Here is a 57,671-nt window from a genome sequence, read left to right on the forward strand (position 1 = left end):
GCCGACGGCGGAGCGGTGGTTGCGGGCGAGTAGTTGGGCGTGGGCGTTCGGGACGTACTGGAGTTCCTCGACCGCCGCCAACACCCGCTCCCGCAACTCCGGCGCGACCCGGCGGGGACTACGGCTGACGATCCGGGAGACGGTCGCCGGGGAGACCCCGGCGAGCCGGGCGACGTCGGCGAGTGTGGTCATCGGCGGCCTCCGTCCGGACCAGCCCCGGCACGCGTACGCGTTGACGGTCGTCAACGCCGGAGACTAGCGTCAAGCGGGCCGCAGGAAAACCCTTTCCCATGAACGGTGGTCCGCATGACCGGCCAGTCCACACCCTCTCCCCTGCCCCTGCCCGGTGGCATCGGCGTCTCCCGGCTGGGCGTCTACGACACGGTCGCGCCGGACGGTGCCGTCGGCGGTACGCCACACCTGCACCTCTGCTGCGCCGAGGCGTACGTGGTGGCGGCCGGCGCCGGCCTGGTCCAGACCCTCACCCTCGACGGGTACGAGGAGACGCCGCTGCACCCCGGTGCGGTGGTCTGGTTCGCCCCGGGCACGATCCACCGCCTGGTCAACCACGGCGGACTGGAGATCGTCGTGCTGATGCAGAACAGCGGCCTACCCGAGGCCGGGGACGCGGTGCTGACCCTGCCCCCGGAGGTGCTCGCCGACCCGGCCCGGTACGCCGCCTCGGTGACCCTGCCGAACGGCGGCGCCCCCGGTGGCGACCTGGCTGCCGCGTACGCCCGCCGGGACCTCGCCGTACGCGGCTTCGAGCGGCTCCGCGACAGCGCCCTCGGCGGCGACCTCGACCCGCTTCGGGAGTTCCACGCCGCCGCCGTCCGCCTCGTCCAGCCGCACCTCGACGCCTGGCGGCAACGCTGGCGTGGGGGTGCCCTGCGGGCGGCCGAGGAGACCGGGCGCCAACTCGACGCCCTCGCCCGAGGTGACGCGTCACATCTGGGGAACGCCGTGGTGCACGACTTCGCACAACCGCGTGAACAGGGTCGCCAGGGCATGTGCGGGCTGTTGAACACCTATCCGGTGCACTGACACACCCCACCGGAACACGCGGCGGCGTCCAATGTGGACAGGGCGCGCGGGGGTGTGGTTCCCACCCCGCTCTTGCCGGGAAACGGGGTGGGAACACACGATCAGGCCGGTCGCCGCCGGCGGCCGGTCTGCGCCACCGGCACCCAGCCGAAGAAGCGCAGGTCCAGCTCCCGGGTCGGCGCCGAGGGCAATTCGGCACGTGCCCGGTCACGGAAGTGCCGCAGGTAGGTCACGAGCCGCTCCGGCTCCCGCCGGTAGAGCGCCAGCAGACGACGCCGGATCACCGGACAGGGCCACTCACCGTGGCAGTCCACGCACCGCCACTGTTCGTCGTTGCGGTGCACCGCGCTGAGGTCTTCGAGATCGTCGCGGAGCCGGGAAACCTCCGCCGTCGACGGACCGTTCATGGTGCGTCACCTCCTGGCACACATATCAACACCAGGGATGGCGCGGGCGACGGACCCGCGGTGCGTCACGGCGACCTGGGCCGGCTCAGCCGAGCAGGGCGCGCAACGCGGCGGCGTCGAACGGGAGGCCCGGCAGCTCCCAGAAGTTCCCGTCCTTGGCGGCGTACATCCCGCCGTACGCGGCGGTGCCGGGCTGGAAGCGGCGACCGCCGTCGCCGAGCGAGCCGGCATCGACGGTGTCGTAGCCGATCGTGTCGAGGAACTCGACCACGGTCGCCTTCGCCGCGACATCGTCCCCGGCGATCGCGAGCGCGCTCCGGTCGGCCGCACCGGTGGGGCGGGGCAGCGACCGCAGGTGCGCGAAGTAGATGTTGTTGAACGCCTTCACCACCCGGCTCGCCGGCAGGTGGCGTTGCAGCAGCTCACTGCTGGTGGTGGAGTCGTCGTCCAGCTCCGCGAAGTGTCCGTCGCGCTCCGGGTAGTAGTTGTTCGTGTCGATGACGACCTTTCCGGCGAGCGGCTCGACCGGCACGCTCCGGTACGCCTTCAGCGGGATCGTCACGACCACCAGGTCGCCTGAGCGGGCCGCCTCGTCCGGCGTACCCGCCCGCGCGCCGGGACCGAGTTCGTCGACGAGCTCCTGGAGCGTCTCCGGCCCGCGCGAGTTGCTCAGCACCACGTCGTGACCGGCGGCTACCGCCAGCCGGGCCACCGTGCCACCGATGTTTCCACTGCCGATCAATCCAACGGTTGTCATGCCTGGCGACAACCGCCGGCCAGCGACCCACATTCCCGACCACCGGCGGGCCACGCCCATTCCTCGGCCGGCGAGTCGCGCACACCCGCCCGCCGGTGAACGATGTCACATCGCGTGGCCGGCGAGTCCCGCGCGTTCCCGGCGGCCGGCTCGTCGCCCCGGCAGCGGGCGCATCGATATCGGTGGTATCGATGATCGTTATGGGAAAGGCCTTGCCCAAAGTAGTTGATTCCTTCTACTGTCCCGAGAAAGCGCTTGCCAGACCCGGTTCACCCCATCGTCACCACCGCCAACGGGACATCCGACCACCGAGGAGGAGTGCCCGTGTCCGACCGCACCATCGACGACGGCGTCGACCTGGCCGCCCCGATCACGCCGGCACCACCGGCCGGTTCGCCGGCCGCCGCGACCGGTCCGCGTACGCCGCCGGACCAGTTCGGTCCCCCGGCCCGGCGCGGACTCGGCAGCCGCCTCGCCCGACTTGCCGAGGCGATCTGGCGTCCGGCGCTGCTGCTCGCCGCGCTGGTCGGCGTCTGGTGGTTCGTCGCGGCCCGCGAGTACGTCCCCCACTACCTGGTGCCGACACCCGGACAGGTCTGGACCACCATGGTCGACCAGTGGTCGTTCCTGCTGCGCAACACCTACGTGACGCTCTACGAGACGGTCATCGGGTTCGTGCTGGCCGCCCTGCTCGGGCTCGGCACGGCGATCCTGATCGCCTACTCCCCCACCATGGAGAAGGCGATCTACCCGATCGTGCTCTTCGCCCAGGTCATCCCGAAGATCGCGATCGCCCCGCTGCTGGTGGTCTGGTTCGGCGTCGGCTTCACCCCGAAGATCGTGCTGGCCGTGCTGATCGCCTTCTTCCCGGTGGTGATCTCCGGCGTGGCCGGGCTGCGCTCGACCGACCCGGAGCTGATCGACCTCGCCGCGACCATGGGCGCCGGCCCGTGGAAGACCTTCCGCCGGATCCGTTTCCCGAACGCCCTGCCGCACCTGATGTCCGGGCTCAAGGTGGCCGTGACGCTCGCCGTGGTCGGCGCCGTGGTCGGTGAGTTCGTCGGCGCCGACGAGGGTCTCGGCTACGTGCTGCTGCTGGCGAACGGAAACCTCGACGCGGCGCTGCTCTTCGCCGACCTGTTCCTGATGTCACTGATCGGCATCGTGCTCTTCGTCGTCGTCGAGGTGGCGGAGGCGCTGCTCATCCCCTGGCACGCCAGCCGTCGTTCCGGCGTACCGCTGACCACGTCCTGAACCGTCCGGAGCACGTACCACCCCACCACATCCCACCGCACCGTCCCGCGACCGCACTGGAGGCGCACCACCATGAGACGTCTCGCGTCCACCGCCGCCGCCCTGCTCCTGCTCGGATCGGTCGCCGCCTGCGGCGGCTCCGAGGGGCAACCCACCACCGCCGATGGCCGCAAGCAGGTCACGCTGACCCTGAACTGGGTGCCGTACGGCGAGCACGCCCCGTTCTACTACGGCCTGAAGAAGGGCTACTACGAGGCCGAGGGGATCGAGCTGGAGATCAAGCCCGGTGGCGGTTCGGGCAAGACCATCCAGGCGGTGGCCCAGCAGCAGACGGACTTCGGCTGGGCCGACACCCCGCCGATGCTCAAGGCGATCGCCACCGGGATGAAGGTGAAGAGCGTCGGGGTGTTCCTCCAGAAGGGACCAACCTCGATCGAGTTCCTCGCCGACAAGGGCATCACCAAGCCCGCCGACCTGAAGGGCAAGACCGTCGGCGGCACCCCCGGCGACGCCATCTACGCCACCTTCCCGGCCTGGCTGAAGGCGAACGGGCTGGCCGAGAGTGACGTCAAGGTGGTCAACCTGGACGCCGCCGGCAAGGTCGCGGCGCTGGCAGAGGGGCGGGTCGACGCGATCCAGGGCTTCTTCCACGACCAGGCCCCGACGATCGAGGCGAAGACCGGCAAGAAGGTCGACTACCTGCTCTACGCCGACTGGGGCATGAACATGCTCGGCACCGGGATCGTGGTCAACGACGCCACCCTGAGCAAGGACCCGGACCTGGTCAAGGCGTTTGTCCGGGCCACCCAGAAGTCCTGGGCAGACGCGGCCAAGGACATCCCGGGTGCCACCGACGCGATGGCCGAACTGGCCGAGAACGAACCGGCCAAGGATGTCCTGGTCAAGCAACTCACGCTGGCCGTACCGCTGCTCGACGTGGCCCCCGGCGCGGCACCCGGGGTGAACCCGCCGACCAAGTGGACCGAAACCATCGACCTGATGAGTCGGTACGCCGACCTCAAGGACGCGGGCGGGCCGGAGAAGTACTGGGACAGCGGCTACACCAACCAGGGATGAGTCCTGCGATGACCAGCACCACCACCGGCACCGCGGTCGACCTGACCAACCTGACCGTGCGGTTCCAGTCCAAGAGGTCCCGGACCACCGCCGTGGAGGACGTGACCCTGCGGGCCGAGCCGGGCGAGTTCGTGACCATCGTGGGCCCGTCCGGCTGCGGCAAGTCCACCCTGCTCAAGGTCGTGGCTGGCCTGGTCCGGCCCACCGCCGGCACGGTCTCGCTGCTCGGTCAGGCGGTCACCAGACCGCAACGGGAGATCGGCTTCGTGTTCCAGCGGGCCGCCCTGCTGGAGTGGCGGGGCGCCCGCCGCAACATCCTGTTGCAGGCCGAGATGCGCGGTCTGGACCGCAAGCTCGCCGCCCGCCGGGCGGACGAGCTGATCGAACTGACCGGGCTGACCGGGTTCGAGCAGGCCCTGCCGCACGAACTCTCCGGTGGGATGCAGCAACGGGTGGCGCTGTGCCGGGCGCTGCTGCACCAACCCCGGGTGCTGCTGATGGACGAGCCGTTCGGTGCGCTCGACGCGCTGACCCGGGAGCAGCTCAACACCGAACTGAACCGGATCTGGCGGGAGACCGGCACGACGATCCTGCTGGTCACCCACTCGATCGCCGAGGCGGTCTTCCTCGGCACCCGGGTCGAGGTGATGAGCCCGCGGCCGGGTCGGATCGTCCGTACGCTGCCGGTCGACCTGCCGGCGGAACGGGGCTACGCGCAGGTGATGTCCGATCCCCGCTTCGACCGGCTGGCGACCGAGATCCGGGAGCTGTTGGGGGCGGGGGCGAACCACTGATCGCCCCGCTGGGCGGGCAGTCCGCCGAGGTCGAGGCACCCCGGCGGTGGACCGCCGCCGCCGGGGCCTGGCTGGGGCTGGGCGCCGCACCGGCCGCCCTCATCCTGGGCGCCGGGATGGCGGACCGGCACCACGGGGCGGTGCCCGTACTCGCGTTCGTCGGCGGGGCGGCGCTGATGGCGCTGCTCCTGTTCGGGCAGGGCGCGCTCGGCGTACGGCCGCCGTACGGCGAGGGCGGCACGCTGACCGAGGTGGCGCCCCGCTATCTGCCACCGGCCGGGCGGGCGGTGCTGAGTGCGGTGCTCGGTGTCGCGATGATCGGCTGGTTCGGCTTCAACGTCGGGCTGGGCGGGGCGTCGCTCGCCACGGTGACCGGTCTGCCCGGCCCGGTCGGCGCGCTGTTGCTCTCCGGGGCGGTGCTCGCCGTCTCGTACGCCTCGCCCCGGCTCGGCAACCGGATCGCGGTCGGCACCACGCTCGCCGCCCTCGCCCTGGTCGCGGTCTGCGTGGCCCGGCTGCGACCCGCCACCGCCCCGGTCACCCTGCACGCGGGTGGCTGGGGCACGGCCGCCGACGTGGCGGCGATGGCCGGGTACGTGTCGGTGTTCGCGTTGCGGGCACCGGACTTCAGCCGGGGTCTGGCCAGCCGTCGCGACCTGGGTTGGTGCGTGCTGCTGCTGGTGGCTCCGGCGGTCGCGGTCGGTATCGCCGGGGCGGGGGTGTGGCTGCGTACCGGCTCCACCGATGTGGTGGCGGTGCTCGGCGGGACCTCCGGCATCGCCGCGTACGGCAATCTCTTCGTCACCGCCGCGGTCTTCGCGCCGGCGCTGACCACGACGTACTCCGGGGCCCTGGCGCTGCGTGGCGGCTGGCCGGCGCTCTCCCCGACGGCCGGCATGCTCATTGTCGCGGTGCCCGGCGCGGTGCTCGCCGCCGCGCGCTTCGACCGGCTGCTGCTGCCCTGGCTCTCGGTGCTGGCCGCGACGCTGCCGCCGTTGATCGTGCCGATGGCGACCGAGGCGTGGCGGCGTCGACGTGGTCGTCCGGCCCGCGCGGTTCCGGTCTGGACCTGGTTGCCGGCGGGGCTGGTGGCGACCGCGATGACCGCGGCCGGACTGGCGGTCGCCGCGGTGACCGGGCTGGCGATCGCGGCCGTGGCCACCGCCGTCCAGGTCTGGCGCGGTCGCCGGCTCTGAGGGCGGTCGCGGGCTCTGGGGCGGTTCGGTGGGCTGGCCCGGCGACTCCGGAAAACATGATCGATTACCGGTACGCCAGAAAAGGCTTTCCGGTTCTTTCACCGATCTACGAATAGGTCACCACGCCATCACTGAGCTTTACACATTGACCATTTCGGATTGGTTACGTAGGCTTGATCCGTCGGCGGCAGGAAAGCGCTTTCCATTTATCCGTCCCTATGACCGGGAGCGCCTGCATGAGACGCTTACGATCCATCCCGATCGCCCTACTCGCGATCGCGGCCCTCATCCTGACCATTACCCCGGCCCCCGCATCGGCAGCGGCCCGGTTCCGGGTACTGGTCTTCTCGAAAACCACGAACTTCTACCACGACTCGATCCCGGCCGGCGTCGCCGCGATCCAGCAGCTCGGCCTCACCCACGACTTCGAGGTCGAGGCGACCACGGACGCGACCGCGTTCACCGACGCCAACCTGGCCCGATTCGACGCCCTCGTCTTCAACAACACCAACTCCATCCCCGGCTCCGGCGACCTGCTCAACGCCGCCCAGCGGACCGCGTTCCAGAACTTCATCCGACAGGGCGGGGGCTGGGTCGGCCTGCACGCGGCAACCGCGAGTGAGCGCGACTGGACCTGGTACGAGGGACTCGTCGGCACGATCTTCGACTACCACCCCGACTTCAGCTCCACCGGCGGCGTCTTCCCCGGCCGGATCAAGGTGCTGGACAAGGCCCACCCCTCCACCCAGACCCTGCCAGAACTCTGGGAACGCAGCGAGGAGTGGTACAACTGGCGGACCAACCCGACCAACAAGGTGCACACCCTCGCCCAGATCAAGGTCCGCGACGGAATCAACGGACTGGACGAAGGGGTCGACCACGCCTACTCCTGGTGCCAGAACTTTGACGGTGGTCGATCCTGGTACACCGCCGGCGGACACACCTCGTCGTCCTTCAGCGAGCCGCACTTCCTCAGCCACCTGAGGGGCGGAATCGAATGGGCGGCCGGCGCCGTACCGGGCGACTGCGGGGCGACCAAGAGCAGCAACTTCCAACGCGTACCCCTGGTCAGCGCCGACCTGGCCGACCCGTTCGAACTGGCCGTCGCGGCCGACCGGCGGGTCTTCTACATCCAGCGCACCGGCGCGGTGAAGGTGATCAACCAGAGCACGCTCGGCGTGACGACGCTGGTCGACTTCGCCTACACCGCCGCCCAGACCAGCCAGTCCGACGGGTTGATCGGCATGACCCTGGACAACAACTTCGCCACCAACAACTGGATCTACCTGCTCTGGTCGGACAAGACGCTCAACCAGTTGAACCTCTCCCGGTTCACGGTCACCGGCAACTCGATCGCGTTGAGCAGCGAGAAACGGCTGCTGGCCATCCCGACGTACCGGGGCGAGGGCCGGGCCAACTCGCACATGGGCGGCTCGCTCGCCATGGACCGACAGGGCAACCTGTACGCGGCCATCGGCGACAACACCGACCCCTTCGACTCCAGCGGCTTCACCCCCATCGACGAGCGGAGCGGGCGCCGGGCCTGGGACGCGCAGGCCACCGCCGGCAACACCAACGACCTGCGGGGCAAGATCCTGCGCATCCGGCCGCAGGCCGACGGCACCTACACCGTGCCGAGCGGCAACCTCTTCGCCCCCGGCACCGCCCGCACCCGCGCGGAGATCTACGCGATGGGCATGCGCAACCCGTTCCGGATCACCGTCGACCCGATCACGAACGCGGTGTTGGTCGCCGACTACGGCCCCGACGCGACCGCGGCGAACCCGAACCGGGGCCCGGAGGGGACGGTCGAGTTCAACCGGATCACCAGCGCCGGCAACTACGGCTGGCCGTACTGCATCGGCAACAACATCCCGTTCAACGACTACAACTTCGCCACCTCGACCTCCGGGGCGAAGTTCAACTGCGGTGCGCTGGTCAACAACTCGCCGAACAACACCGGGCTGACGAACCTGCCGGCCGCCCGCTCCGCCCTGGTCTGGTACGCCTACTCGGCCTCGGCGCAGTTCCCCGAGGTCGGCACCGGCGGTGGTGGCCCGATGGGCGGACCGTCGTACGACTTCGACCCGGCCAACCCCCGGCTGACCAAGTTCCCGCAGTACTACGAGGGCAAGTGGATCGTCTACGAACTGACCCGCGGGTGGTTCAAGACGATCTCCACGCACAGCACCGCGCAGACCTTCACCAACTCTCGGTTCGGTCCGACCGCCGTCGGCGACCTCCAGTCGATCAACGGCGTGATCGGTGACTTCTCCTGGATCCAGCCGTTCGAGGCGGAGTTCGGGCCCGACGGCTCGCTCTACGTCATCGACTTCGGCGAGGGCACCGGCAGCGGCCGGGGCGGCACCAACGAGGGTGCCGGCATCTACCGGATCGACTACGTGGCCAGCGGCCGACCGCCGGTGGCGAAGGTGGCCGTCAACCGGGACAGCGGGCCGTCACCGCTGACCGTCAACTTCTCCAGCGCCGGCTCGGCCTCCGGTGACGGGGCGCCGATTAGCTACGCCTGGGACTTCGACGGCAACGGCAGCACCGACTCGACCGCCACGAACCCGACGTACACCTACCCCAACCGGGGACGGTTCACCGCCCGGCTGACCGTGACCGGCACCGGCGGCGCCAACGCCGTCGCGACCACCGAGATCACCGTCGGCAACACCCGGCCGGTGGTCACCCTGAGCGTGCCGAACGGTGGCTTCTTCGAATTCGGTGACCGGGTGCCGTACACGGTGACGGTCAGCGACCCGGAGGAGGCGACGATCGACTGCTCCCGGGTGATCGTGCAAACCCAGCTCGGGCACGACTCGCACGCCCACCCGCTGGACAACTACACCGGTTGCTCCGGGGTCGCGGTCACCGACAGCAGCGCCGGTGACGGGCACGGGCCGGGTCAGAACCTGTTCACCCTGCTCACCGCCCAGTACACCGACGGCGGCGCGACCGGTGGCGTACCGGCGCTGGTCGGGTCGACCCTGGTCGAGTTGCAGGTGAAGAACAAGGAGGCCGAGCACTTCGACGGGGCCCACACCGGCATCCAGGTGCTGGACCGGGCCACCGCACGGGCCGGCAAGCGGCTCGGCGACATCGACCACAACGAGTGGGTCAGCTACGGTCCGGTCAACCTCCAGGGGATCAGCTCGGTCACCGTCGGCGCCAGCTCCGGCAGCACCGGCGGGACCATCGAGTTCCGGGCCGGCTCACCAACCGGGCAACTGCTCGGCACGGCCAGCATCCCGAGCACCGGCGGCTGGGACAACGTCATCTCGCCCACGGTGAACCTGACCAACCCCGGCGGCACCTTCACCCTCTACGCCGTCTTCGTCAATCCGGCCCAGGTCGGCGGCACGCCGGACCTGATGTCCGTGGACTGGTTGCGGTTCAACGGCGTCGGGGTCAAACAGGAGAGCGGTACGACGGTGAGCATCACCGCCACCCCCACCTCCGGTACGGCACCGCGCAGTGTCGCCTTCACCAGTAACGCGGTCGTCCCGGCGGGGCGGACGATCACCGACTACTCCTGGGACTTCGGCAACAACGCGGCGATCGTGCACAGCGCGTCGACCAGCCACACGTACACCCGTAGGGGCGTGTACACGGCGCGGCTGACGGTCACCGACAGCACCGGGGCCACCACCTCGGCCCAGGTCGTCATCACCGTCACCTGACCAGCATCCCGTTGACACGGTGACGCCGGATCTTCGACGGTCGCGCTGTCGAAGATCCGGCGTCCCCGCAGAGCACGCTCTGGTCGGGCTGTGGCGAGTTACTACCCCTGTAGGGGTAGTGGAAAGCCACAGCTCGGCAGGCACCTGAATGGCGCCGACTCCCGCCGGGGTGTCATCATCACGGCCATGTATGTCGCACGCCGTACGGTTGCCCGCCGCACGCTACTCGGAGCCGGCCTCGCCGCTGCCGCCACCGCCATCGCGGGCTGCGGCAAGTCCGACGACGGCGCGAACGCATCCGGCTGGAGCGACCCCGGCAACCCCGCCGTTGCACCACCAGCGACCGACGCCGCCGGCAACATCTCGCAACTCGGCGCAGCACCGAGCGGTTCGCCCAGCGCCTCCGCCTCACCCGGCGCCAGCACCAATGCCGGAGTCGCGGCCGGGACGGCGAACCAGGCCCCCTACGCCGCCGACGTGACCAAGGTCCTCCAGAAGTACCTACCGGCGACCCCGCAGACCATGCAGCACAGTGGCTTCCCGGGCGCGGTCGCACTCGTCCTGGTCAACGGCAAGACCACCGTCCACACCGCCGTCGGCGAGGCCCTGCGCTACGGCGCCGGCCCGAAACTCCTCCCGGCCGGCGACCGGGTCCCCATGCGCCCCGACTCGATTTTCGACCTCGCCTCGGTCACCAAGGTCTACACCGCGATCCTGCTCCTGCAACAGGTCGACAAGGGCAAGGTCGACCTCGACGCACCCGTCGTCGACTACCTGCCCGAGTTCACCGGCACCGGCAAACAGGCGATCACCGTCGCCATGCTGCTCACCCACACCAGCGGTCTACCCGTCGGCGCGAAGGTCACCGGCCTACCCGACAACACCGCCCGTTGGAAAGCCGTCCTCACCACACCCCTGATCTCCGGCGCCACCCCCGGCGACACCTTCCGCTACTCCAGCGTCGGCGTCATGGTAGCGGGAAAGATCGTCGAGAAGGTCACCGGGCAACGCCTCGACCAGGCACTCAAGACCAACCTCACCGGGCCGCTTGGCCTGCGTGACACCGGGTTCACCCCGAACACCTGGCTGTCGGCGAACGCGAAGACCACCCGGCTGGTCGCCACCGACGCCCGCTCCTCCCGGGGCCTGCTGCGCGGCATCGTCCACGACGACGTCGCCAACCACCTCGGCGGCATCGCCGGACACGCCGGCATCTTCGCCAGCGCCGCCGACCTCGCCGCGATCGGACAGATGCTGCTGGGCGGCGGTACCTACCAGGGCACACGCATCCTCGCCGAGGCCACGGTCAAGAAGATGCTGACCAACGCCAACAACGGCAAGCCCGCGATCGACCCCGAGCGCCCGAACCGCACCTCCGCCCACGGCCTCGGCGTCGTCCTCGACCAGCCCTGGTTCATGGGCCGGCTCTCCAGCGCGCGTACCTACGGTCACACCGGTTTCGCGGGGCCCTCGCTCGTCGTCGACCCCAACCGCAAGCTTGTCCTCGCCCTGCTCACCAACCGTGCTCACCCGAACTGGTCCTGGGCCAATCCCGACCCCACCCGCGCCGCCGTCGCCGACGCCCTCGCCAAGGCCGTCTAGCCAGGGGCCGTCGGCGCGGCAGTTCCGGAGCGGCTCGCGGCAGCCCGGAGCGGCTACGGAAGCAGGACGATCTTGCCGCGCACTCCCCCGGCCTCCACCCGGCGGTGTGCCTCGGCCGCCTCGGCCAGCGGCAACGTCGCCGCGACCCGGGTCAGCAGTTGACCCTTGGCCACGTCCGCCATCAGCTCGACGAGCATCGGCTGGTCCTGCTGGATCAGGACGACGTGCTGCCGTACGCCACGGGCCGGGTCGACCGGCGGCGTCGGGCGGGTCGCCACGAGCACGCCCCCGTCGGCGACCGCGACGGCGGCCGGCGCGCCGACCGGAACCGCGTCCAGCACGGCGTCGACCGGCCCGACCGTGGCCAGGTCGGTCGTCCGGGGCAGTACCTCGGCGACGCCGAGACCCCGCACCCACTCCTCGTCGCCCTGGCTCGCCACCGCGAGCACCCGGTGCCCGGCCTCTGCCGCGAGCTGGGCCGCGAAGCCACCCACCCCGCCGCTCACCCCGTTGACCAGGACGGTGGAGCCGGGGGCGAGGTCCATCAGCTCCAGCGCCTGCCGCGCGGTGAGCGCGTTCAGTGGGACGGTCGCGGCGGCGGCCAGGTCGAGGTCGTCGGGGATCGGGACCACCGCGTCACGGTCGACCGCGACGAGTTCGGCGTACGCGCCGACGGTGCCCCGGCTCTGGTACCAGTGGATCATCCCGGCGACCCGCTCGCCGGGGCTCAGGTCGGTGACGCCGTCACCGTAACCGATCACTTCGCCGGCGAAGTCCCAGCCCAGCACGTACGGCGGCTCGACCGGTCCCCCGATCACGAACCCGGCACGGGCGGCCAGGTCGGTGGGGTTGACGCCGGCCGCCCGGACCCGCACCAGCACCTGCCCCGGACCCGCCACCGGGTCGGGTCGCTCCACCATCCGGAGCACCTCTGGGCCGCCGATTGCCGTCACCGCCACCGCACGCACGCGATCACCCCTCCTGTGCACGTCACGCATTCCTGGCGGAACCTATACAGCCGCTCCGCCGGACGTCACATCGGGCTCACCAACCAAAGGTACGGATGGCATAACTCGGATCACACTTCGCGAACGTACCTTTACGCCGTTAGATGGCTCGCATAATTTAATGTCGACCAGGACGGGCCCGGCCAGGAGTTTCCTTCTCCGACACCCCGGTCCGACAACCGCCGATACGGCAAGGTGAGAAACGCGTGCTCAAGATCAGGGTACTCAAGGTACGGCCGGACAAGGTGGACCGACTCAAGGACTGGCTCGCCGAGGGGATGCGTCGCGCGGACGAGATCCGGGAGACCTTCCACCACGAGGGCGTTGCCCACGAGCAGGGTTTTCTTCTCTCGACCGAGGACGGGCCGGTTCTTGTCTACGCCGTGGAGTCGGCCGACTACGAGGCCGCCAAGCGGGCCTTCGCCGACTCGACCTTCCCGATCGACGCCGAACACAAGGCGGTCATGGCCGAGGTCATCGAGGGCGAGATTCCGGTGCCGCTGCTCCTGGACGTACGTCTCTGACCGGGCCGTCAGAGCGGTTCGACGCCGGGCGGGAGGGCGCCCTGTTCGGCGGCGGTACGCACGTAGTTGAGCAGGATTCCGCGCAGTGCCCGCGCCGCGTGCGTCGGTACGGCCTCGCGGCGGCGGGCCAGCGCGATGGTGCGCCGTACGCCGGGCGGGGCGAGTTGGGTGACCCGGATCCGGGGCCGGCGGGCGACCACGATGCCGGGCACCAGCGCCACGCCGAGCCCGACCTCGACGAAGCTGAGTACGGCGTCCATCTCCCCGCCGTCGACCGCGAGCGTGGGTTCGAAACCGGCGTCCCGGCACGCCTGGAGGGTGACGTCGCGCAGGTCGTAGCCCTCACGGAACATGACCAGCGGCTGGTCGCGGAGGTCAACCAGGCGCAGGGTGCCCATCGGGGTGGTCGCCGAGAGTGGGTCGAGCGAGGCGACGACCAGGCTCTCCCGCAGGATCGGTTCGACCCGTAGCGCGGGGTCCGGTCCGGGTGCCGGCTGGATGATCAGCGCCAGGTCGAGTTCGCCCCGGAGCAGGTCGCGTACCAGATCCTGGGAGCCGCCCTCCTCGACCTGGAGGTCGACGTTGGGGTGGGCGTCGCGGAACCGGCGCAGCACCTGGGGGGCGAGCGAGGTGACGAGGCTCGGGGTGGCGCCGAGCCGGACCCGTCCCCGGCGTACGCCGACCAGTTCCTGCACCTCGCCCCGGGCCGTTTCGACGTCGGCCAGGATCCGTTTCGCCAGGGGCAGCAGGACCTCCCCGGCGGCGGTCAGGGTGATGTTTCCCCGGATCCGGTCGAAGAGCGGGGCTCCAAGGTCAACTTCCAGGGCGTGAATTTGCTTACTCAACGAGGGCTGGGTAATGCCGACAATATCGGCCGCTTGGGTGAAATGCCGGTTTTCCGCGACCGCTACGAAGTACCGCAACTGGTGGAGCTGCACTTGCATAGCCTACAGCTATCGAGACTGCGCCCTTGATGCATTGGACGACTAATCACTGCTCTCCCTAGCGTCGGTCAGGTGGCAGTAGAGACGCGGTCGCCGGTCCGCTCGACGGTCGGCAAGAAGGCAGTGATGGCGGTGACGGGCATCCTCCTGGTGCTCTTCCTCATCGCACACATGCTCGGCAACCTCAAAATCTTCTTCGGCGCGGCCTCGTTCGACCACTACGCGCACTGGCTGCGAACCATCGGTACACCGCTGCTGCCCGAGGTCTGGTACCTCTGGCTCCAGCGTGGCGCCCTGACCCTCGCCCTGGTGCTGCACATCTGGGCGGCGACCGCGCTCGCCGTGGCAGCCCGCAAGGCGCGCCCGGTCCGGTACGTCCACCGCAAACCCGTACAGGCCAGTTACGCCGCCCGAACCATGCGCTGGGGCGGGGTGATCATCCTGCTCTTCGTGGTCTACCACCTGCTCGACCTGACCACCGGAACGCTGAACCCGATCGGCGACCCGCGCCGGCCGCACGCCAACGTGGTCGCCGACTTCGCCCCCGAACGCTGGTACGTGACCCTCGTCTACACCCTGGCCATCGTCGCGCTCGGCTTCCACCTGCGGCACGGCATGTTCAGCGCGTTCCGCAGCCTCGGCCAGCAGTCTCCCAGGGGCGAACGCCGGGCCCGCGCCACCGCACTCGTCTTCGCCGTCGTGCTCTGCGGCGGCTACCTGCTGGTCCCCTTCGCCGTACTAGCCGGATGGGTGTCATGACCATGGATATGTTCCGCATCGGCGAGCCGGTCGCCGACACGAAGGCACCGGACGGGCCGATCGAGACCCGCTGGGAACGACGCCGCTTCGAGGCCAAACTCGTCAACCCGGCGAACCGGCGCAAGCTCACCGTGCTGGTCGTCGGCACCGGGCTCGCGGGTGGCTCCGCCGCCGCCACGCTGGCCGAACTCGGCTACCGGGTGAAGTCCTACTGCTACCAGGACAGCCCGCGCCGGGCCCACTCGATCGCCGCCCAGGGCGGCATCAACGCGGCCAAGAACTACCGCAACGACGGCGACTCCGTACACCGGTTGTTCTACGACACCGTCAAGGGCGGCGACTTCCGCGCCCGCGAGTCGAACGTGCACCGCCTCGCCGAGGTGTCGGTCAACATCATCGATCAGGCGGTGGCCCAGGGCGTACCGTTCGCCCGCGAGTACGGCGGACTGCTCGACACCCGCTCGTTCGGCGGCGCCCAGGTGCAACGGACCTTCTACGCCCGGGGCCAGACGGGTCAGCAGCTCCTGCTCGGGGCGTACCAGGCGCTGGAACGGCAGATCGCGCTCGGCCGGGTCGAGATGCACACCCGGCACGAGATGCTGGAACTCATCGTGGTCGACGACCGGGCCCGCGGCATCGTGGTCCGGGACATGGTCACCGGCGAGATAACCACCGAGTACGCCGACGCCGTCGTGCTCGCCTCCGGCGGGTACGGCAACGTCTTCTACCTCTCCACCAACGCCAAGGGCTGCAACGTCACCGCCACCTGGCGGGCGCACCGCAAGGGCGCGTACTTCGCCAACCCCTGCTACACGCAGATCCACCCGACCTGCATCCCGGTCTCCGGCGACCACCAGTCGAAGCTGACCCTGATGAGCGAGTCGCTGCGCAACGACGGCCGGGTCTGGGTGCCGAAGCAGGCCCGTGACGACCGCAACCCGGCCGACATCCCGGAAAGCGAACGGGACTACTTCCTGGAGCGGATGTACCCGGCCTTCGGCAACCTGGTCCCTCGGGACATCGCCTCCCGGGCGGCGAAGAACGTCTGCGACTCCGGCCACGGCGTCGGACCGACCGGACTCGGGGTCTACCTCGACTTCGCCGACGCGATCAACCGGCTCGGCCGGCACACCGTGCAGGAGCGGTACGGCAACCTCTTCGAGATGTACGAGCGGATCACCGGCGAGGACCCCTACCAGGTGCCGATGCGGATCTACCCCGCCGTGCACTACACCATGGGCGGGCTCTGGGTCGACTACGACCTCCAGGCCACCATCCCCGGCCTGTTCGTCATCGGTGAGGCGAACTTCTCCGACCACGGCGCCAACCGGCTCGGCGCCTCGGCGCTGATGCAGGGGCTGGCCGACGGCTATTTCGTGCTGCCGAACACCATCGCCAACTACCTCTCCGCCGGCCCGTTCGAGGCGATCGACGACAACCACCCCGAGGTGGTCGCCGCCCGCGCCGACGTCGAGGACCGACTGGCCCGGCTGCTCGCCGTCAACGGCGACCGTACGGTCGACTCGTTCCACCGCGAACTGGGTCAGATCATGTGGGAGCACTGCGGCATGGAACGGACCGACGCCGGACTGCGCAAGGCGATCGAGCAGATCCGTGCCCTGCGCGAGCAGTACTGGCGTCGGGTCAAGGTGACCGGGGACGCGGACGGCATCAACCAGTCGCTGGAGAAAGCCGGCCGGGTCGCCGACTTCTTCGAGCTGGCCGAGCTGATGTGCGTCGACGCGCTGCACCGTACGGAGTCGTGCGGCGGGCACTTCCGGGCCGAGAGCCAGACCCCGGAGGGCGAGGCCCAGCGCGACGACGAGCACTTCAGCTACGTCGCGGCCTGGGAGTTCACCGGCGCCGACCAGCCGCCGGTGCTGCACAAGGAAGACCTGAACTTCGAGTACGTCCACCCCAGCCAGCGGAGCTACAAGTGAACCTGACCCTGCGCATCTGGCGACAGTCCGGGCCGGCTGATCCCGGCCGGATGGTCTCCTACCAGGTCTCCGACGTGTCCCCGGACATGTCGTTCCTGGAGATGCTCGACGTGCTCAACGAGCGCCTGACCCTCGACGGCGCGGAGCCGGTGGCGTTCGACCACGACTGCCGCGAGGGGATCTGCGGCGCCTGCGGGATGGTCGTCAACGGCGTACCGCACGGACCGGAGCGGGCCACCACCATCTGTCAGCTCCACATGCGGCACTTCTCCGACGGCCAGACCATCGACATCGAGCCGTGGCGGGCGCGGGCCTTCCCGGTGATGAAGGACCTGGTCGTCGACCGCAGCGCATTCGACCGGATCATCGCCGCCGGTGGTTACATCTCGGTGCCGACCGGAAGCGCGCCGGAGGCGCACAGCCAGCCGGTGCCGAAGGTGGACGCGGACGCGGCGTTCGAGTCGGCCGCCTGCATCGGCTGCGGTGCGTGCGTCGCGGCCTGCCCGAACGGCTCCTCGATGCTCTTCACCGCGGCGAAGGTGACCCACCTGAGCCTGCTGCCGCAGGGCCAGCCGGAACGCTCCGGCCGGGTCCTCGACATGGTCGCCCAACAGGACCTGGAGGGGTTCGGCGGCTGCACCAACATGGGTGAGTGCACCGCGGTCTGTCCGAAGGGGATTCCGCTGAGCACGATCGGGCGGCTGAACCGGGACTACCTCAGGGCGGCGAGCAGCCGAGGCGGCGAGCCCGGCACCGACTGAGCGGAGAGAAGGCCGGACCGGCACTCGGGGAGACCACCGGGGCCGGCCCGGCGCTCCCGGGTCGCGCCGAGTGCCGGACCGGCGCTCGGGCTCAGACGGCCAGGCCGGACCAGCGCTCGGCGAAGACCTCGGGACGTACGGGTCCGTCCCAGAGCCGGCCCTGGCCGTAGAGCACGCCGAGCGTCTCCAGTACCTGCCGCTGGGTCGGCGTCTCGACCCCCTCGGCGACCACGCTCAACCGCAGCGCGCTGCTCATCGCCACCACCGCCCGAACGATCTCCTCGTCCTCCGGGTTGCCACCGAGCCCGTCGACGAACGCCCGGTCGACCTTGACCCCGGTGACCGGGTGGCGCCGCAGGTAGCCCAGGGCGGAGTAGCCGGTGCCGAAATCGTCGACCACCACCCGTACGCCCATCCGGCGCAGACCGCCCAGGACCTCTTCGGTCACGACGGAGGCGTCGACCATCACCGACTCGGTTATCTCCAGCACCACCACCCCGGCCGGCAGGTCGTAGCGGCGCAGCGCCTCGGCCAGCGTCGCCGGCAGAGCCGCGTCGCGCAACTGCCGGGGCGAGACGTTGACCGAGAGCCAGAACCGCTCGTCCACCACACCCTCGGACCGCCAGGCGGCGAACTGCCGCAGCGACTCGTCGAGCACCCAACCGCCGATCTCGGCAATCAGCCCCGTGTCCTCGGCGATGGAAATGAAGTCGATCGGGGACACCGCCCCGCGCGCCGGGTGGTCCCACCGGATCAGCGCCTCCGCGCCGACCAACCGTCCGCCGGTCAACTCGACGATCGGCTGGTAGACCAGGTGGAGCTGTTCCCTGGCCAGGGCGTGCCGCAGGGCGAACTCGATTTCGACCCGGTCGCGTACGCGGTCGCGCATGGAGGTGTCGAACAACGCCCACTTGCCCGGCCCCTCGGCCTTCGCGTGGTACATCGCCACGTCCGCGTCCCGCAGCAACGACTCGGCGGTCACCGGCGCCGCCGCGTGCTGGGCGGCGGTGGCCGCGGTGGGCAGACCGGTCGGGCTCGCCCCGTCACCCGGCCGGCTCGGCTCGTCCCCCGACGCGCCCGCCTTGTAGCCGGCCAGGCCGACGGAGGTGTTGACCACGACGTCGACGCCGCGTACCTGCAACGGCACGGCGAACGAGGCCAGGATCCGTTCGGCGAGCGCCGTCGCCTCCTCCCGGGCGGCACCGAGCACGATCACGAACTCGTCCCCGCCGACCCGGGCCACGGTCGCCGCCGCCGGCACCAGCGCTCTGAGCCGCCGCCCCACCTCGACGATGACCCGGTCGCCGGTGTCGTGTCCCCACGAGTCGTTGACCAGCTTGAAGCCGTCCAGGTCGAGGAAGAACACCCAGATCCCGGCCCGACCTGCCGGAGTTCCGCCGAGTAGCCGGCTGACCTTCCGGGCGAGGGCGAGCCGGTTGGGCAGACCGGTCAGCGGGTCGTGGGTGGCGTGGTGCTCGTACCGGCGCTGGGCGGTGGCGTAGCCCTGCACCGCCGACACCGCCCGGATCAGCAGCAACGCCACCATCACCGCCCCCGCCACCGCTGGCACGAGCCGTTCGACCATCGTCGGCTCGTGCAGCAGCGCGATCAGCACGAACGGCGCGGCCAGGGCGGGGCAGATCAGCAGCAGTCTCGGCCAGGACCATGCCTGCACCGGCGGCGGCATGGCCCGGCCGAGGTACACCACCGACGGGTGCAGGGCGGCGGCGCCGGCCATCGCGAAGGCGAGGAAGAAGGGCAGGTCGAGCAGGGGCGCCCCGGGCAGGGTGGTGAGCAGTCCGACGATCGCGTACGTCAGGTCCCCGGCGAGCAGCGCCGTCATCGTGCCGACCAGCAGCCAGAAGCTGGGGCGGCGGGCGGCGGTGGTGAACGCGAGGTTGACCAGCAGGAGCAGCAGCACCACGTCGAAGATCGGGTACGTTCCGGCCAGCGCGGAGACCATCGCCGGCCGACCCTGGACCGAGGCGGCTGGTACGGCCAGCAGCAGCACGGCGACGACCGCCGCGCCGAGCCCGACGATCAGGCCGTCGATCAGGGCGTGCCGTTGCAGCCCGCCCCGGGCCCGGAGCAGCCCACCGACAGCGATGATCATGATGAGGTAGGCGGGCACGGTGAACAGGTCGGCGCCCAGCACCGACAGTCCGGTCCGCCCCGACGCCCAGGGGCGGAGCAGGATACCGACCAGGAAGAGGGCGCTGGCCGCGCTGAGCAGGTGCCAGGGGTGTCGGGGTGCGGCGCGGTGCCAACGCGGCCCGACCAGCAGCACCACGGCGGTGCCGGCCCCGACGAGGGTGAGCAGGAGCGTACCGAGCCAGTCGGCGAGATCGGCGACGTAGAGCGCGGCGGCGGCGACCCCGGCACCGAGGACGGCCAGCGCACCGGCCGGCGAGTCCCGGGCCAGCCGGGTCGGGTCCCAGACGACCCGCGTCGGTACGCGGGCGACGCGGGCGTACGGGATCGCGCGTCGCATCGAGATCGCCCCCCGCGTGGACCCTTCCGTCACGCCTGACCGACAAGCAGGCGCATCACGCTACCAACCGGATCATCCTAGATACGGTGGAGGATCGACTCGACTTGACCGGCCGATCGGATGATCATGCCCTGCTCGGGGTCTTGCTCGGGACGGGGTCTTGCCCGGGACGGGGTCTTGCCCGGGACGGAGTCTTGCCCGGGACGGAGTCCTGCCCGGGACGGGAGTCGATCAACTTCCGGGCCGCGACGAGCCGTCCTCAGGACGCGCGTCCCGCGCCACGGCATCCCAGGTGGTGTGGGCGATCGTGCGGACAGCCCGCCGGTTCGACAAGCGCCGATCGATCGTGTCGTGGACCAGTTCCCGCGTCCGGTCGGAGATGCGGTTGCCCCGGCGGAGCCACGCCCACAGAACGACGATCGCGATCACCCCGAGCAGGCCCACTCCACCGAGGATCACCGCATACCTCAACAGGATGAGGTTGAGGATCGTCGAGATCTGCTCGTCGTCCGGCTGATTTAGCATCATCATGCTAGATACGCTAGCACGGCCGTGCTAGAACTTGGAGGTGCCCAAACACGTTGATCCCGAACAGCGTCGACTCCTGGTCGCCGACGCGGTTCTCGACGAGATCCTCGACAACGGGATCCAGTCCGTGACCCTTGCCCGCATCGCGCGGCGCACCGGACTGGCCATCGGCAGCATCCGACACTTCTTCACCGACTTCGACGAGGTGCTGACCTTCACCTTTTCGGTGATCGTGTCCCGGATGCGGGAACGATCCGAGCGCCCGGAGGGCGGCGGCAGCACGGACCCACTCGACACGATCGGTGCGATGCTGCTGCATTCGGCGCCGGGCCGGGTGCCGCACCGGGAGAACGTCGCCTACCTGGAGTACCTCATGCGCGCCCGCACGCTGCCGCACCTGCGAGCCGAGATCTCCCAGACGCAGGCCGCGGGTGAACAGCTCGTCGGCGACCTCGTTCGCGCCGCCCTGTCCGACACCGGGGCATCCGACGAGGACATCCGACTGGAGACCACCACGCTCACCGCGATGCTCAACGGCCTCGCGCTCACCGACGCCCACGCGACGGAGCCGCTCGACGAACGCGACGTAAAGCAGATCATCGCCCGCATGCTGGAACGGCTCCGCCGGGCCTACCCCGCGCGGAGCTGAGGCCCGGCCCGCTCCTCGTTGATCGCGGTCGCGCCGATCGCCCCCGAGCGCCGACGACGAACGCGACCAGCGAGGATGTCCGAGTGACGGATGGGCGGCAAGGATCGGACCAGATCGATACCAGGCGGTCCCGGCGCCGCTGGCGCAGGCGTGCCGGCGGCGCGCTCGCCCTGGCCGCCCTGGCCGCCACGGCCTGGGCCGTCCGGGACATCCCGGTCGCGTTGGGTGCCCGTGCCAGCGGCGACCGCGCCGCCCGGCTCCGGGCCTCACCACAGTTCGCGGGCGACAGCTTCCGCAACCAGGCGAGCACCCGGACCATGATGGCCGAATCCGGCCGCAACGTCCTGCTCCAGGCCCTCTTCGGCGGACACCGGCGCCGGCCCGCCGAACCGGTCCCGCTGGTCGACCCCGGTCCGGCCGAGCCAGCCTCGGCCCCCGCCGACGAACTCGCCATCGTCTGGTACGGCCACGCCTCCGCGCTGGTGGAGATCGAGGGACGGCGGGTGCTGATCGACCCGATGTGGAGCGAACGGTGTTCCCCGTCCCGGCTGGTGGGGCCGCGTCGGCTGCACCCGCCACCGGTCCCGCTGGCGGAGTTGCCCCCGATCGACGCGATCCTCATCTCCCACGACCACTACGACCACCTGGACCTCGGCACCGTACGGGCGCTGCTGCGCAGCCAGTCGGCGCCGTTCCTGGTGCCGCTCGGCGTCGGCGCCCACCTGGCCCGTTGGGGCGTACCGGCGGAGCGGATCGTCGAACTGGACTGGACCGAGAGCGTCGACCTGGCCGGCCTGCGCTTCACCGCGACCGCCGCCCAGCACTTCTCCGGGCGGGCCCTCACCCGTAACCGCACCCTCTGGGGTTCGTGGGTGATCGCCGGTGCGAACCGCCGGGTCTTCTACTCCGGCGACTCCGGTTACTTCGCCGGGTACGCCGAGATCGGCCGGCGGCACGGCCCGTTCGACGTCACGCTCATCCAGGTCGGCGCGTACGCCCCGGCCTGGCCCGAGATCCACATGTTCCCGGAGGAGGCGGTCACCGCCCACCTGGACCTGCGTGGTGAACTGCTGATCCCGGTGCACTGGGCGACGTTCAACCTCGCCGTGCACTCGTGGACGGACCCGGTGGACCGGCTGTGGCGGGAGGCGAAGGCCCGCGACGTCCGGCTGGCCGTACCCCGGCCCGGCGAACGGGTGGTCGTCGACCTCCCGCCACCTGTCGACGGCTGGTGGCAGGAGATCGCCTGAGCTGCCGCCCGGTGTACGGGCGGGTGGGTGGGGCTCAGAGCACGAACGCGTCGGTCCAGAGCTGACCGGAGCGGCCGGAGAGGGCGTCGAGCAACGCCACCGCCTGCCCGTCGGTCAACGAGGCGACGAAGTCGACGATCGCCCGCCCCCGGGCCCTGGCCACCCGGTCGGGGACGCGTGGATGCAGTTCGGCCTCGGCGAGTTCGATCAGGTCGTGCAGCCGGCGAGGCAGCCGGGCCTCCTCCCGAGGGTCGAGAATCCAGTCGAGCAACGCCTCCACCAGCGTTTCCAACGCCCGCGCCTGCCCACGCTGGTGCAGCGCCAGGTCGGGCCGGGCGAGCACGAACTGGTGATGGACGAACTTGAGCACCTGCACCTCGTGCCACTGCGCCCGGGCGAGCACCACATGCCCGGAACGCACCGGCGGATCGGCCACCACCGTGATCGCGTCCACCAGCCGCCGGGTCCACCGGGCGGAAAACCCGGACACCCCCTGCTCGGCTTCGATCGAGCCGTCGAAGGGCGCGGCGAGCAGACCGTCGACCAGTTCCAGGCGTACGTGCTCGACCGCGTCACCGAACGCCTGGTCGTCGCTGATCCAGTCGTCCTTGCGGTGCAGTTGCCGGCGCAGCCGCTCGATCGACGCGCCAGGCCGACGCAACCCGTGCGCGAGGATCGCGTCGGTCATCGACCGGAACTGGGCCGCCTCCCGCTGCCAGCCGAGCAGTTCGGCGGCGACCGCCCCCTGACGCAGCACCCCCACCCGGTGGAAGTCCTCGACGTCGTGGATCGCGTACGCGATGTCGTCGGCGGTATCCATGATCGACGCCTCGACGGTCTGCTGCCAGTCGGCGACCCGCCCGGCGAACGGCGCCCGCGCCTGCCGCAGATCCTCGACCTCGGTGCTGTACGCGCCGAACTTGGCCGAACCGCTCGTCGGGTCCTCCGGTGGCGCGCTGGCCCCGCGCGGCGGCGGGTCGAACTGCTGGGGGTGGGGGTCCGGATAGCCGGACCGGGTCCACGGATATTTCAGGATGGCGGCCCGGACGGCCGCGGTGAGGTCCAGGCCGATGGTCGCCACGCCCCGGATCTCGGTGCTGGTGACGATCCGGTACGACTGCGCGTTGCCCTCGAAACCGTCGGCCAGGCCGAGCCGTTGCCGGGCGATCCGGTCGAGCACCTGCTCACCCAGGTGCCCGAAGGGCGGGTGGCCGAGATCGTGCGCGAGCGCGGCGGCCTCGACCACGTCCGGGTCGCACCCGCCGAGCCGGTCGAGCAGGTCGCGGTAGCGCTCGTCGCGGACCAGCCGCTCCGCGACCGCCCGCCCCACCTGGGCGACCTTGAGGCTGTGCGTCAACCGGTTGTGCACCAGCAGCCCGGAGCCGCCCGGACTGATCACCTGGGTGACGCCACCGAGCCGGGCGAAGAAGGGCGAGCTGACGATCCGGTCGCGGTCGGCCCGGAACGGGCTGTCGGCGAGGTCGCCGAGGGCGCTGGCACGCCCTCCGAAGAGCCGCCTGGCCCGTGGATCCGCCGAAGACTCCATGATCCGACGCTAGCCCAGCCGGACAGGGCCAGTGTGCGCAGGCCCGACCGACGTCCCGCTCAGGCCGGTGTGCCGGCCCGCCGCACGGCGGCGGGGTGTGGCGCCGGGACCGGTTCGAGGCCCCCGCCGCCGACCCGGGCGTAGACCTCCGGCTGCGACGACCGGAGTGCGACTCCCCAGAGCAGGCCCGCCACGGCGGCCAGAACGGGCAGGCCGGGCAGGAGTCCGCGCAGGTAGCCGGGGGCGCCGGGGGCGAGCAGGGTGCCGAAGTCAGCGAGCAGGACGACCAGGACGACGCTCAACCCCATGGTGGCGAGCGTCGGTGCGACCAGCCGTCGCCACCGCGTCTCGACCACCTCCGGTCGGTGGTTGAAGAAGTTCAGCACCGCCACCGAGGTCAGGGTCAGCAACAGGAGTACGCCGACCGCGCCCAGGGCGGTGAGCCAGGTGAACACTTCGGTGACCGGGTCCCGTCCGGCGGCGGCGAAACCGAGCAGCACCGTCAGCGCCAGTCCGGTCTGCACCAGCGAGGCGGCGACCGGTGCACCCCGGCGGACCCCGACCCGGCCCAGCCGACCGGGAAGCACCCGTTCGAAGCCCAGTCCGTAGAGCTGGCGGGTCACCGCGTTGTGCCCGCCGAGCAGCGCGGCCAGCACGGCGGTGGCGAGCAGGGCCTGGGCGGCGACCGCCAGCGTCGCCCCGCCGTGTCGGGCGAGGACGTCGGCGACCAGCCCCGGGCCGGCGACAGCGGCCACGGTGGAGGTGTTCTCCGGCCCGGTGGCGACGGTCAACGCCCAGGCGGAGAGGGCGTAGCAGGCGCCGAGGGTGACGATCGCCAGGTAGCTGGCGCGGGCGACGGTGTGGCGCGGGTCCCGCGCCTGCGAGCGGTAGGACGGGGCGGACTCGACGCCGACGAACGAGGCGGTGCCCAGGGCCAGGACCGCGCCGAGGCCGGCCGTCGAGAGGCTGCCGGGGTCGAGGCCAGTCACGCTGACCCGGCCGCCGGCCGGATTGTCGAAGGCGAGCACCACGAGTGCCGCCAGGACGAGCAATTCCAGGACGAGCAATGTGACGAGCACCCGCCCGGAAAGATCCCGCTGGAGTACGCCGAGCACCCCGACCACCGCCCAGGCGACCAGCGCCCAGATCCACCAGTCGAGTTCCCACGAGAATTCCTCGCCGACGAACTCGCCGAGAATCGCGCCGATCAGTCCGTACAAACCGATCTGGATCGCGTTGTACGCGAGCAACGCGACAAAGGCGGCGGCGACCGCCCCGGCCCGGCCGAGCCCTTTCGCGATGTACGAGGAGAAAGCACCCGGGTTCGGCACGTACCGGCTCATGCTGGTGTAACCGACGGCGAACACGGCCAGCACGATCGTCAGCACCAGGAAGCAGAACGCGGCCCCGGTGTTGCCGCTGACCGCGTACATGATCGGGACGGCACCACCGACCGCCGTCAGCGGCGCGGCTGCCGCGGTGGCGAAGAGCGCCAGCCGCCCGGCACCCAGTCGACCGGGGCGCAACGGAAGACCGGGGATGCGCGGCTCGGTTGGCATGTGCGGTCGCTCCTGACCGGTGAAAACATTGTCGATCGACAATCAGGAGAGGTTATGGCCGTTTCCGCCGGGCGACAAGTTCGTACGTTCATCCGACAGTTCCCGCTCCGGGAGTCCATTGCCCGACGCAACTGCCACGCACGGGTTGAGCGCGGTGATTCCTTGCCGTAGCGTCCTGCATCAACACGCGGAGCTACCGAAGCGTCACGACGGTACCGGGCGGGGCCGGAGACGAGCCATGAACAAGTTCCTGGGCGATACGGAACGACTCGCCGATGAACTCTTCCTCATCGGACACGACGACTACAACGGCAAACCACTGGCCGCCGCGAACCTGCTCGACTCGGCGCTGGCCGGCGCGATCCTCGCCGAGCTGGCCCTGGCCGGCCGGATCACCATCACCCGGGGCGACGTCTTCGTCGCCGACAACCGGGCCTGGCAGGACCCGGTCGCCGACCGGACCCTCGGTGAGATCGTCCGTCAGGGCGACGGGCACGACGCCCGCGCCTGGCTGGAGTTCATCCGCCCCCAGGTGCACGAACAGGTCGGTCTGCGGCTGGTCAGCGCGGGCGCGCTGCGCCGGCACAGTCGACGCACCCTGACCCTGCGGAAGACCGTCCGCTGGCCCGGCCGGGACCCGAACCGGGTCGCCGCGCCCCGGGTGCGGCTCGCCGCCGTGCTGGAACGCTCCGACCAACCGCTCGACATCCGCGACGCGACGCTCGCCGCGCTGGTCCGCTCCAGTGGCCTGATCCGGGTCTTCGGCCTGCCCGAGCACGCGGTGGCGCAGCGGATCTCGGCCGCCCGCCGGCTCCTGCCCCCCGCTCTCGCCGACCTGCTCGCCGCCGTCGACGCGACGGTCGCCACCGCCACCCTCGACATCCGCCGCTGAATCTCCACGCCCCCGCGCCACCGCCACACCGGTGCCGGGCGGCACAATGCGTACGTAACCCACCCGGAGAAGGCGGACCAGGATCGTGACGACGTCTGTTCATCAGCGGATCGCCGAGGAGCTCGGCGTACGTGAGCGGCAGGTGACGGCCGCCGTCGAACTGCTCGACGGCGGGGCCACCGTGCCCTTCATCGCCCGTTACCGCAAGGAAGTCACCGGCATGCTCGACGACGCGCAACTGCGCACGCTCGAGGAACGGTTGCGCTACCTGCGGGAGTTGGAGGAGCGCCGGGCGGCGATCCTGGAGTCCATCCGCAGCCAGGGCAAACTGGACGAGGCGCTTGAGGCGTCTCTGCTGGCGGCCGACTCGAAGGCGCGGCTGGAGGACATCTACCTGCCGTACAAGCCCAAGCGGCGGACCCGGGCGCAGATCGCCCGGGAGGCCGGGCTGGAGCCGCTGGCCGACCAGCTCCTCGCCGATCCGGGACTCGACCCGCGCACCACCGCGACCGCCTTCGTGGACGCCGAGAAGGGCGTGGCCGACCCGACCGCCGCGCTCGACGGTGCACGGGCGATCCTGGTCGAACGGTTCGCCGAGGACGCCGACCTGATCGGGTCGCTGCGTGAGCAGATGTGGTCGCGGGGGCGGCTGGCCGCGAAGGTACGCGACGGTCAGCAGGACGCCGGGGCCAAGTTCTCCGACTACTTCGACTTCACCGAGCCGTACACCCGGATCGCCTCGCACCGGGTGCTGGCGATGTTCCGGGGTGAGAAGGAGGGCGTGCTCGACCTGAGCATGGAGCCCGAGGAGGTTCCGCAGGACGACACCGCCCCGGTCGGCCCGACCCGGTACGAGTTGGAGATCGGTGCCCGGTTCGGGATCACCGACCGGGGCCGGCCGGCGGACCGGTGGTTGACCGACACGGTGCGCTGGGCGTGGCGTACCCGGGTCCTGATCCACCTCGGCGCGGACCTGCGGATGCGGCTCTGGCAGGCGGCCGAGGACGAGTCCGTACGCGTCTTCGCGACCAACCTGCGTGACCTGCTGCTCGCCGCCCCGGCCGGCAGCCGGACCACGATGGGCCTCGATCCGGGTGTGCGTACGGGCGTGAAGGTCGCCGTGGTCGACGCGACCGGCAAGGTCCTCGCCACCGACACGATCTACCCGCACGAGCCGCGCCGCCAGTGGGACCAGTCCGTCGACACCCTCGCCCGTCTGGCCAAGGCCCACTCGGTGGACCTGATCGCGATCGGCAACGGCACCGCCTCCCGGGAGACCGACAAGCTCGCCGCTGACCTGATCAAGCTGCACCCGGGGCTGAACCTGACCAAGGTGATGGTCTCCGAGGCCGGTGCCTCGGTCTACTCCGCCTCGGCGTACGCGTCGCAGGAACTGCCCGGCCTGGACGTGTCGCTGCGCGGTGCGGTCTCCATCGCCCGCCGGCTCCAGGACCCGCTGGCCGAGTTGGTGAAGATCGAGCCGCGCTCGATCGGCGTCGGCCAGTACCAGCACGACCTCTCCGACGTGAAGCTCTCCCGTTCGCTGGACGCGGTGGTCGAGGACTGCGTGAACGGTGTCGGGGTGGACGTGAACACCGCCTCGGCCCCGTTGCTCACCCGGGTCTCGGGGATCGGCGCCGGGCTCGCCGAGAACATCGTGCTGCACCGGGACACGCACGGCCCGTTCCGGAGCCGCCGGGCGCTGAAGGAGGTCCCCCGGCTCGGGCCGAAGGCGTTCGAACAGTGCGCCGGGTTCCTCCGGATCCCCGACGGCGACGACCCGCTGGACGCCTCCGCGGTCCACCCGGAGTCGTACCCGGTGGTCCGGCGCATCCTCGCCAGTACCGGCGGGGACATCGGCTCCCTGATCGGCAAGAGCGCGCTGCTGCGCGCGTTGAAGCCGACCGACTTCGTCGATGACACGTTCGGTCTGCCGACCGTCACCGACATCATCGGGGAGTTGGAGAAGCCGGGGCGTGACCCGCGCCCCGCCTTCCGTACCGCCACCTTCGCCGAGGGCGTCGAGAAGATCGGCGACCTGACACCCGGCATGTTGCTGGAGGGCGTGGTCACCAACGTCGCCGCCTTCGGTGCCTTCGTCGACATCGGGGTGCACCAGGACGGTCTGGTGCACGTCTCGGCGATGTCGAACACCTTCGTCAAGGACCCCCGGGACGTGGTGAAGTCGGGCGACGTGGTCCGGGTGAAGGTGCTGGACGTGGACGTACCGCGTAAGCGGATCTCGCTCACCCTGCGGCTGGAGGACGAGGCCAGCGCCGGTGCGCCGCGTACCGGCGGTGGCGACCGCCGGGAGCGCCCGACGGGCGAGCGCCGGGACCGAGGCGGTGCCGACCGGGGTGGTTCCCGGGGCGGCGGTGGCCAGTCCCGGCAGGGTCGCAGCGGTGGCGGCGGGGGCGGCAACTCCGCGCCGAGCGGTGCGATGGCCGACGCCCTGCGTCGCGCCGGACTCGACAAGGGCATCGGCGGCTCCGGCCGCTGACCCGTTCACACCGGGTCCTCCCCGCCGCGACCGCCACCGGTCGCGGCGGGGAGGCACGGCGCGGGCCGCTGACGTACGGTCTGCTGATGGTCGACGACGGGCAGGCCGCCTGGCGGGAGGAGCACCGCCGCGCGGTCGAGGTACGCGCCGAGGCGGACCGTCAGCGCCGGGCCCGGGAGACCGGGCAGGCACGGGAGCTGGTCGCCGCTTTCGTCCGCGAGGCCGAGCGGCGTGAGCTGCCGCCCTCCCCGCTGAGTGCGCTCGCCCCCGGTGGCGCCCGCTACCGGACCGGCCTGGTCGGCTGGTACGTCGACGTCAACCGCACCCGGGCGGTCAGCACCTCCGGTGACTTCTATCTGCTCACCGTGCCGGCGAGCTGGCGCGGACGGTTGACCGGCGTCACCGTCACACCGCAGGAGCCTCGGCTGGTGGTCGGCGAGGGTGGGCGGGACGGCGAGTCGATGCCCCTGGCCCACCTGCTCGACCGCCGGCTCGCCGCGGGTCCGCGCTGGAGTTGACCGGGCAACCACCCCTCACCAGGGGTGAGCGTTCCGTCACATCTGATCGCCGGGCGTGGCCGTCTCGGCGGCCCGTCCGGCCGCCGCCTCGGCCCGGCGCAGCGCCAGCGTCTCCCGCATCCGGCGTCGGGCCGCGCGCCATCGCAGCTCATCACGGCTCAGACGGACTGCAACGGCGCTCTGTGGCTCTCCTACCAACATGGGGATACGGTAGGGAGCCGGGTGTGAAGGATCGACGAAGAAGGCGTTGCCTTGCGGTACGCCGAACCGGACGACCGGCGCCATACAGCTTCCGTATGTGGCCTTAACGACTCCTTCACCGGCGACGGGTTGAATCCGTCCGGCCGCTACCCGTTCCACGGATGAGGAGTCATGGGCGCGAGGATCCTGGTTGCCGAGGATGACCGTAAGCAGGCGAATCTGGTTCGGATCTACCTCGAACGGGAGGGACACAGCGTCCTGCTGGTCGGCGACGGCCGGGCCGCGTTGGACCAGGTCCGCGCCCGCCGGCCCGATCTGGTGGTGCTCGACGTGATGATGCCGATCGTCGACGGTCTCGACGTGTGTCGGGTCCTGCGGGCGGAATCGGACCTGCCGATCCTGCTGCTCACCGCCCGTACCACCGAGGACGACATCCTGCTCGGGCTCGACCTCGGAGCCGACGACTACCTGACCAAGCCGTACAGCCCACGGGAGCTGGCCGCCCGGGTCCGGGCCCTGCTGCGCCGGGCGGGTGTGGTGAGCGCGGGCAACCAGGCGGTGCTCACCGTCGGCGAACTGGAGATCGACGCGGGCCGGTTCGAGGTGCGGATCGCCGGTCGGCCGATCACGCTCACCGCGAAGGAATTCGGCATCCTGGAGGTGCTGGCCAGCGAACCGGGGCGGGCGTTCACCCGCGCACAGATCATTGACCGGGCCTTCGGTTTCGACCACTACGTGCTGGAACGCACGGTCGACGTACACGTGATGAACCTGCGCCGCAAGATCGAGCCCGACGCGGCCGACCCCCGGTACGTGCAGACCGTCTTCGGTCGCGGCTACCGCCTGGCCGACCTGGGTGCCGCCCCGGCGCCGACGGTCCCGGCGACCAGTTCGCCGTGAGCTTCCGGTTCCGGGTGCTCGGCCTGGTCATGTTCGTCGCGCTCAGCGCGACCTGCGCGACCGCCTGGCTGACACTGCGCCAGGCCCGGGAGCAGCTCACCGCCTCGGCCAGCGCCAGCCAGGAACAGGTCGACATGATCAGTTCCGAACTGAAGGCGTACGGCAGCCGGCAGGGCACCTGGGAAGGCGTCGCCGGCCTTGTCCGGCGGCTGCACCAGGACACCGGTCAACGGATCCACCTGGAGAGCGACCTCGGGGTGCTGGTGGATACCGACACCGAGACAAACCCGGATCGTGCCTTCCGGCCGCTCGGCCCGCTGACCGCGGTGGTCAACCCGAGGCCGACGCTATCCCTGGCGGGCACGGAGACCGACCCGGCGGGAATCACCGTCAAGGCGATCGAAAACTACCGATCGGGTGTGCTGCTCGCCGCCTGTCTGACCCGCCGGGGCCTGGACGTGGTCAGTACCGGCGGCGCGCTCGGGGTGCCGAGCTTCGAACCCGGGCCGGACATCGAGAGCGCCGACTGGGACAGCGTCGACGCCTGTCGGGTCGGCACCGCCGAGGCGGGGCGGAACCTCAGCACGGACGTCGACCGGACCACGCGCTGCGTCAAGTCGGATGGTGCCGACAATCCGGACGGCGCTCCGGCGCTGCCGGTCCTACCCGGGCGGGGCCCGGTCAGCCAACCCGGCCTTGGCTTCGCCGATCCTCGGCTCCGCAACGGCGTCTCGCCGACCACCACCGCGGCCTCGGTCCCGGACGCGACGATCGCCTGCCTGACCCAGGTGTTCAACCTCCAGATCAACGATGTGGCACCGCAGCCGGTGCGGCTCTATCTCGGCGCGCAGAGCGATCCGGGGGCGGCACTGACCACCGGCCCGGTGCTCGCCGGGGTCGCCGGGGTGGCGGGAATCGCGGTCCTCTGTACGGCACTGCTGAGTCACCGGGTGATCCGACCGATCGGCCGACTCACCGACGCCGCACAGCGGCTCGGCCGGGGCGACCTCTCCGGGCGAGTTCCGGTCAAGGGCCGCGACGAGTTGGCCAAACTGGGGCGCTCGTTCAACCAGATGGCCGATTCGCTGCAACGTGGCGAGGAGCGGCAGCGCCGGCTGGTGGCCGACGTAGCCCACGAGTTGCGCAGCCCGTTGGCGAATCTGCGCGGCTATCTGGAGGCGCTGAAGGACGGAGTGATCAAACCGGACCCGGAGTTGTTCGCCTCCCTGCACGAGGAGGCGGTGCTCCAGCAACGGATCGTCGACGACCTGCAGGAACTGGCTCTGGCCGAGGCGGGGACGTTGGCGTACCACCGGGTCCCGGTCGACCTGGCCGAGTTGCTGGAGACCTGTCAGACCGCCCATCGGGCGCTGGCCGAATCGGCCCGGGTCAGGCTCCGGGTGGTCGCCGAACCGGTGGTCGTGCACGCGGACCCGGACCGGTTGCGCCAGGTGGTCGGAAACCTGATCACCAACGCGCTGCGGGCCACCGCCGCTGGCGGCAACCTCACGCTGTACGCGTCCCGGGCCGGAGCCGACGCGTTGGTCCGTGTCTCCGACGACGGCTCCGGGATCGCTCCGGACGCGCTTCCGCACGTCTTCGACCGGTTCTGGCGGGCGGACTCGGCCCGGGGACGTGGCACCGGCGGTAGTGGACTCGGTCTCGCCATCACCCGGCAGATCGTCACGGACCACGGCGGCACCATCACCGTTGCCAGCGAACTCGGCGTCGGTACGACCTTCAGCATCGTCCTGCCCGCTTCTCCGGTTGAATAAAGCAAACGACTTTTTGCGACTCGGCCGCTTGGTAAAGTGCTTTTCGCGAGTTGAGTCCGCTTTGTCGATGTTCGGTCGAACAGCGTCCCACCCGGGGCGAGGATCGCCGTCCGGTTTCTCCCCGTCCACTCCCGTACCCGTGACGTACCACCACGGGCACGGGAGTCGGCACGAACCGAACCGGCCGACCAAAGTGGATCCGAGATATCCGGGCCGGGTCTACCGCCGGGATCAGGAGACGGCGATGACCAAATCCACGGAGTTGACCTCCACCGAATCGTGGGACCAGTTGTGGACCCAGCCCCAGCCCGGCCGGATTACCGGCCAGGTCAAGCAACGACTGAGGACGACCCGGACCTGGCACCAACTGCTGTCCGACCTGCTCGACAGCACCGGCCGCGGCCCCGGCCAGCCGGTCGACGTACTCGAACTCGGCTGCGCTCCCGGAAGCATGCTGATGCTGCTGCACCAACTCCGACCCACCCACACCTACCACGGGATCGACTTCGCACCCGAGGGCCTGAAGACCGCCCGACGACTACTGGCGGCCGGCGGCATCCCCGCCACCCTGCACCTGGGCGACGTCCGTACGGCCGAGCTACCCCCGGTCGACCTTGTCGTCTCGTTCGGACTGGTGGAACACTTCGACGACCCGGCCGAGATCGTCGCGCACCACCGGCGGTTCCTCCGACCCGGCGGCGTCGTCGCGGTGACCGTCCCGAACTACTCCCACCCGGCGCTGGTCGCGCTCCTGCGGCGATTCAGTCCGGACACACTCGCCACCCACAACCTGAGGGTCATGTCGGAGGAGTCGTTACGCGCGGCGTGCACCACGGCCGGGCTGGTCGACATCCGCACCGGCGTGAGCGGCGGGCCGACGATGCCGAACTCGCGGGTCCGACGCGACCTCTCCGGCACCTCGTACCGGCTGGCCGCCCGAACCTGGAACGTCTGCAGCGACCTGCTGCTGCCCGAAGGCTGGCCCTGGCCGGCGACCATCTGGGCCACCGGCGTCCGAGCCGGATGACCCTCCCCGGTCACGCGGCGACAGCCGCGCCCCCCACCGGCATCCCGGCACCGACCGGGAGCCCCGCCACCCGCCGGACCGGCGGAGTCCTCGGCCAGATCACCTGGAGCCTGCTCGGCATCCTCGTCGCCGCCCTGGCACAGTGGCTGGTCATCGTGGTGCTCGCCCGCTACGGAAACCCAGCCATGGTCGGTCAGTACGCCCTCGGGCTCGCCGTGGCGGCACCGGTCACGCTCGTCGCCGGACTCGCCCTGCGAACCGTCCAGGTGACCGACGCGGATTCGCGCTTCAGCTTCGACGACTACCTACGGCTGCGCCTGCTCGGCATGACCGTCGCCACGGTGGTGGTCGCCGTCGTCGCCGCCCTCGTCGGCCCGTCCGGTGCCGTCGTCGTGCTACTCGTCGGCGTCGCCAAGGCGCTGGACGGCATCGGCGACATCTACCTCGGACTCTTCCAACGACACGGCCGGATGAAGAGCATCAGCCTGTCGATGATCGTGAACGGGGTCGCCACCGTACTCGCGGTCAGCATCCTGCTCATGCTGACCGGAAGCGTGGCGTGGGCGGTGGTGGGTTCGGTCGCGGGCTCCGCCCTCGGCGCGGTCGTCTACTGCGTGGTCACCACCCGGTCGCTGCGCCCCGACCCCGTGAGCTGGTCGACGACGAGCAGACGCCTGATCGCACTGGCGACGCTCGCGCTTCCGCTCGGTGTCGCCTCCGGACTCGCCTCGTTCACCGTCAACCTGCCCCGCTACCTCGTCGGGCACCAACTGGGTACGGCCGCGCTCGGCATCTTCGCCGCCATCGGGTACGTCGTCCTCGCCGCCAACGCCGTCTTCGCGGCGGTCGCCCAGACCATGCTGCCCCGGATGTCCCAGCTCTACGCGAGCAACCAGGTCGCCGCCCTCACCCGGCTGATCAACCGACTCGTCCTGGTCACGCTCCTGCTCGGCGCGCTCGCCGTCGGCGCCGCCGCGATCGGCGGACGGCCCGCCCTCCACCTGGTGTACGGGGCACCCTACGCCCGGCACGCCTCGGTGCTGACCCTGCTCACCGTCGTCGCCGCGCTCAGCGGAGCGGTCTTCATCGTCGGCACCGCCCTCTCCGCACTGCACCGGTTCGGCAACCAGTTCACCGCGAGCGTCGCCACCCTGCTGCTCACCGCGCTCGCCGGTGCCCTGCTCATCCCCCGCTACGGACTCGACGGAGCCGCCTGGACCGTCGTGCTGACGGTTGCCGGAGACGGCACACTCAAGGCGCTCATGCTGCGCCGAGCCCTGAGGGGACGGTCGTGGACCTGAACAACACCACCGTGATCTGGATCAGTGTCGCCGGTGCGATCGCGGTGCCCATCCTGATGCTGCTACGGTCCGGGCGCCGGGACGTGCTGCCGTACCTGGCCGGCTACTTCGCCTTCTTCGGCCTCGGTCCGGCGGTCAACTTCGCCCTCGGCCGGGACATCTACTACGGGATCGTGACCGACCGGATCGCCGCCGCCTCGTTCGGCCTGCTGCTGGGGCTGCTCAGCATGCTCCTGGTGGGTGTGCTCCTCCCGGTCCGCCGGGGGGCGCTGGACCGGACCCGACTCGACGGCTCCGCACACCCCCTCCCCCTGCTGGCGCCCCTGCTGCTGGGCCTGGCGGGTTACGCGTTGACGATCCTGGCGTGGCACGGGCCGGCGATGCTCACCGGCAACAAACTCGACCGGATCACCCTCGCCGGGCCCTGGCACTACGACTATCTGCTGCTACAGACCATGGCCTGTTCGCTCTACTTCGCCGCCCGGTCCACCCGGTTCGGCACCATCGCGTACGCGACGAACATCGCCTGTTACGTCGTCTACTGCCTGGTCACCAACGAGCGCGACTTCCTCTTCGCGCTCTTCGCCGTCCTGCTGCACGTACAGATCTTCCGGCGGCGGGCCATGTCGCTGCGGCTGGCGCTGATCGGTGGCACCGGCATCCTCGTCGCCACCTATCTGGCCAGCATCCGCAGCCCCGGGGTCGGGGCGGGCACCACCCGACTCCTGAACGAGGGAACGGTCACCTTCCCGGACACGTACGTGATGAACCTGGTGCCCGTCCAGATGCCGTACCGGTACGGCGAAACGTACTGGGACGCCCTGCTCGGTGTCCTGCCCGTCGGGCAGCAGTACGCGCTGGCGCAGTGGCTCGTCGACCTCTACGCCCCCGGCTCCCCCGGCGGCTACGGCTTCTCGCTGACCGCGGAGGCGTACCTCAACTTCGGCATGGCCGGCATCCCGCTGGTCTTCGCTGCCCTCACCCTCATGCAGAGGCTCCTCGCCCGCCGGGCGGACCACGGCGGCTTCTACCTCTACGCGAGCATGCTCTTCACCATCACCTGGATGTACAACTTCCGGGGCGAGAGCTTCGCCCTGGTGAAGACGCTGGTGTACGGCGCCGTGCTCTACGGCGGACTGCACCTCTCCGGAACCCTGCTCACGCGTTACCGGAGGGTTTCCCGGCCGAGGGTCACCCCGGTCCGGAAGGGGCCCCGCCACCGGCGGGCGCCCGCGCTGCGCTGAGCCGGCTGGCGCCACCGGGGTCGGTCAGCGGTGGAAACCGCCGACGAAAGATCAGAATGTGGAAGCGCGGCCAGGTCGGTACGGGCGTGCGCGGGCCCGCCTCCCCTGGGCCGGAGGCCGACCTTCCGCCGCGGACCGGAGAACGCCAACAGCACCACCACGGCGAGCGGGACGAACCGGCCGAGCAGGAAGACGACGATGTTGTCCAGGTCGCTGCTGAGCACCAACACGGTGGCGACCCCGAGCGCCGGGGCAAGCAGTTTGGGCACCAGGTCAGGCTGGTCCCGGGCCCGTCGGTAGAACCGCCGCGACCAGCGCACGAGCAGCGCGAGCGGAACGAAGGAAAGCACCGCGCCGGCCACACCGAAGTTGAGCATCGCCTCGCCCGCGATGCCGTAGATCCGGGTGGCCCACTGTCCTCGGTCCCGGTCGTAGCTGCCCGGCCCGAGCAGCACCTCGGTGCCGATGACGAGCTTGGTGGTCGGACGCTCGGGCAGCAGCCAGCCCGGCACCAGCAGGGTGACCGCGCCGAGGTACGTGACGCCGTACCCCAGGTCTCCCTCGCCCTGCCGTTTGCGTTCCAGCAGCACGGCCTGCATGTCGGCCCGAGCGAGGTCGTTGAGCAACACTTTCGGCAGGTCCCGCCCCGTTTCCGAGGAGAGTTCCTCGATGCTGCGGTCACCGCGTGCGACGTCGACCACCTCGATCCCGGCGCTCTTGTAGAGGCCGTAGAGGTACATGAAGAGGACGAAGATCAGGGCGCAGAGCAGCAGGGCCTTGCGGGAGATGGTGAAGACGAGCAGGTGGACCAGGATCAGCGCGAGCAGCATCGGCCAGACGGTGTTGCTCCGGCTGCCCCGGAGCCCGCCGACCAGGAACTGGACCAGCGCCAGGGAGATCAGCAGCCACACCACCAGGAAGCGTCGCCGGGCCAGTGCCTCCCGCCACCGGACCAGCACCAGTGCGAAGGCGATCAACGGGAACGACTCGGCGAGCATGAGCAACCAGCCCATGCCGCTGAGCGCCTCGCGGTCCTGGGTCATCACCGCGAGGAAGCCGCTCAACCCGCCGAACATCACGATCTCGACCCCGAAGGCCAGCACCCCGGCGCCCACGGCGAGTCCGCCGACCAGGTAGAACCGGGAAACGTTCAGCTCCCCGGACCACGCGCTGTGCCGACCGCGTACGGGGAACGACAGCAGCCACCGGTAGACCAGCAGGCCGACCATGTTCACGATCGCCATCGCGCCGAGCGCGTCACGCCAGTCGGTCGGTGGACTGACGAACAGTCCCCAGTGGTCCAGCGTCACGTGCAGAATCGGGGCCAGGTAGAAGAAGTGCAGTCCGAGCACGCCAAGCAGGGCCTGCGGGTCGAAGAGGTCGATCCGCCGTCGGAGCCAGGAGACCACGTCGAGGGCGATCAGGACCCCGCAGACGGTCACCGGCAGGACGAACCAGTGCTGGAGCCGGGCGTCGAGGGCGACCAGCACCAGGCTGACCGCCGAGACGGGCGCGGCGGCCAGCGCCCAGCCCAGGGTGTCCGCCTCGGCTCGGCCCGCCCGCCGTCGCCCGGAGAGGCGGTTGCGGCGGCCGGCACCAACCGGGCGGGGTGAGGACACCGTACCCGCCGCGACAGCCCCGTCAGCCCCGTCGGTTTCGACCGCGTCGACCGGTCCGACCGCCTCGACCGACCCGGTCGGGTCAGCCGGGTCGACAGGTCCGACCGCCTCGACGGGATCAGCGTGATCCACAGGGTCGATCGTCGGGCTGGCAGCACTCGGCTGCTCCGCCCTCATCGCCCACCCACCGTCCAGAGTTCCCGCCAGCGTGCGACCGCGCTCTGTAGCAGGAACGGCGATCGGTGCAGGCTGTCCCGGATCTCGTTGCGCGCGACGGGACCGAGCTGGATCTGCGCCACCACCGCCTCGGCCCATCGGTGTGGCCCGTCGGCGAGCGACAACAGGGCGAGCCCGCGTACCTGGGGTTCGACCTCACGCAGACAGGGCAGGTCGGTCGCGACGACCGGAACCCCGGCGGCCAGTGCCTCCAACACCACCCCCGGCAGCCCTTCCCGGCGGGAGGGAAGCAGCAGCACGTCGGTCGCGGCCAGCACAGAGGCGATCTCGTCGGTCTCGCCGGCGAGCACGACCATGGGGTCGTCGACGATCTCCGGATGTGCTCCCACCAGGTCGTCGGCACCGCCGGGGCCGACCACGAACAGGCGCGCGTCGGGCCACCGGGAGCGGACGGCACGGTGCACCTGCACCAGGTACGGACGGTTCTTCTCCGGTGACGAACGCCCGAGGTACGCCAGCACCGGCACGTCGGTCGGCAACTGCCAGCGTGACCGGGCCTCGGCCCGCTCCCAACCGCCCACCCGGCTCGGGTTCACACTGTTGTAGAGCACCTGGTAGCGGGCGTCTCCGGGGGTCGGACCGGCGAGCCGTAGCGCCGCAGCGGTCACCCCGACCACGTTGGTGGCGACCCGGCGCAGCAGCCAGCGCAGCACCGACCGGCGCAGTCGACGGCGCCGGGTGTCGGGGCGGCCGTCGCCCTCGCTCCACATCCGGGCGATCCGCACCGGCACCCCGGCGAGCCGGGCCACCAGCAGGATCACCGCGCTGGTCAGGCTGACGTGCGAGACGACCACGTCCGGGCGGAGTTCACGCAGCCGGCGCCAGAGCCGGGGACCGAACGTACGCAGGGGACTGACCGGACACTGCTCCACCCGGGCGCCGGTCTGACGGAACTCCCCGGCCAGGGTTCCCTCCCGCCCGTTGAGGGTGACGAAGATCTGTTCGACCTCCGTCGACGGGACGGAGCGGCACACGTCGAGCGAGACCGTCTCGGCTCCGCCCCGGTCCAACCAGCCGATCACGTGCACCACCCGGACGACCTGCTCCGCCGCTGGGCGGGCGCGCTGGCTGGCGATCGATCCGCCAGTGTCGCCTCGGGCATCGCCCTGTCGGGTCGACGAACTCGTCACACGCGCCTCCCTGCTGGTACACGGCGTGCGGCGGCATCCCGCACCGTACGGTAGAAGTCGTCGCGGCGCGGACGCAGCGAGGCGACCGAGTAGTCGTGCGCCCGGGCGAGGTTGCGGGCCGAGGCGGCGGTGAGCCGGGCCGGGTCGGCGAGGAAACGCCGGATCGCGGCGGCGAGCGCGAACGGGTCGTTCGGCCGCACCATGTCCTGCATCGGGAGCAGTTCCGGGATACCACCGACGTTCGAGCCGAGCGCGGGCAGGCCGCGCGCCATTGCCTCGATCAGCACCCGGGGCAGCCCTTCGGTACGCGACGGCACCACCACCAGGTCCGCGGCGTCGAGGTGTTGGCGTACGGCCGGGCCGGCGGGAACCGTGCCGACGAAGGTGACCCGGTCGGCGAGTCCCGCCTCGACCACGAGCCGTTCCAACTGTGGTCGGAAACGCCCGTCGCCGAGGTGCACCAGCCGGGGTGCCTCGCCGTCGGCGGCGATCCGGGCCAGCGCCTCGATCAGGGTGTCGATGCCCTTGTAGAGCTGGTCCAGCGAACCGACCGAGACCAGTGTGCCGGGCCGGGGCGCCTGGTCGATCCGTCGGGGCGCGGGGACGAACGCCTCCGCCGGTAGGTCCACGCTGGAGTAGGCGACGCTGAGCGCGTCCGGCCGGCTCGGGTAACGGGACTGGAGGTGGCGTTCGGTGACGTACGCGACCGCACCGGCGGAGCGGCACAGGTGACGCAGCCGGGTGGTTCCCCACTGGCGCAGGAACGGACGCAACGGGTGCTCGACCACACCGGGGGCGAAGACGTCGTACGGGTCGCCGACGACCTCGACCGCGTACGGCAGCCGTTGCCGCTCCCGCCATCCGGCCAGCATCGCGCCGGTCGGTGACGGGACGCGCAGGATGACCGCGTCGGTGGGTTGTGCCGCCGCGCGTACCGCCTGACGGATGGAGCGCCAGCTCGCGAGGTACTGCCGGGGGCCGACGTAGTGCGGCAACGGCCAGAGTTCGACTCCGGGGCCGTCGACCCGGTGGGCGTTGCCGGCGGGCGTGTCGACGTGCCGGAGCCGGGCCACCACCCGGACCGTGTCGAAGGCGGCGAGGTAGCGGCTGAAGAACGGGTACGCCGGGCCGTCCTGGGTCCAGACCGAGCCGTCCGGGGCACGGGAGAACCGGGTCTCGGTGGTCACCACGACCCTCATCGCGTACGCACCCCGGCCGCGGTCCGCTCCACGATGTCCGCGATCCGCTCGGCCGCCGGCCCGTGGTCGAAGAACGTGACCATCCGTTCGCGGGCGGCGTCGCCGCGCCGGGTCAGCTCACCCGCCTCGTAGTCGCGGTAGGCGGCGACCAGCGCGGCTTCCAGGGGCGCCACCTCACCGGCCGGTACGACCCAGCCGCTGGCCTCGTCGACCACCTCGGGCAGCCCACCGGCGTCGCTGACGATGCTCGGCAGCCCCATCGAGCCGGCCTCGACCGGGGCGCCGTGCCCCTCCGACAGCGACGGGCTGACGCTCAGGTCGGCCGCGTTGTAGTAGGGGCGCACCTCGGTCACCGACTCCAGCCAGGTCACGCTCGGGTCGGTGTCGACACCGAAGCGGTGGACGAGGTCCCGCCGGTGTGTCTCGCCGGCCGGGGAGAAGCCGCCGCCGATCAGTAGCAGGTGGGAGTTGGGGTGCCGGGCGTGGAAGGACTGCCACGCGGGGAGCAGCAGGTCGTGTCCCTTGATCCCCCGCCCGTTGTACGTCAGCCGCTTCGGCGCGTACACGTAGGCAACCATGATCACGATGAAGGCGTCCTGGGCGACTCCCAGCTCGGCCCGGATCTTGGCCCGCAGTTCCTCCGCCGTCGGCCCGTCCGACCCGGACTCGGCCGCGTGGTCGCGTTCCGCCCCGGTACGCCGCTTCGCCACATGCCGCTGCTGCGCGACGTAACGGCGCCGGCTGAAGTGTCCGGTGTCGATCCCGGGCGTGGTTGCCGGGCGGCGTTGCGGCGGTGCCCCGAGCGCGCCGTACTGGCGGGAGGTGTATTCGGTGCCGCAGATGACCACGTCGTCGGCGCGCCAGAGCCAACGTTCGACGGTACGGATGAGCCGAGACTCAAGGAAGAGCGGTCCGACGACCACGTGCACCCGGCCGAGCCGCAGGCCCACCGAGCTGAACCGAGCGGCGAGGGCGGAGGCGTACAGGTGGTATTTCAGGATGTCCAGGCGCAGGTCGCGCAGGAGCCGGCGGAGGCGCCAGAGACCGCGCAGGGTGGCGAGGTTCGGCCGGAAGCGGAAGTCGAACGGCGACTCGACCACCTCGAAGCCGCGCCGGGTCAGCTCCGTCGGCAGCGGCCCCGGACCCGGCGGCAGCACCACCATCACCTGGTGTCCCCGGCGGCGGAGTTCTTCGACCTGCGGAAGCATCCACCGCCCGCTCTGCCGGTGCTTGAACAGGATGGCTATGCGCAGTCCTGCCACTGTCTGTCCTCTCCTACTGGGACCGGGCGTGTCTTGCCGGGACCAGGACGGGGGCCGCCCCGGTCGGTTGCCGGTCAGGCCCGCGCGGGGTCGAGGTGCCGGGCCGGGTGGTCCTGGCTCGGCGGCATCGCTGGTGCGGGGACGGCGCCGCAGACCCGTTCGACGTACTCGGCGGCGTCCGGTCCGGCATCGAACTCCGGGCGCAGAATCGCGACCCGGATCAGGTCGTGCCAGGTGCCCCGGCGGAAGACCGCTTCCCGGTCTCGGCCCTCGATCTGCCAACCACAGCGGCGTACGTAGGCACCGAGGCTGGCCGCGTTGAAGTCGAGCACGGTGCTGTGCAGGCGACGGAGCCCCACCTCGTAGAAGCTCCAGGCCATGGTCAGCATGATCGAGTCGGTGCCGGCGCCCTTGGGCGTGGCGCCGGGCATGAGCTTGACCGCGGTGAGGGCGGACTGGTTGTGCCAGTCGATCTCCCACAGCCCGGTCATGCCCACCGGTTCTCCGCTGACCCGGTCGACCACGGTAAGCCGGCGGTTGTGTGGGTCGCGGGAGGCGCTGGCGAACCAGTCCCGCTGCGCGTCCCGCGCCACCGGCCAGTCCCAGCCCACCACGTGGCTGCGGACCTGCGGCGCGTTGGCCAGGTCCGCGAAGAAGTCGAGATCGTCGGCCTGCATCGGGCGCAGGCCGACCAGTCGGCCGGTCAGCATCTTTCTCCTCTCGGGACCGACACCGGTCCGGGCGGGGCGGGGTCCGGCACGACCTCGGCGCCGGGCGGGTGCAGTGCGCGCACCAGCTCCGCCACCCGGGCCATGTCCGACCCGCGAAAGCGGTGGTCGGTGTGCAGGAAGAGCATCCGACGTGAGTAGCGGACCTGGTCGTCGTTCTCGTCCGGCTCGACGAGTCGCCAGAGCACCGCCGGGTAGACGGAGCGTTCGATCAGGCCGTGCCGTACCGCCTCGCGGGACCGGTGCGAGCCGAACTCCAGCACGACCCCGAGGGGCCAGGCGCGGGCGGTCAGCCCCGGTAGTCCGGCCAGACCGGCGGCGAGCAGCGCGGCGTTCTCGATCCGGCGCAGGCGGAGCCGGTCGACCGGGAGCGCGTGCAGGGCCTGCCGGGAGAACTCGGAAATGCCGCTGACGTCGGCCGTCCGCAACAGGTCCTCGCCAGCCGCGTAGCGGGCCAGGTAACGCTGCTTGTCCAGTGGGGCACCGGCCAGGTAGGCGGCCTTGAGACACATCGCGGCCAGCACCCGGTCGACCACCGCCAGGTGACGGGCGGTCGGCGGGCCGGCGGACGGCAGGGGCCGACCGCTGTCCGACCAGAGTGCCCCGCCGTCGGGCAGCGGCAACGTCTTGCGCAGCGAGGCGAAGACGTAGTCCGCCCGCAGCGAGGGCAACCAGGGCGCCCGGGGATCATGGGTGACGTCGACGATCAGGGTCGCGCCGGCCGGTGCCGGCACCACCGGCGGCGCACCGAAGTACGAGACCAGCACCACCGCGTCGGTGGGCGCGACGACCGGCGGCACCCCGCCGTCCGGGCCGGCCGGGTACCGCCGGACCGGCAGCACGTCGGTGACCGCGTCGGTCACCTCGTCGCAGTAGTACGTGGGCAGGTGCAGGGCAGTCCAGCCGTACTCCCGCCGGCCGAACTCGACCAGTGCGCGCAGCGCCTGCCGGCCCGAGCCGAAGAGTTCCCCGTACGGGGGCGCCGCCGGTGGTGGTGGGCCGGCCCACTCCGCCCCGGTGGCCTGGTGGAGGGGGAAGCTGGAGCCGACCTCCCAGCGGGAGGCGACCGGCGACGGCTGGAGGTCGGTCATCGCGTCAGCTCCGGCCGAGCCGGTAGCCGGGGAAGTACCCGGATGCGCGGAGTTCCTCGACGGTGCGGCCGAGGTTGCGGGCGTGGGTGTCGAGCAGGGCCGCGTACCGCCCGGGGTCGAGCACCACCGCCCCGGTCCAGAACGGCGTCCGGATGCCGCCGAAGGAGCGCTTGAACTGGAACAGCCCGTCGTCGGCGCGGACTCCACCGCCGAGGTGGACGAGCGTGCAGCCGTTCTCCGAGGCCCACTCCAGGATGGTCCAGAGCAGCAGGTTGTTGGCGCCTTCCCGGACGCTGCGGGGGTCGGAGCCGGCGAGGTGGTAGTGGGCCCGCTCGCGGTGGCGCAGGACGAGCGCGGCGGCGACCACCGTGCCGGCGGGGTCGCGTACCTCGGCGATCAGCAGCGCCTTGCCGAGGCCGTCCACCAGCGTCCGGTAGTACGCCTCGGGGAAGTGGTAACCGGGGGCGCTGCCGACCCGGTGCATGGTCTGCTCGTACAGCTTGCGGAAGGGTGACCCGGCGGCGACGTCGTCTGTGCCGGCGGCCCGGATGCCTCCCTCCAGGCCGGTGTTGCGGGCCTTGCGGATCGCGGTACGCGACCGGCCCTCCATCCCGGCCCAGATCGCCGTGCTTCCCTGGTCGACCGGGACGGTGATGGTGTCGGCGCGGCGGGTGAGGTCGATCGTGCCGAGGTGGCGTGCGGCGTCGACCGAGTGGGGGTCCAGTGGGGAGAACCGGAGAAAGAGGGTGACCATGCCCTGGTCACGCCAGTGGTGGACGGCCTGGTCCCAGAACCGGGCGAGTTCGGCGGGTGTCGTGCCCCCGCCGACGTGGATTCCGGAGTAGCCGTACGGGCTGACCGCGTCGGATGCCCCGGTGCCGTCGTCGAGGCGGCGCACCACGTACGGCACCAGGATCCGGTGGGGCGAGTACGCGAGCTGCCAGGTGCCGGGTTCGGTGCTGGCGGCGGCCCGGCCGTAGCCTGCGGTGTGGTAGACGTCCGGGCATTCCGGATCGATCAGCGCCGCCGCGCTGTCGGCCCCGACCACGGCCAACTGTTCGGTCACCGCTGTGCCAGGAACTGCTCGATGGTGTGGAAGACCCTGGCTGTCTGGGTCTCGTCCAGGGCGGAGCCGCTGGGCAGGGTGAGTCCCTCGTCGAAGAGCCGCTGCGCGGCGCCGGTGAGGACGGCCCGCGACTGGCTGAAGATCGGCTGGAGGTGCATGGGCTTCCACACGGGTCGGGTCTCGATGTCTTCGGCGGCGAGGTGTTCGCCGAGTTCCCCTGCCCGCCAGCCGGCCTGTTCGGGGTCGACGACGATCGTGGTGAGCCAGCAGTTGGAGCCGCGGGAGCCGGCGGTGTCGGGTGCGATCCGGACCCCGGCGGCGCCGGGTCCGTCTTCCCTCGGGTCACCGAGCAGCCGTACGCCGGGCACGGCGGCGAAGAGTTTGGCGTAGCGTTCGCGCAGCTCCCGGCGGCGGGCGAGCATCTCGTCCAGGCGGCTGAGCTGGGCCCGGCCGAGAGCGGCGAGCAGGTTGCTGAGGCGGTAGTTGTAACCGACGTCCTGGTGTTCGTAGTGCGGCACGGGTTGCCGGGCCTGGGTGGCGAGGTAGCGGCTCTGGGCGATCAGCCCGGCGTCGTCGGAGACGAGCATGCCGCCACCGGAGGTGGTGATGATCTTGTTGCCGTTGAACGACAGTGCCGCGATCCGGCCGAACGATCCGGCCTGCCGCCCCCGGTAGGTCGAGCCGAGCGACTCGGCCGCGTCGGCCAGCACCGGCACCCGGGCGGCGGCGCAGACCGGCAGGATCTCGTCGTAGTCGGCGCAGGCGCCGAACATGTCCACCGGGATCACCGCGGCGACCCGCTGGCCGGCGACGCGCAGCCGGTGCAGCAGGTCGGCCAGGAGGGCGACGTCGATGTTGCCGGTGGCCGGGTCACAGTCGACGAAGACCGGTTCGGCACCGGTGTAGACGACCGCGTTGGCGGTGGCGACGAAGGTCAGCGTGGGCACCACCACCACCTGTCCGGGGCCGGCGCCGAGGGCGAGCAGCGCGAGGTGCAGCGCGGCGGTTCCGGAGCTGACCGCGACCGCGTGGGCCACGCCCACGCGGTCGGCCACCTCGCGCTCGAACGCGTCGACCTCGGGGCCGAGCGGCGCGACCCAGCCGGAGCGGAGCGCCCGGACCAGGTACGTCTCTTCCAGGCGCCCGACGTCGGGGGGCGAGAGGTAGATCCGGTTCACAGGCGCTGCCTCCGACCCAAACACTCCGAAAGTATCCAAAGGGTTTGTATCAGTTGAACCCACGCGTTGGGTGTGATTTGGCTATTCTGGTCAGATTCAATAATCTGCCCGAACAAGGCGGTACAGCATGGAGAACGCGGGAACGGGCACGCAGGTCGCGGCTGCTCGCCGACGATCTCCGGTGGCCTTCCTGACCGGGTCCAGCCTCGCCCAGTCGGCCAGCTACGCGGTCAGCGCGGTACTGGCCAGCACACTCCTCGGGCCACATCAACGTGGATTGATGGTGCTCGGCGTCACCACCGGCAGCATCGCCGGACTCCTCACCGGCCTCGGCACCGGTTCCGCCCTACGCTCTCGTCTGCCCGCCGTCAGCGGCACGCCGACCGGAGCGCGCCTGCTCGCGTCGTACACCTGGTGGTCGATCGTCTCCGTCGCCGCCGGGGGTGGGCTCGCCGTCCTGCTCTCCGTGCTCTCCGCCCCGCTGATCGACACCGGACTGAGCGAGCCTCCGTTCCTGCTCGCGGTCCTGGTGGTGACCACGGGGTACGTGGCACTGACCCAGTTCCCCGACGTCTGGTACGCCGCCGGCCGGTTCCGTGCCGGCAGCGGCTGGGCGGCGCTGGTCGCCGCCGGTGGCCTGGTCGGCGTACTCATCGGGGCCACACTCGACCGCTCGGCGTGGGCGTTGCTGCTCGCCCAGGGCACCGGCATGGTGGCGATCGCCGCCCTACAGGCGGCCAGGCTGCACGTCGTCGGGCTGGTGCCGCTCGCCGCACCCGGTCGCCGGGAACTCGCCGAACTGCTCCGCCACGGCTGCCGCGCCCTCGGCCTGACGATGGGGCTGGCCCTGGCACTGCGCGCCGACCGTTACGTGCTGGGCGCGGTGGCCGGCGCCGCCACGGTCGGCATCTACTCGGTCGCCGCCACGCTGAGCGAGGGCCCACGAGTGGTGCCGGCCGCGCTGGGCCAGATCGTCAACCGTGAGGTCGCGCTCGGCGCCGGGGTGGCGAGGGTGGTCCGGACCCGCCGCACGGCACTGCTCGCGGCGGCGGCGGCGAGCCTGCTGGTGGGGGTCGGCGGCTGGTTCCTGATCATCCCGATCTTCGGTACGGAGTTCGCCGACGCCCGCCCACTGCTGCTGGTCCTACTGCTCGCCGAGATCGCCTTCGCCCCGTTCGCGGTCGCCAGCCGGGGCCTGCTCGGCGGCGGCTGGATGACCACCGCCGGACTACTCGGCGCGGCGGGCAGTGTCGTGGCGCTGATCCTCTTCGCGATCACGATCCCGCTCTGGGGCGGGTACGGCGCCGCAATCGCCTGCGTGCTCACGTACGCCGGACTCTCGGTCGCCTCCTGGCGCCTGCTCCGCCCGCGACTCGTCGGCAACGTCGCCCCCGGTCGACGGAAGGCGACCTCGCCACCGATCCGGGTCTGAAAGAGGGTGGTGCGAAAGCTCAGGACTGGAGAGGCGACACGAACGGGGATCCGGCCTCGCCGGTCTCCAACGCATCGATCATGTCGGTCATCCAGTCGTTGTACTCCTCGTCCATATCAGCCTGAGCCACCTCCTCCACCGTCTCGGCCAGGTCGTCCGCCGACATCGCCCCGGCGAAGCGCCGGGTCGGTAGGCCGTCGCGGTAGACGACGATGGTGGGCAGCGCCCGCAGGTGATGGAGTTCGGCCAGGTCTTTCTGCTCGACCGCTTCGACCGTCCAGACCGGGCATTCCGGGTGCTCGGCGACAAACCTGTCGAGTTCCGGCTGAAACTCCTGACAAGCCCTGCTCCCGCTCCACCGGAAGACCAGTACGGCGAGCCCGGAGGAGAGAGCGGCGTTGTGTTCGCTGGTGGAGAGGGATCGCATCACGGCATGACTGACGTCTGACGGGTGGCACCAGTTCAGCCTCGACGCACGTCTAGGACATCTGCCACATTCTCGGCACCGGGACCGGGGCACCACCCCCACCCGCACGCCCGCGAGCACGGACACTCCCCCACGGACAGCGACGACACACGTTCACCCGAGTAGCCGATGAAACGCCTCCAAGCTGTTCGCACCGTACTTTGTAAACGGAGGACCACCAGGTGTGGTCCGGCGCCTCGTAGAGAAACGTGAACAGCGACGTGGGCATGGGTCGTTGTCCGGGTCGAGGGAAACACGATCGGGATCTGGGCGCTGATACCCGAGATGGTCATGCTGGGCCTCGGTACCGGGCTGGCGTTTCCCGCCCTCGTCGGATCAGTGCTCGCCGAGGTTCCCCGACTGGCGGCCGGGGCCGCGGCGGGAAGTCTGTCCACCGCGCAACAGTTCGCCAGCGCGGCTGGTGTGGCCGTCATCGGCTCGGTGTGCTTCGCGACGTTCGGAAGTCACCAGGGCCACCCGGAGATCTCCCGAGCGCTCACCACGGTCACTGTCATCCACCTGGTGTTGATGCTCGTCGTCACCGGGTTGTCGATTCTGCTCGTTCGACGTCCGAACAAGCGGATGCTCGCCCCGACCCCCTAGATCATCGTTGTGTCCCGGCACGACGGTGGAGATATCCCCTGGTCGCGATGGATTCGGACGGACATCGACGGGCCACCAGCCGGCCGACGGTCATCGTCTCGCCCCCGACCCCACTGGGCCGACCGGGGGAAGACCGCCGGTCGGGAATCTGGAAGCCGCGTGGGGGTGCTCACCGTCGAACTCGGCGGTGAGCACCCCCACGACCAATGGAACAACCGAATCACGGCCTACTGTAGAGCGGCGGGGAGTCGTCACATGAGGTCCGGGCAGCGCACCGCCGGCGGCGCCCGAGTAACGAACCACGCCCAACCGCTTCGCTTCCCGAGGACCGCACGACGACGGACCGACTGCGACAATCAGCGAATGACTGACAACGATCCAAGCGCCGAGCGCACCACCTCGGCCGCGAACTTCATCGAATGGAACTTCTCGCTCAAGGCGGAGAGTTCCCCGTGGTCGGTGGAGCAGGGAATGACACAGCTACTCGCCCACGAGAATGCTGAGGGCTTCGCCCGACCCCTGGCCGACGCGGTGCAGGCCGACGCCCAGGTCATTCACGAGTTGGGCACACGACGGACGCCCACGGCGCTGGCGGCGCTGCGGGCCTTCCAGGCGATGAGCACGATCGACACCCAACGCGAGCTCGCCCAGGCGAACGCCGACCTGCTCGCGAAAGAAGGACAACCCGAACCTCCCTGGTCCTCCACGATCGGTCGGGTGCGGGTCGACGGTTGCTGGTGGGCGCACGACCAGTTCGACGAGACCGCGCTCGTACTCTGCGCGTTCTCCTACGACGGAGACGACGAACACGCGATCCTGGCCCTGATCGACCGCACCCTCGGCGGTGGTCTGATCCGGGAGATCACCCTCAACGAGGACGTGGACATGCTGCGGGACTTCCTCGCCGACGCCCACGAGGACGGGGAGGACTTCGTCAACGAACCGCTCGACCCGGCGTACGCACGACGACTGATCGAGGACGCCATCGCCACCTCGGACGAGTTGCTCGACGACCGGCAGTACAGGCTCAGGGCGATGCCGAAGGCGTACCGGAAGATGCGCGCACTGACCCTCACCCGCACCCGCGCGTTGAGCGATGTCGCCGCGCCACCCGAGCCCTTTCCCACCACAGTGGAGATCGGGCTCCTGAAGCGGAACTTCCTCGCCTCCGACGCCGCGTCCGGACTCCCCGCGAACGACGCCACGGGTCAGGCCGTGGACCTGCTCGTCACGAGCTTCGTCGAAGAGGCGGGCTGCCACCCTCTTCATCTCGGCCCGCGCCGGATCGAAGCCGTCCTCGGCCTGCCGACCCTCTCACCCGACCACATCGAGAACCCCGACGTCGGGCAGATCCTCGCGGATGTGGCCGACGCATGGATCGCCTGGACCGCAGCGGAACGCGGACTCGACAGCGACGCCACCGCACGCCTCGAAGAGGCGGCAGACGAAGCTCGGGCACGACCCCGTTTCGCCGAAACCGAGGGCCACGAGACATCCTGATTTCCGACAGCCGTCCGATCGGGCATACTTTGCATAGAAGCTAATCGATGACCTAACGGGGTCACGATCGAGGAGACCGGTCATTGGACAGTGGTGCGCGTACCGGTAATCCGGGGCTGATGGTGGCGGGAACGATGGCGCGGTACGGCGGACACGTCCTCCGGGAACTGCTCACCCCTCGGCCGGCGACCACCCGGGCAGACATACCGGTACGGCCGAGCGACGTCACCGAGGAGTGGCTGACCTCCGTACTCTGCCCCGCCCACCCGGACGCGGCGGTCGAGTCGTACGAGCTGCGCGACGTCAGCAGCGGCACATCGACCCGGTGGCGGGGAACGGTGACGTACAACCGGGCCGGGCAGGAGGCGGGACTACCCACGGCGCTCTTCGCCAAGACCACGCTCGACTGGAGCCAACGGCTACTGCTCGGCATGGCCGACGTCCTCACCGGCGAGCCGGGCTTCTATCGGCACCTGCGGCCACACCTGGAAATCGAGGCCCCGCACGGTTACCACGGCTCGGCCGACCACGGATCGGGCCGCTCGATCGCACTCATGGAGGACATCGTCGCCACCCGACAGGTGACCTTCTGCACGCCGCAGACCCCGATCTCCCGCACCGACATGGAGGACCCGCTCACCGGCATGGCGACCTGGCACGGGCGGTACTGGGCCGACCCCGAGCTGGACCGGCACGCGTTCCTGCGCAAGACACCGTCGACGTTCGTCGACAACCTGGCCCGGTTCGCCCAACTCCGCAAACGCCAGATCCGTGCGTTGAGCGCCGCGATCCGGCCAGCGGTGGAGAGCGGGGCTACGGGCGGGAGGCGTACACGTAGTAGCGGACCCAGGGGCGCGGGTCGTCCGGGCGGGTGCGGATGGTGTAACCGGCGGCCCGGAGCAGGTCGGTGACCGGGGCGAAGGTTCGTTGCCACTGGTGGTCGGCGCCGTCGGCGTACGTGCCCTCGGAGAGGAAGTCGTGGCAGGAGACGACGACGTTCTCCACCAAGCTGAGCAGGTCGAACGACTTCTCCAACACCGGCAGTTCGGCACCCTCGATGTTCATTTTGAGCAGGTCGATCCGGTCCACCCCGAGCGACCAGATGATTTCGCCGAGGGTGCGTCCGGGCACCTCGACCCCCTCGGTCCCGTCCGTGGTCAGACCGTTGCGGATGTGGTCGACCTGGTCGTCGGAGAGGTAGACCGGACCGGGGTCGCCGACCACGGCACAATCCAGTGTGGTCACGTTCGGCAGCCGGTTCAGTTCGACGGTACGCCGCAGGCAGGCGAACGTACGCGGATGCGCCTCGATGCTCACCACCCGCCCGGCGGGGCCGACCAGGCGGGAGAGGAGCCGTACCTCGCTGCCGATACCGGCTCCGACGTCGAAGACGGTGTCGCCCGGTTGGGGCTGGTAGTCGAAGAGGAAGATGTCCTGCGCCGCCTGGTCCTGGGCACGGGCGGAGAGCCCGCCGAGGGTGGTGTTGACGACGATCCCGGTCGGATATCGGTGCACCCACTGGCCTTCCGCGTAACGGACCCGGCAGCGTGACTGGGAGCGGGCGGAGAGGAAGAGCGAACCGAGCCCGGCGACGACCCGCCGGTCGACCCGCTCGTCCAGGGTGTCGAAGAGGCGCTTCTTGAGGTTGGTCGCCATCGCGGTCTGGTCCGATCTCTCGTTCAGCGGGTCGGGCTGCCCTGCGGCGCGGGCTGTCGGGGCACGTTCTGGCCACCGTCGAGCGGCCCGGAGGAGTCGGCGCGCTCCCACCACCCGCGATACCAGTCGAAGGTGCGGCGCACCCCGTCGGCGAGCGCGACGGTCGGCTCGAATCCGGTCAGCCGACGCAGTTTTCCCAGGTCAGGGCAGCGTCGGGTGACCGAACCGGGCGGTGCGGGCAGCCGTTCGATGGTCGGCTTCGCCCCGGCCAGGTCGAGGACGAGTCCGGCCAGGTCGGCGATGTTGGTCTCGGCGCTGTCGTCGCCGATGTGCACGATCTCGCCGGCCGCCTCGGGGCAGGCCATCAGCCGCAGCATCGCCTCGACCGCGTCGTCGACGTGGCAGAAGGCGCGGTACTGGTCGGCGCCCCAGACCCGGAACGGGTCCTCGCCGCGCAGTGCCCGCAGGGCCATCTCGGGGATGACGTGGTCAGTGCCCATCCGGGCGCCGTAGACGTTGTGGAAGCGGCCGACGACGGCACTGCACTCCTTGGCCCGGGCGCCGTGGACGAAGGCCGCCTCGCCGAGAAGTTTGCTGACCGCGTACGCGAACCGGGGCGCGGTCACGTCCGACACCATCACCGGTACGTCCTCGGCGGTGGGTACGGGCACGATGCCGGCGTCGACGCCGCCCGCGTACACCTCGCTGGTGGAACTGAAGAAGATCCGCTCACCTGGGATGAGCCAGTCCAGCAGGTGCAGGGCGGTGAGCGTGTTGACCCGGATCACCCGGGCCGGATCGGCTTCGACGTTGCGTACGCCGACAACGGCGGCGAGCAGGTAGATCTGGTCGTACCCCCGGGGTATCCCGGCCCACGACGCCGCGCTGGTGAGGTCGGCGGAGCGGACGTCGACGGCGGGGTGGGCGCGCAGTGCGGCGATCCGCTCGTCGTCGCGGCCCCGGGAGAAGTCGTCCACGATGGTCACCCGGTGCCCGTCGGCGACCAGCCGGTCGGCGAGGTGCAGCCCGACGAAGCCGGCTCCGCCGAGGATCAGCGCGTGCATCAGCCGTTCACCTCCGCCGCGCGTCGCTGGGCTGGTGTGGTCTGGTCGACACGGGGCATCGGCAGGTAGCCGAGGCCGGCGTAGCGGATGCCGGCGGCGATGATCGTCGCTTCGTCGAGGATCCGCCACGAGTCGTAGACCAGGGCTGGTTTCGGGCCGCCGCCGGCGAGCAGCGTGTCGAGCTGGATGGCCCGGTAGTCCGGGTGGTCGTTGATCACCAGGACCGCGTCGGCGTCGCTGAACGCCTTGTCGACGCTGGTCGGCTCGCCGCCGTAGCGGTGGATCACCTCGTCGGGGACCATCGGGTCGTGCCCGGTCACGGTCAGTCCGGCCGCCCGGAAGGTTGGCATCATGGTGGCGATCGGGGTGCCGCGCATGTCGTCGGTGGGCGGCCAGCCCTTGTAGGCCCAGCCGAGAACCGCGAGCCGGCGGCCTACGGTCCCGCCACGGGTCTGGCGGAGCAGGTCGACCACCCGGTTGGCGACGTGTACGGGCAGGTATTCGTTGAGCCGCCGGGCGGCGCCGACCAGGAACGGCCCGGGTTCTCCGCCGGCACTGTTGATCATGAGGTACGGGTCCTTGGAGAGGCACCCGCCGCCGACGTAACCGGGGCGGCTCAGGTCGGGCCGGGGGTAGTCGAGGTTCGCCGCGCCGATCACCTCCAACGGGTCCAGCCCGTGCCGCTCGGCGATCAGTGCCAGCTCGTTGCCGAACGAGTAGATCAGATCGGTGTGGCAGTTGTTGGAGAGCTTGACCAGCTCGGCCGCCTCCAGACTGGAGACCGGCACGACCTGGGTGGCGAGTCCGCCGAAGAACCCGATCCCGGCCCGGCGGCTCTCCTCGTCCAACCCGCCGACCACCTGCGGCAACTCGACCAGTTCGCGCAGCGCCTGCCCCTGGATGGTCCGTTCCGGTGCCATCACCAGCCGGGCCCGCCCCCATGCGGCGACCAGCGACGGCAGCACCACCCGGCGACTGGTGCCGACCGGCACCGTGCTACGAACCACCACCAGCGTCTCCGGGCCGCACCACTGCGCGACCTGCTCGGCTGCGGCGGCGAGGTTCGTCAGGTCGGGCTGCCGGGTCCGGTCGTCCACCGGGGTGGAGACGGCGATGACCGCGACCTCCACATCGGCCGGGAGTTCGGTGCCGACAAAGACGGACCTGCCCACGCTCTCGGCGAAGACCTCCGCGATGCCGGGTTCGAAGAGATGCACCCGCCCCTGGCCCAACGCGTCCCGGACGGCCGGGGAGCTGTCCACGCCATACACCTCGTACCCCTTCCGCGCGAGCGCGGCGGCCAGGGTCAGGCCCACGTAGCCAAGTCCGACGATTCCGATCTTCCGGTACAACTCCGGCCTCCTTGATAGGACGTATGGATGGGTCGGGAACGAGGGGGGCCGGGGCGCTCATCCGGTCAGGCGGTCGCCCCGACGGCCAGCGCCGCCCGCTCCGGGTCGGCTTCGACCGCCGCTTCCCAGATCCCTCGGATCGAATCGGGCAGGTCGTACGCGGGTTTCCAGCCGAGCACCCGCAGCGCCAGGCTGTTGTCCCCGCACATCCACGGCACGGACGCCGTCCGGGCCGCCGCCGGGTCGGGGGTCTGCTCACGGATCGTCCCGGTGAAACCGGCGGTACGGGCGAGCATCCGTACGGCGTGCCGGGTGGCGACCGCGTGACCGCTGGAGATGTTGAAGACCAGATGGGGCGAGTCGGGCGCGCGCAGAACGGCCCGGACCGCGAGCGCCACGTCGCGGACGTCAACGAAGTCCCGGTACGCGCCCAGTGGCCCCAGCCCGATCTCGGGTACGCCGTTCCGGGCCGCCAGCAGCAGCGCCGCCGTCCGGCCCAGGACGTTCTCGGCGGAGAGGCCGGGGCCGATCGGGTTGAACACCCGCAGCACCGCGGCGCTGATCCGCCCGCTGGAGTGGGCCAACCCCACCAGTTGGGTGGCGGCCAGGTGGCTGAGACCGTATTCGCTGACCGGGGCGGCCGGTGCGTCCTCGGCGACCGGCGCACCGAACGGGACCGGGCCGTACTCGCCGGCGGACCCGAGCCGGATCAGCCTCGCCCCGGGCGCGCCGACCGTGACCGCCTCGATGAGTTTGGCGGTGACGAGGGTGTGCGCCCGGATCATCGCGTACCCACCGCCGGTGAGCTGACCGGTGCAGTTGACCACCGCGTCCGGCCGGGCCGCGTGCACCAACTCGGTCAGTTCGGCGACCCCGATGTCGAGCAGGTCACACTCGGCCCGCCGTGGGCAGACCAGTTCGGTGTCCGGTTCGAGGACGGAACGTACCCGTGAACCGACGAAGCCGGACGCGCCGAAGAGCAGCACCCGGCTCACACCGCCTCCCGTACCCCGGTGGGGAGCAGGGTCCGCCGGAGTTCGTCGAAGGTGCGGTTCGCCTCGTCGTAGTCCTCGGGCCGGCCGATGTCGAGCCAGTAGCCGTCGAACGGGTAGTTGGCCGGCTGCCGTCCCTGTGCGAGCAGGTCGATCATGAGCTGGTCGAAGCCGAACGGGAGCCCGGCCGGGTACGGCGCGATGGTGGCCCTGGAGAGCCCGTAGACGCCCATGCTGACCTCGTAGTCGAGAGTCGGCTTCTCGGTGAACTCGACCACCCGTTCACCTCGGGTGACCAGCACCCCGAAGTCGATTTTGACGTTCCTACGGAAGGTCGCCACGGTGAGCGGCGCACCCGACTCGCAGTGCGCCATCAGCAGGTCGGCGTAGTTGAGGTCGGTGAGGATGTCGCCGTTCATCACCAGGAAGTGCTCGGGCAGCCGGTCACGCAGACCGAAGAGCGGGCCGACCGTGGAGAGCGGAACCCGTTCCTCCACGTAGTCCACGTGCAGGCCGTAGCGGGAACCGTCGCCGACAAAAGCTCGGATCAACGCGCCCAGGTGATTGATCGCGAGCGTGACGTGGCTGAAACCGCAGCTCGCCAACTGGTGCAGGACGATCTCCAGAATCGCGTAGCTGTCCCCGATCGGCACCAGCGGTTTCGGCAGCGAGGTGGTGTACGGACGCAGGCGGACCCCTTTACCACCGGCCATGATCACCACATGCATCGCGTCCGTGCCGTCCCTTCGCAACCACCCGGAACAGGTCCTCTGTCGTCAACGACGACGCCAGCGGGGGGTCACGCAAAAACGCGCTGAGCACGCAAATTAAGTGAAACGACCCACCTAAAGCGATAAGAGCGACTAAGTGTTGGTTACCTGACAGCAGCCACGCCAGCCCCGAGCCCGGGGCACACCGACGAAACCGGATCACGGAGCCATCCCATGCCATTCGCCGCACGCCCCGCGACGCCGCACGCCCAGCCCGTGCACCGGCTACCGGGCGCCCGACGCCGTACGGCGGCCCTGCTCGCCGTCGACACCGCCGCCTGGATCGGCGGCTTCCTCACCGCCGCGTGGACCCGGTTCGAATTCGCGCTGAGCGGCCAGATGGTCACCCGGGTGCTGGTCGCCGGCCTGATCGCCAGCGCCATCTTCACCGCGTTGACCATCGTGCACCGCCGCTACCAGGGGCGGCATCCGCTGGGCAGCCGGCTTGAGGCACAGGCGCTGACCGCGGCGACGGCGGGGACCGCCCTGCTCCTCGTGATCGCGGTGCTGCCACTGGCCACCCACCCCATCCCGGCCAGCACGCCGCCGGTCGGCGGGGCGATCGCGCTGCTGCTGATGCTCGCCGTCCGTTCGGTGCACCGGCACCGGCGCAGCCGCTCGCTACGACCGAGCACCGGCTCGGCCCTACCGGTGCTGCTGTTCGGACTCGGCTCGGCCGGACAGTCCCTGCTCAAGGCGATGGTCAGCGACCCGCGCGGCAAGTACCTGCCGGTCGGCCTCCTCGACGACGATCCGGAGAAGCGGCACCTACGCCTGGACGGCGTACCGGTACTCGGTGGACAACCGCAGATCGCGGCGGCGATCAACCAGACCGGGGCGACCAATCTGATCCTCGCCATCGCCAGCGCCGAACCCGAGCTGATCCGACAGGTCCGCACCGCCACCCTGGAGGCGGGTGCCGGGTTCAAGGTGCTCCCCCCGGTGCGGGAACTGGTCGACCACCGGATCAGCGTCGCCGACGTACGCGATCTGAAGATCACCGACCTGTTGGGACGTCCGCACGCCGTCGCCAACCTCGGCACCCGGGGCGCCGAGGTGACCGGGCGGCGGGTGCTGGTCACCGGGGCCGGCGGCTCGATCGGCTCCGAACTCTGCCGGCAGATCATGCGGGCGAACCCCGGTGAGCTGATGATGCTCGACCGGGACGAGTCCGCCCTGCACGCGCTCCAGCTCTCACTGACCGGCCGCGCCCTGCTCGACGGCCCGGAACTCATCCTCGCCGACGTACGCGACGCCGAGGGCATCGCCCGGGTGGTCGCGGAACGGAAGCCGGACATCGTCTTCCACGCCGCCGCGCTCAAACACCTCACCCTGCTGCAACGGCACCCCGGCGAGGCGATCAAGACCAACGTCTGGGGCACCCTCGCCGTCCTCAGCGCATGCCGGGACGTGGCCCAGTTCGTGAACATCTCCACCGACAAGGCGGCGAACCCGGTCAGCGTGCTCGGTTACTCGAAACGGATCACCGAGAGGCTGACCGCGCACACCGCCGCCGCCACCGACGGCACCTTCCTCAGCGTGCGCTTCGGCAACGTACTGAGCAGCCGGGGGTCGGTGGTGACCGCGTTCCAGGCCCAGATCGACGCCGGACTGCCGATCACCGTCACCCACCCCGAGGTGACCCGCTATCTGATGACCGTGCAGGAGGCGGTGCAACTGGTGCTCCAGGCCGCGGCGATCGGCCGGGACGGGGAGGCGCTGGTGCTCGACATGGGCAAGCCCGTACGCATCGACGACATCGCCCGGCAACTCGCCGCACAGGCCCCCGGCACCCACCAGATCGTCTACACCGGGCTACGGCCGGGCGAGAAGCTGCACGAGGACCTGATCGGCACCGGCGAGCAGGATCTCCGCCCGCTGCACCCGCTGATCTCGCACGTGACCGTGCCGCCGCTGGACCCGATCGAGGCGAGCGCGCTGGACCCGTTCGACGACCCGGCCAAGGTGATCGAACGACTCGCCTGGCTCTGCGACCAACCCGCCGCCTTCACCTCCTCCCCCGCCCTCCTCATCCCCCGCTCCGCCCACGAGTAAGCGGAGTAAGGAAGGGCCCCTTGTTATCGCATTCGGTATAGGAAGGGCCCCCTCCTAACCGGTGCCGATGCAGGTTCCGCGTCAGAGGTGGGACACCACGTCGCGCTCTCGGTGGTCGGCGCCATGGCCGAGTTGCCG

General features: G+C 70.7%; 50 protein-coding genes. 26 read left to right on the plus strand and 24 right to left on the minus strand.

The window, feature by feature from the left end:
• A partial coding sequence (locus tag ACIBF5_RS12315; RefSeq protein WP_396810857.1) for a LacI family DNA-binding transcriptional regulator occupies window positions 1-192 on the minus strand: 192 nt, incomplete at its 3' end.
• Window positions 193-306: 114 nt separating this feature from the next.
• On the opposite strand from ACIBF5_RS12315, the gene ACIBF5_RS12320 reads away from it, so the two are divergent.
• Window positions 307-1,044: a cupin domain-containing protein gene (locus ACIBF5_RS12320; protein WP_396810859.1), complete on the plus strand. Its 738-nt coding sequence runs from the start codon at window positions 307-309 to the stop codon at window positions 1,042-1,044.
• Between the two features lie 101 nt (window positions 1,045-1,145).
• On the opposite strand, the gene ACIBF5_RS12325 is transcribed toward ACIBF5_RS12320, so the two are convergent.
• Together ACIBF5_RS12325 and ACIBF5_RS12330 are read right to left on the minus strand one after the other, a co-directional pair.
• The gene (locus ACIBF5_RS12325; protein ID WP_396810860.1) at window positions 1,146-1,451 is read right to left on the minus strand and encodes a flavin reductase; all 306 of its coding nucleotides are present in this window, start codon (window positions 1,449-1,451) and stop codon (window positions 1,146-1,148) included.
• A gap of 85 nt (window positions 1,452-1,536) precedes the next feature.
• Window positions 1,537-2,208, minus strand: a complete 672-nt coding sequence (locus ACIBF5_RS12330; protein ID WP_396810862.1) for an NADPH-dependent F420 reductase — start codon at window positions 2,206-2,208, stop codon at window positions 1,537-1,539.
• A 324-nt stretch (window positions 2,209-2,532) separates the two neighbouring features.
• Here ACIBF5_RS12330 and ACIBF5_RS12335 point away from each other — a divergent pair, with 324 nt between their 5' ends.
• The 6 genes from ACIBF5_RS12335 to ACIBF5_RS12360 all read left to right on the plus strand — a co-directional run bounded on the left by ACIBF5_RS12335 (window position 2,533) and on the right by ACIBF5_RS12360 (window position 11,817).
• On the plus strand, window positions 2,533-3,462 hold the full coding sequence (locus ACIBF5_RS12335) for an ABC transporter permease (RefSeq protein WP_396810864.1): 930 nt from the start codon (window positions 2,533-2,535) through the stop codon (window positions 3,460-3,462).
• Between the two features lie 72 nt (window positions 3,463-3,534).
• A complete protein-coding gene (locus tag ACIBF5_RS12340) occupies window positions 3,535-4,539 on the plus strand; it encodes an ABC transporter substrate-binding protein (protein WP_396810866.1) in 1,005 nt (334 codons plus the stop codon).
• Window positions 4,540-4,547: 8 nt separating this feature from the next.
• The gene (locus ACIBF5_RS12345) at window positions 4,548-5,333 is read left to right on the plus strand and encodes an ABC transporter ATP-binding protein (protein ID WP_396810868.1); all 786 of its coding nucleotides are present in this window, start codon (window positions 4,548-4,550) and stop codon (window positions 5,331-5,333) included.
• Between the two features lie 116 nt (window positions 5,334-5,449).
• Complete coding sequence (locus tag ACIBF5_RS12350) at window positions 5,450-6,529, plus strand: hypothetical protein (RefSeq protein WP_396810870.1); 1,080 nt, start codon at window positions 5,450-5,452, stop codon at window positions 6,527-6,529.
• Between the two features lie 236 nt (window positions 6,530-6,765).
• On the plus strand, window positions 6,766-10,215 hold the full coding sequence (locus tag ACIBF5_RS12355; RefSeq protein WP_396810872.1) for a ThuA domain-containing protein: 3,450 nt from the start codon (window positions 6,766-6,768) through the stop codon (window positions 10,213-10,215).
• Between the two features lie 186 nt (window positions 10,216-10,401).
• Window positions 10,402-11,817: a serine hydrolase domain-containing protein gene (locus ACIBF5_RS12360; RefSeq protein WP_396810875.1), complete on the plus strand. Its 1,416-nt coding sequence runs from the start codon at window positions 10,402-10,404 to the stop codon at window positions 11,815-11,817.
• Between the two features lie 53 nt (window positions 11,818-11,870).
• On the opposite strand, the gene ACIBF5_RS12365 is transcribed toward ACIBF5_RS12360, so the two are convergent.
• On the minus strand, window positions 11,871-12,785 hold the full coding sequence (locus ACIBF5_RS12365) for an NADP-dependent oxidoreductase (protein WP_396810877.1): 915 nt from the start codon (window positions 12,783-12,785) through the stop codon (window positions 11,871-11,873).
• Between the two features lie 245 nt (window positions 12,786-13,030).
• On the opposite strand from ACIBF5_RS12365, the gene ACIBF5_RS12370 reads away from it, so the two are divergent.
• Window positions 13,031-13,348: a DUF6176 family protein gene (locus ACIBF5_RS12370; RefSeq protein WP_396810879.1), complete on the plus strand. Its 318-nt coding sequence runs from the start codon at window positions 13,031-13,033 to the stop codon at window positions 13,346-13,348.
• An 8-nt stretch (window positions 13,349-13,356) separates the two neighbouring features.
• Here the strand turns inward: ACIBF5_RS12370 and ACIBF5_RS12375 are convergent, their stop codons facing one another.
• Complete coding sequence (locus ACIBF5_RS12375; protein WP_396810881.1) at window positions 13,357-14,292, minus strand: LysR family transcriptional regulator; 936 nt, start codon at window positions 14,290-14,292, stop codon at window positions 13,357-13,359.
• 72 nt (window positions 14,293-14,364) lie between these two features.
• On the opposite strand from ACIBF5_RS12375, the gene ACIBF5_RS12380 reads away from it, so the two are divergent.
• From ACIBF5_RS12380 to ACIBF5_RS12390, 3 genes are read left to right on the plus strand one after another with little or no spacing between them, the layout of a single operon-like run.
• Complete coding sequence (locus tag ACIBF5_RS12380; RefSeq protein ID WP_396810883.1) at window positions 14,365-15,051, plus strand: succinate dehydrogenase cytochrome b subunit; 687 nt, start codon at window positions 14,365-14,367, stop codon at window positions 15,049-15,051.
• A 2-nt stretch (window positions 15,052-15,053) separates the two neighbouring features.
• Entirely contained in the window at window positions 15,054-16,991 is a 1,938-nt protein-coding gene (locus ACIBF5_RS12385; protein ID WP_396811285.1) for a fumarate reductase/succinate dehydrogenase flavoprotein subunit, read from the plus strand.
• The gene (locus ACIBF5_RS12390) at window positions 16,988-17,752 is read left to right on the plus strand and encodes a succinate dehydrogenase/fumarate reductase iron-sulfur subunit (protein ID WP_396810885.1); all 765 of its coding nucleotides are present in this window, start codon (window positions 16,988-16,990) and stop codon (window positions 17,750-17,752) included. The genes ACIBF5_RS12385 and ACIBF5_RS12390 overlap by 4 nt, the downstream gene beginning before the upstream one ends.
• A gap of 91 nt (window positions 17,753-17,843) precedes the next feature.
• On the opposite strand, the gene ACIBF5_RS12395 is transcribed toward ACIBF5_RS12390, so the two are convergent.
• On the minus strand, window positions 17,844-20,243 hold the full coding sequence (locus tag ACIBF5_RS12395; RefSeq protein WP_396810887.1) for a putative bifunctional diguanylate cyclase/phosphodiesterase: 2,400 nt from the start codon (window positions 20,241-20,243) through the stop codon (window positions 17,844-17,846).
• A gap of 231 nt (window positions 20,244-20,474) precedes the next feature.
• The gene (locus ACIBF5_RS12400; RefSeq protein WP_396810893.1) at window positions 20,475-20,774 is read right to left on the minus strand and encodes a hypothetical protein; all 300 of its coding nucleotides are present in this window, start codon (window positions 20,772-20,774) and stop codon (window positions 20,475-20,477) included.
• A 37-nt stretch (window positions 20,775-20,811) separates the two neighbouring features.
• Between ACIBF5_RS12400 and ACIBF5_RS12405 the strand changes: the two genes are divergently transcribed.
• Complete coding sequence (locus ACIBF5_RS12405; protein ID WP_396810895.1) at window positions 20,812-21,420, plus strand: TetR/AcrR family transcriptional regulator; 609 nt, start codon at window positions 20,812-20,814, stop codon at window positions 21,418-21,420.
• 170 nt (window positions 21,421-21,590) lie between these two features.
• Complete coding sequence (locus ACIBF5_RS12410; RefSeq protein ID WP_396811287.1) at window positions 21,591-22,670, plus strand: MBL fold metallo-hydrolase; 1,080 nt, start codon at window positions 21,591-21,593, stop codon at window positions 22,668-22,670.
• A gap of 34 nt (window positions 22,671-22,704) precedes the next feature.
• Here the strand turns inward: ACIBF5_RS12410 and ACIBF5_RS12415 are convergent, their stop codons facing one another.
• Window positions 22,705-24,216 carry a deoxyguanosinetriphosphate triphosphohydrolase family protein gene (locus ACIBF5_RS12415; RefSeq protein ID WP_396810897.1) on the minus strand — a complete coding sequence of 504 codons (1,512 nt, stop codon included), beginning with the start codon at window positions 24,214-24,216 and terminating at the stop codon, window positions 22,705-22,707.
• A gap of 59 nt (window positions 24,217-24,275) precedes the next feature.
• On the minus strand, window positions 24,276-25,775 hold the full coding sequence (locus ACIBF5_RS12420) for an APC family permease (RefSeq protein WP_396810898.1): 1,500 nt from the start codon (window positions 25,773-25,775) through the stop codon (window positions 24,276-24,278).
• A gap of 238 nt (window positions 25,776-26,013) precedes the next feature.
• Here ACIBF5_RS12420 and ACIBF5_RS12425 point away from each other — a divergent pair, with 238 nt between their 5' ends.
• The 3 genes from ACIBF5_RS12425 (at window position 26,014) to ACIBF5_RS12435 (ending at window position 29,685) form a co-directional block, all read left to right on the plus strand.
• Window positions 26,014-26,667, plus strand: coding sequence for a GPP34 family phosphoprotein (locus ACIBF5_RS12425; RefSeq protein WP_396810900.1), 654 nt, complete (start codon window positions 26,014-26,016; stop codon window positions 26,665-26,667).
• A gap of 85 nt (window positions 26,668-26,752) precedes the next feature.
• On the plus strand, window positions 26,753-29,167 hold the full coding sequence (locus tag ACIBF5_RS12430; RefSeq protein ID WP_396810902.1) for a Tex family protein: 2,415 nt from the start codon (window positions 26,753-26,755) through the stop codon (window positions 29,165-29,167).
• An 86-nt stretch (window positions 29,168-29,253) separates the two neighbouring features.
• Complete coding sequence (locus ACIBF5_RS12435) at window positions 29,254-29,685, plus strand: hypothetical protein (protein WP_396810904.1); 432 nt, start codon at window positions 29,254-29,256, stop codon at window positions 29,683-29,685.
• A gap of 36 nt (window positions 29,686-29,721) precedes the next feature.
• Here the strand turns inward: ACIBF5_RS12435 and ACIBF5_RS12440 are convergent, their stop codons facing one another.
• Window positions 29,722-29,886, minus strand: a complete 165-nt coding sequence (locus ACIBF5_RS12440) for a hypothetical protein (RefSeq protein WP_396810906.1) — start codon at window positions 29,884-29,886, stop codon at window positions 29,722-29,724.
• Between the two features lie 171 nt (window positions 29,887-30,057).
• Between ACIBF5_RS12440 and ACIBF5_RS12445 the strand changes: the two genes are divergently transcribed.
• The 5 genes from ACIBF5_RS12445 (at window position 30,058) to wzy (ending at window position 36,133) form a co-directional block, all read left to right on the plus strand.
• Complete coding sequence (locus ACIBF5_RS12445) at window positions 30,058-30,786, plus strand: response regulator transcription factor (protein ID WP_396810908.1); 729 nt, start codon at window positions 30,058-30,060, stop codon at window positions 30,784-30,786.
• On the plus strand, window positions 30,783-32,561 hold the full coding sequence (locus tag ACIBF5_RS12450; protein ID WP_396810909.1) for a sensor histidine kinase: 1,779 nt from the start codon (window positions 30,783-30,785) through the stop codon (window positions 32,559-32,561). Before ACIBF5_RS12445 ends, ACIBF5_RS12450 begins: the two co-directional genes overlap by 4 nt.
• A 244-nt stretch (window positions 32,562-32,805) precedes the next feature.
• Window positions 32,806-33,588 (plus strand): class I SAM-dependent methyltransferase, encoded by a 783-nt coding sequence (locus tag ACIBF5_RS12455; RefSeq protein ID WP_396810911.1) that lies wholly within the window; start codon window positions 32,806-32,808, stop codon window positions 33,586-33,588.
• Complete coding sequence (locus ACIBF5_RS12460; RefSeq protein WP_396810913.1) at window positions 33,585-34,889, plus strand: oligosaccharide flippase family protein; 1,305 nt, start codon at window positions 33,585-33,587, stop codon at window positions 34,887-34,889. Before ACIBF5_RS12455 ends, ACIBF5_RS12460 begins: the two co-directional genes overlap by 4 nt.
• Window positions 34,880-36,133 (plus strand): O-antigen polysaccharide polymerase Wzy, encoded by a 1,254-nt coding sequence (wzy, locus tag ACIBF5_RS12465; protein ID WP_396810914.1) that lies wholly within the window; start codon window positions 34,880-34,882, stop codon window positions 36,131-36,133. The genes ACIBF5_RS12460 and wzy overlap by 10 nt, the downstream gene beginning before the upstream one ends.
• On the opposite strand, the gene ACIBF5_RS12470 is transcribed toward wzy, so the two are convergent.
• The 8 genes from ACIBF5_RS12470 to ACIBF5_RS12505 all read right to left on the minus strand — a co-directional run bounded on the left by ACIBF5_RS12470 (window position 36,055) and on the right by ACIBF5_RS12505 (window position 45,634).
• Window positions 36,055-37,884: a hypothetical protein gene (locus ACIBF5_RS12470; protein WP_396810915.1), complete on the minus strand. Its 1,830-nt coding sequence runs from the start codon at window positions 37,882-37,884 to the stop codon at window positions 36,055-36,057. The two genes, wzy and ACIBF5_RS12470, sit on opposite strands and share 79 nt — an antisense overlap.
• A 41-nt stretch (window positions 37,885-37,925) precedes the next feature.
• Window positions 37,926-39,119, minus strand: a complete 1,194-nt coding sequence (locus tag ACIBF5_RS12475; RefSeq protein WP_396810917.1) for a glycosyltransferase family 4 protein — start codon at window positions 39,117-39,119, stop codon at window positions 37,926-37,928.
• Window positions 39,116-40,318, minus strand: coding sequence for a glycosyltransferase (locus ACIBF5_RS12480; RefSeq protein ID WP_396810919.1), 1,203 nt, complete (start codon window positions 40,316-40,318; stop codon window positions 39,116-39,118). Before ACIBF5_RS12480 ends, ACIBF5_RS12475 begins: the two co-directional genes overlap by 4 nt.
• The gene (locus ACIBF5_RS12485; RefSeq protein ID WP_396810921.1) at window positions 40,315-41,580 is read right to left on the minus strand and encodes a glycosyltransferase family 4 protein; all 1,266 of its coding nucleotides are present in this window, start codon (window positions 41,578-41,580) and stop codon (window positions 40,315-40,317) included. The genes ACIBF5_RS12480 and ACIBF5_RS12485 overlap by 4 nt, the downstream gene beginning before the upstream one ends.
• A gap of 74 nt (window positions 41,581-41,654) precedes the next feature.
• Window positions 41,655-42,290, minus strand: coding sequence for a GNAT family N-acetyltransferase (locus ACIBF5_RS12490; RefSeq protein WP_396810923.1), 636 nt, complete (start codon window positions 42,288-42,290; stop codon window positions 41,655-41,657).
• Window positions 42,284-43,399: a hypothetical protein gene (locus ACIBF5_RS12495; protein WP_396810925.1), complete on the minus strand. Its 1,116-nt coding sequence runs from the start codon at window positions 43,397-43,399 to the stop codon at window positions 42,284-42,286. Before ACIBF5_RS12495 ends, ACIBF5_RS12490 begins: the two co-directional genes overlap by 7 nt.
• A 4-nt stretch (window positions 43,400-43,403) precedes the next feature.
• Complete coding sequence (locus tag ACIBF5_RS12500) at window positions 43,404-44,465, minus strand: lipid II:glycine glycyltransferase FemX (protein ID WP_396810927.1); 1,062 nt, start codon at window positions 44,463-44,465, stop codon at window positions 43,404-43,406.
• Window positions 44,462-45,634 (minus strand): aminotransferase class I/II-fold pyridoxal phosphate-dependent enzyme, encoded by a 1,173-nt coding sequence (locus ACIBF5_RS12505; RefSeq protein WP_396811289.1) that lies wholly within the window; start codon window positions 45,632-45,634, stop codon window positions 44,462-44,464. Before ACIBF5_RS12505 ends, ACIBF5_RS12500 begins: the two co-directional genes overlap by 4 nt.
• A gap of 136 nt (window positions 45,635-45,770) precedes the next feature.
• Here ACIBF5_RS12505 and ACIBF5_RS12510 point away from each other — a divergent pair, with 136 nt between their 5' ends.
• A complete protein-coding gene (locus ACIBF5_RS12510) occupies window positions 45,771-47,075 on the plus strand; it encodes a lipopolysaccharide biosynthesis protein (RefSeq protein WP_396810929.1) in 1,305 nt (434 codons plus the stop codon).
• A gap of 19 nt (window positions 47,076-47,094) precedes the next feature.
• On the opposite strand, the gene ACIBF5_RS12515 is transcribed toward ACIBF5_RS12510, so the two are convergent.
• A complete protein-coding gene (locus ACIBF5_RS12515; protein WP_396810931.1) occupies window positions 47,095-47,502 on the minus strand; it encodes a thioredoxin family protein in 408 nt (135 codons plus the stop codon).
• Window positions 47,503-47,832: 330 nt separating this feature from the next.
• Between ACIBF5_RS12515 and ACIBF5_RS12520 the strand changes: the two genes are divergently transcribed.
• The 3 genes from ACIBF5_RS12520 (at window position 47,833) to ACIBF5_RS12530 (ending at window position 50,555) form a co-directional block, all read left to right on the plus strand.
• The gene (locus tag ACIBF5_RS12520; protein WP_396810933.1) at window positions 47,833-48,144 is read left to right on the plus strand and encodes a hypothetical protein; all 312 of its coding nucleotides are present in this window, start codon (window positions 47,833-47,835) and stop codon (window positions 48,142-48,144) included.
• 363 nt (window positions 48,145-48,507) lie between these two features.
• Complete coding sequence (locus ACIBF5_RS12525; RefSeq protein WP_396810935.1) at window positions 48,508-49,644, plus strand: hypothetical protein; 1,137 nt, start codon at window positions 48,508-48,510, stop codon at window positions 49,642-49,644.
• Between the two features lie 83 nt (window positions 49,645-49,727).
• Entirely contained in the window at window positions 49,728-50,555 is an 828-nt protein-coding gene (locus tag ACIBF5_RS12530) for a hypothetical protein (protein ID WP_396810937.1), read from the plus strand.
• Here the strand turns inward: ACIBF5_RS12530 and ACIBF5_RS12535 are convergent.
• From ACIBF5_RS12535 to ACIBF5_RS12555, 5 genes are all read right to left on the minus strand, one after another.
• Complete coding sequence (locus ACIBF5_RS12535; protein ID WP_396810939.1) at window positions 50,458-51,300, minus strand: FkbM family methyltransferase; 843 nt, start codon at window positions 51,298-51,300, stop codon at window positions 50,458-50,460. The two genes, ACIBF5_RS12530 and ACIBF5_RS12535, sit on opposite strands and share 98 nt — an antisense overlap.
• A 23-nt stretch (window positions 51,301-51,323) precedes the next feature.
• Entirely contained in the window at window positions 51,324-52,364 is a 1,041-nt protein-coding gene (locus ACIBF5_RS12540) for an NAD-dependent epimerase/dehydratase family protein (protein ID WP_396810941.1), read from the minus strand.
• Window positions 52,364-53,716, minus strand: a complete 1,353-nt coding sequence (locus tag ACIBF5_RS12545; protein ID WP_396810943.1) for a nucleotide sugar dehydrogenase — start codon at window positions 53,714-53,716, stop codon at window positions 52,364-52,366. The genes ACIBF5_RS12540 and ACIBF5_RS12545 overlap by 1 nt, the downstream gene beginning before the upstream one ends.
• Window positions 53,717-53,781: 65 nt before the next feature.
• The gene (locus ACIBF5_RS12550) at window positions 53,782-54,711 is read right to left on the minus strand and encodes an NAD-dependent epimerase/dehydratase family protein (RefSeq protein ID WP_396810946.1); all 930 of its coding nucleotides are present in this window, start codon (window positions 54,709-54,711) and stop codon (window positions 53,782-53,784) included.
• Window positions 54,708-55,421 (minus strand): sugar phosphate nucleotidyltransferase, encoded by a 714-nt coding sequence (locus tag ACIBF5_RS12555; protein ID WP_396810948.1) that lies wholly within the window; start codon window positions 55,419-55,421, stop codon window positions 54,708-54,710. Before ACIBF5_RS12555 ends, ACIBF5_RS12550 begins: the two co-directional genes overlap by 4 nt.
• 231 nt (window positions 55,422-55,652) lie before the next feature.
• Between ACIBF5_RS12555 and ACIBF5_RS12560 the strand changes: the two genes are divergently transcribed.
• Window positions 55,653-57,533, plus strand: coding sequence for a polysaccharide biosynthesis protein (locus ACIBF5_RS12560; RefSeq protein ID WP_396810949.1), 1,881 nt, complete (start codon window positions 55,653-55,655; stop codon window positions 57,531-57,533).
• The last annotated feature ends 138 nt before the right edge of the window (window positions 57,534-57,671 follow it).

It is taken from the genome of Micromonospora sp. NPDC050417, from assembly GCF_044458865.1.
Lineage (GTDB): Bacteria > Actinomycetota > Actinomycetes > Mycobacteriales > Micromonosporaceae > Micromonospora_G.

Bases quoted from the DNA above. Each gene is read 5' to 3' on its own strand.
- ACIBF5_RS12400 (WP_396810893.1), bottom strand. From the start codon at position 20,774: ATGATGATGCTAAATCAGCCGGACGACGAGCAGATCTCGACGATCCTC.
- ACIBF5_RS12455 (WP_396810911.1), top strand. From the start codon at position 32,806: ATGACCAAATCCACGGAGTTGACCTCCACCGAATCGTGGGACCAGTTG.
- ACIBF5_RS12355 (WP_396810872.1), top strand. From the start codon at position 6,766: ATGAGACGCTTACGATCCATCCCGATCGCCCTACTCGCGATCGCGGCC.
- ACIBF5_RS12345 (WP_396810868.1), top strand. From the start codon at position 4,548: ATGACCAGCACCACCACCGGCACCGCGGTCGACCTGACCAACCTGACC.
- ACIBF5_RS12350 (WP_396810870.1), top strand. From the start codon at position 5,450: ATGGCGGACCGGCACCACGGGGCGGTGCCCGTACTCGCGTTCGTCGGC.
- ACIBF5_RS12495 (WP_396810925.1), bottom strand. From the start codon at position 43,399: ATGACCGACCTCCAGCCGTCGCCGGTCGCCTCCCGCTGGGAGGTCGGC.
- ACIBF5_RS12375 (WP_396810881.1), bottom strand. From the start codon at position 14,292: ATGCAAGTGCAGCTCCACCAGTTGCGGTACTTCGTAGCGGTCGCGGAA.
- ACIBF5_RS12435 (WP_396810904.1), top strand. From the start codon at position 29,254: ATGGTCGACGACGGGCAGGCCGCCTGGCGGGAGGAGCACCGCCGCGCG.
- ACIBF5_RS12510 (WP_396810929.1), top strand. From the start codon at position 45,771: ATGGAGAACGCGGGAACGGGCACGCAGGTCGCGGCTGCTCGCCGACGA.
- ACIBF5_RS12440 (WP_396810906.1), bottom strand. From the start codon at position 29,886: ATGTTGGTAGGAGAGCCACAGAGCGCCGTTGCAGTCCGTCTGAGCCGT.
- ACIBF5_RS12340 (WP_396810866.1), top strand. From the start codon at position 3,535: ATGAGACGTCTCGCGTCCACCGCCGCCGCCCTGCTCCTGCTCGGATCG.
- ACIBF5_RS12420 (WP_396810898.1), bottom strand. From the start codon at position 25,775: ATGCCAACCGAGCCGCGCATCCCCGGTCTTCCGTTGCGCCCCGGTCGA.
- ACIBF5_RS12425 (WP_396810900.1), top strand. From the start codon at position 26,014: ATGAACAAGTTCCTGGGCGATACGGAACGACTCGCCGATGAACTCTTC.
- ACIBF5_RS12515 (WP_396810931.1), bottom strand. From the start codon at position 47,502: ATGCGATCCCTCTCCACCAGCGAACACAACGCCGCTCTCTCCTCCGGG.
- ACIBF5_RS12320 (WP_396810859.1), top strand. From the start codon at position 307: ATGACCGGCCAGTCCACACCCTCTCCCCTGCCCCTGCCCGGTGGCATC.
- ACIBF5_RS12395 (WP_396810887.1), bottom strand. From the start codon at position 20,243: ATGCGACGCGCGATCCCGTACGCCCGCGTCGCCCGCGTACCGACGCGG.
- ACIBF5_RS12330 (WP_396810862.1), bottom strand. From the start codon at position 2,208: ATGACAACCGTTGGATTGATCGGCAGTGGAAACATCGGTGGCACGGTG.
- ACIBF5_RS12540 (WP_396810941.1), bottom strand. From the start codon at position 52,364: ATGCACGCGCTGATCCTCGGCGGAGCCGGCTTCGTCGGGCTGCACCTC.
- ACIBF5_RS12325 (WP_396810860.1), bottom strand. From the start codon at position 1,451: ATGAACGGTCCGTCGACGGCGGAGGTTTCCCGGCTCCGCGACGATCTC.
- ACIBF5_RS12480 (WP_396810919.1), bottom strand. From the start codon at position 40,318: ATGAGGGTCGTGGTGACCACCGAGACCCGGTTCTCCCGTGCCCCGGAC.
- ACIBF5_RS12415 (WP_396810897.1), bottom strand. From the start codon at position 24,216: ATGGAGTCTTCGGCGGATCCACGGGCCAGGCGGCTCTTCGGAGGGCGT.
- ACIBF5_RS12555 (WP_396810948.1), bottom strand. From the start codon at position 55,421: ATGGCCGGTGGTAAAGGGGTCCGCCTGCGTCCGTACACCACCTCGCTG.
- ACIBF5_RS12460 (WP_396810913.1), top strand. From the start codon at position 33,585: ATGACCCTCCCCGGTCACGCGGCGACAGCCGCGCCCCCCACCGGCATC.
- ACIBF5_RS12560 (WP_396810949.1), top strand. From the start codon at position 55,653: ATGCCATTCGCCGCACGCCCCGCGACGCCGCACGCCCAGCCCGTGCAC.
- ACIBF5_RS12535 (WP_396810939.1), bottom strand. From the start codon at position 51,300: ATGGCGACCAACCTCAAGAAGCGCCTCTTCGACACCCTGGACGAGCGG.
- ACIBF5_RS12385 (WP_396811285.1), top strand. From the start codon at position 15,054: ATGGATATGTTCCGCATCGGCGAGCCGGTCGCCGACACGAAGGCACCG.
- ACIBF5_RS12490 (WP_396810923.1), bottom strand. From the start codon at position 42,290: ATGCTGACCGGCCGACTGGTCGGCCTGCGCCCGATGCAGGCCGACGAT.
- ACIBF5_RS12360 (WP_396810875.1), top strand. From the start codon at position 10,402: ATGTATGTCGCACGCCGTACGGTTGCCCGCCGCACGCTACTCGGAGCC.
- ACIBF5_RS12525 (WP_396810935.1), top strand. From the start codon at position 48,508: ATGACTGACAACGATCCAAGCGCCGAGCGCACCACCTCGGCCGCGAAC.
- ACIBF5_RS12445 (WP_396810908.1), top strand. From the start codon at position 30,058: ATGGGCGCGAGGATCCTGGTTGCCGAGGATGACCGTAAGCAGGCGAAT.
- ACIBF5_RS12520 (WP_396810933.1), top strand. From the start codon at position 47,833: ATGCTGGGCCTCGGTACCGGGCTGGCGTTTCCCGCCCTCGTCGGATCA.